We start from the raw sequence: 41,145 nt of genomic DNA on the forward strand, positions 1-41,145 counted from the left end.
ATCTCCGCGACGCGATCTATTCACAGATCGGCGGGTGGGACGCGCCCGCCTGATCTGCAGGCGCATCTTGGAACCTACGCTGTCGGCACCGTCCCCCCATCAATTGTGTATTCGGTACCAGTAATCGAGGCCGCGCGGTCAGAAGCAAGGAAGGCGATCAGGTTTGCGACCTCTTCCGGTTTTGCCGGGCGGCCGAGCGGAATGCCGCCCAGTCCATCCATGATGATCTTCTTGCCACCCTCAAGGTCAGTTCCGGCCTGCTTCGCCAGGCGCTCTGCAAGGTGGACGGAGGCTTCCGTTTCGATCCAGCCCGGCGAAACCCGAACGACGCGCACACCTTTGGGCGACACTTCCTTCGACATCGCCTTGCTATAGGTCGAAAGTGCCGCTTTTGCTGCGGCATAGGCTGTAGTCGATTCCGGAAGTGGCAGGACTCTCTGGATGGATGTCACATGCACGACGACGCCGCTTCCCCGGGCGACCATATCCGGGACCAGTTGCCGATCCAGCCGGACAGCCGGATAAAGGTTCAGCGACATTTCCTTGTGCCAGTCATCCTCCAACAGGGCAGAAAAGCCGCCCCCCGATGCTGAGGAGCCACCCAGCATATGGACGATGACATCGACGCCGCCAAGGCGCCGCCGCGTGGCCTCTGCGACGATTTCACATCCCTCTTCGGTGCTAAGGTCCGCATCGACGAACAATTCTTCCGGCATGTTTTCCGGACGGGCACGCGCTGTCGTCAGCACCTTTGCGCCAAGTTCGCGAAACAGGCTGACGGTCGCAGCGCCAGCACCTTTGGTTCCAGCCGTAATGAGTGCGCGTTTGCCTTTCAGATTGAGAAAGTCGGTCATGACCGGATCTCCAGCCTGACGATCCTGTCATCCTTGATCGTGAAGGCATGGGTTAGCATCACCGGACTACCGGGAAACTGGCCACTCACCCTCGCCCGCACGAGTGCCTTGTCACCGTCAACCGTGGTTTCCACAGGTTCGGCGACGTATTGAGCCGACCTCTTGGCGGCCACCCACCATTGACGGATGGCGGCAGCGCCCTGATAGCGGGCATTCTCGTCCTCGACCACCGCATCGACATCAAGCGTTTGCAACAGCCCGTCGGCATCGTTGCGGGTGTCGGCATCAAAATACATATTCACAACTTGGGGCATATCCATCTTATTTCTCCTTGTGAGGTGCCCCTAAGTTAGTGCTCTACCATTGCATGGATAAGTGGGATAAATATGCATGTGATGTTGAACAGATCGGGATAATGGAACAGTTGAACCTCAGGGAACTCGAAGCAGTCATCGCGATCGCCAGGCGCGGGACGTTTCGTGCAGCGGCTATCGATCTCGGTATGTCCACAACTGCGCTCAGCCACACCATCGGCAGGCTTGAGGCGGGGCTCGGCGTACGATTGTTCAATCGCACCACGCGCAGCGTCTCGCTGACAGATGCCGGCAGGCTCTTTGTACAGCAGGTTGCGCCTTCGCTTCAGGACCTTCATGCCGCTCTGGAAACGGTGCGCTCTCAACGCGAGACACCGTCTGGAACGATACGCATCAATGCGGCACCGTTTGCAGCACGCGCCATCATCTCACCGCTCGTGCTTGAGTTCCTGCGTCGCTATCCCGAGATGAATGTCGATCTGGTCACGGAAGGAAAAATGGTTGATATCGTCAATGACGGTTTTGATCTGGGCGTAAGGGTGGCAGGTCTCGTTCCCAGCGACATGATTGCCGTTTCGCTCGGCCGGCCACAGCGACACGCTGTTGTCGGTTCTCCGGACTATTTCGCACAACATCCTAAACCCGTGGGTCCTCCGGATCTTCTCAATCACAGATGCATTCGCGTTCGCTTGCCGGACGGCTCACTGTTTCGATGGCGGTTTGAAAAAGACGACGAGCCGGTGCAAATCGATGTGCGAGGCCCGATCACACTTGATGAAGCGGGCCTTGTGAGGACTTCGGTGCTGGAAGGTACCGGCCTGGGCTATACCATGGAAGAGGAAGTGCTTTCCGAGATCAGGGCCGGGCGGCTTGTCCGGGTGCTGGAGGACTGGACACCACCCTATCCAGGGCTCTGCCTGTACTATCCCGGGCGCCGCAATCTGTCGGCTGGAGTGAAAGCGTTTCTTGATCTGGCCCGCGAGCTTTCGCGACGAGCGGCTGACTAACCCGCTGACCTCGCATTTGTAGTGGCGGCCCTTTGGGGAGCCGCCACACACGTCTTGGGATAGGGAAACAATCAAGCCTTAATGAAGGCCAACAGGTCTGGATTGATCACGTCGGCATGCGTGGTCAGCATCCCGTGCGGGAAGCCCTTGTAGATCTTCATCGTGCTGTTCCTGATCAGCTTGACCTGAAGCTCTACGGCGGCCTTGTAGGGAACGACCTGGTCGTCATCACCCTGGGTCACCAGCGTGGGAACGGTAATCGCCTTCAAGTCTTCGGTCTGATCTGTCTCCGAAAACGCCTTGATACCTTCATAGTGCGCCACGGCGCTGCCCATCATCCCCTGGCGCCACCAATTGTCGATCACACCCTGCGAAACTTTCGCATCCGGCCGGTTGAAACCATAAAATGGGCCGGACGCAACATCCAGGAAGAACTGCGCGCGATTGGCTGCCAGGGCGCTACGGAACCCATCGAAGACTTCCATCGGCGTGCCGTCAGGATTGGCTGCGGTTTTCAGCATCAGCGGCGGAACGGCACTGACGAGGATAGCCTTTGCCACGCGTCCCTGTGGCTGACCATGCCGTGCGACGTACCGAGCGACTTCGCCGCCGCCTGTGGAGTGGCCGATATGAACGGCATTGCGCAGGTCAAGATATTCGGCGACGGCGGAGGCATCGGCAGCGTAATGATCCATGTCGTGACCATTGCTCACCTGGCTGGAGCGTCCATGGCCGCGGCGGTCGTGGGCCACAACACGATAGCCCTTGCTGAGGAAGAACAGCATCTGGGCATCCCAGTCGTCTGACGACAGCGGCCAGCCATGGTGGAAGACGATCGGCTGTGCATCCTTCGGACCCCAGTCCTTGAAGAAGATCTCTACGCCGTCTTTGGTGGTGACGAAATTCGTGGTCATCGATGCAATTCCTTCTGGGTTACGGGAAATTTTCTTTTCGGAAGCCATCGCCGGTATGGCCAAGGCCAGAGAAACCGTGGTGCCGGCCAACAGGACCTGCCGACGGGACAGTGAAAGTTCGTTGATCATGGGCCTCGCCGAAATTTCGCGCGCTCATTCGGCGCCGCGGGTGCTTTCGAACAGGAACCAGGCACGGCGCTCTGCCTCATCCACCCAGTTTTCGATCAGGCTGGCGGTTGCGATGTCGCCATGGTCTTCACAAAGATTGTGTGTCGCCTTCATCAGCGAGACGAGTGTGAGGTTATCGTCGCGAAGCTCGGCCAGCATATCCGCCGGGGTCACGAAATCGGCGTCGTTGTCGAGAAGCCGCTGCAACCTGGAAATATGGCTGATCGAACGAAGTGTGGTGCCGCCGATCTTGCGGGCTCGCTCGGCAATGTCGTCCGTCATGGCGAAGATCTGCTCGGCCTGCTCGTCCAGCATCAGGTGGTAATCGCGGAAATGCGGACCGCTCATATGCCAGTGAAAATTCTTCGTCTTGAGATAAAGCGCGAAGACATCGGCCAGCAGCGCCGTCAACGCGCCGGAAATATCGGCGGTTGCGTTCGTGCCAAGGGCAGTCGGTGTTGCAAGAGGCGACTTGCGATGTTTTTCAGCGAGGGTGCGGTTCATGGTAATCTCCATTGGGTTTGGGTTTGGGTTTCAGGGTTTCAGGGATTCAGAGCCGTGCAACGATCAGCGGATCGTCGATATCGACAGGAAGAGGCAGGAGGGCTTGCTCGGAAAGGCCCAACTGGCTAGCGATCACATTGCGTGAATAACCGGCCGCCGCTGCTCGGTAACCGATATCTTGTGGCGCGCTGTGACTGAAGAAAATCAGGATATGCAGCGTGCCACTGCCGGTGTTTTCGATGTGATGCGGGTAAGCCGGCGGCACGAAATAGGCGTCGCCCGGATGGATCGAATAGGTGTCAGCGCTTCCATCGGGATCGAGGACTGTCATCTGACCGGTCCCTTCGAGCACATAGCCCATTTCGGCGGTCTCGGGGTGCCAGTGCGGTTCGCGCAGGCCAATCTCGCTGATGCGGACAGAAAACATCGAAAGACCATCGAGAACAGACCAAGCCGGAGCCTGCGCGGTCCTGGCAGAGCCCGCCGGCGACGATACGTGCGGCGCTGACTCCTCGACACGGAATTTGAGCCTGTTTGGATGAAGCGCCTGCTTTTCAATGGCTGGCTGGGCCTGCAGGTCGAATATCTCTGTGTTCGCGTTCAGCCTGCCAAAACTCGGCGGCTTTTGCGGTTGCCACTCGAATGTGCTCAGCAGCACGGCGTCGCACATCACGTCGAAGGCGCCAGACAGGCTGAAATCTTCCGGATCCTCGTTCGAAAAGGCAAGGATGAACTCCGCCTCCGTCTCACCGGTATTTTCAATCGCGTGAACCGTGCCTGACGGAACGAAGAACATTTCGCCAATGCCGATAAGAAAGACGTCGCGGCTGCCATGATTGCCGACGACAGTCACCAGTGCCTGTCCGCGGACACAGTAGCCCAGTTCATTGGCATTCGCATGCCAGTGAGGCTCCCTGATCGCGTGTGCCGTGAGCACCAGCCTGCGTATTGAAAGGCCTTTGAGGATTGGCAGTTGATCGCGACCAAGGCGCATGATCGATCCCGCCGGGCTTTCGAAGGCTGCAGGCCGGTCCTTGAGAGAAAGAACATGTTTTGAAATCTGCATCTTCAGCTCCTGCCCACATCGTTTGTTTGACGAGATGGTTGTAGGCGAGGATCTGGTTGCGCGGTATCCAATGCTTGGTTAGTCGGACTGACACCTAAGTATAGTGTCTAGCCTACCGAACCAAGGCTACAAATTCAGGCCCTCCACTGAAGAGATGCTGGATGCCAATGCACCCTGAATTTTCAAGCGCGCCCTTTCACATGGATGTCGCGATCCATCTGAGGCCATCCCAATCCTGGAATGGCCTTTCTTTTTTGCGCGGTTATGAGATTGAGTTTGCATAGGAATATTGGAATTGCCATTTGCGTTTTGGCAGCAGGGATGGCTTGATAATGCGGTCGATCTCAACGTGGGAAATCTCCTTGCATTCGCTGATCCTGGTAAACCCGGAAAGACGGCTGCCGGCGCGCTTTGAACTTGGCGTGCTCGTCTGCGCATTTTTGCTCGCAGCGCTGATCTTCTATCTCGATACCTATACCGACATTCACAGCGCGCTTGCCACGCTCTATGTCATCACCTTGCTTCTGTCGGCAGAAACCCTGACAGAAAAAGGAACGATGCTGGTGACCGGTATCTGTATCAGTCTGGCGGCAGTCTCCTATTTTGCAGCCCATGGGCTTCAAACCGACCTCGCCGCAACCCTACGCCTGGCGGTCGCGGTTGCTGCAATGTTGATCACCTGCGCCTTGATAATCCGCAATCAGCGCGCGCGCCTCAATCTTGTGAAATTCAACACCGCCCTGCAGAGCAGCGAAGAGCGCTACCGTACGATTTTCGAGCAAAGCCGCGTTGCACTTTGGGAGCGCGACTATTCGCAGGTCCGCGCCATGCTGATGGCGTTGAAAGCAGATGGTGTCAAAGACCTTGGTGCTCACGCACGGGAGAACCCGGATTTTCTGGAACAATGCATCGTCAGCGTGCCTACCGTTGCCGCCAACGCGGCGGCACTTGAATTGCTGGGCCATGTGGGAAACAACAATCCCGGCTCCATGCGCCGCTATATTGCCCAGGACGACGCCACTTTTCTTGATCTCATCGCCGCAATTTTCAACAACGAGACGCATTTCGAAGGCAAGGGCAGCATCATTACCAGCGATGGCACCAGCAAGTTTGTGCTGCTGACCGTTGGCTTTCCTGAAGATCCTGCCAATTTCAACCGTGTCATTGTCGGTATGTTCGACATTACGGAGCGGGAACTCGCCCAGAAAGCGCTGTTCGAGGCCCAGGCGGAATTGGCATTGGCGTCGCGCGCGGCAACCGTCGGCGCGTTATCGGCTTCGCTCGCGCACGAACTCAATCAGCCGCTCGGCGCCTTGGTGGTCAACGCCCAGACCCTGCAGCGCTGGCTGGATCGCGACCCGCCGGATTTGGCAGCCGTTTCCCGCTCAGCTGAGCGCATCGCTCGTGACAGCCAGCGCGCCAGCGACATCATCCAGAGCGCACGATCAATGCTTGGTAACCGCCCGCCCGATATCGAGCCGGTTTCGCTGGCCGATCTCGTCACGGAGACACGCGCGCTGATGGAGAGCGAGCTGGTCAGAAACGGGGTCATTGTTGAAATAGCTTCAGCAAGCGATGTGCCCACCGTCAACGCTGTGCGGATAGAGCTGCAGCAAGTCTTGATCAACCTGATCACCAATTCCCTTCACGCCATGGCCGAAACCCCGGAAGCAATGCGGCGGATATCGGTGACGATCGAGCCTGTGGATGGTCAAAGCGTGGTCATCAAGGTTCTAGACACAGGTCCCGGGCTCAGTCCGGACGTTCTCAAAAACCTGTTCAAACCATTCTGCACGACCAAACCGACCGGGCTTGGCATGGGCCTTGCCATCTGCCGCAGCATGCTCGAAGCCCGCGGCGGCACGCTGTCTGCCGGCAATCACACCGATGGTGGCGCATTGTTCGAAATGATCGTACCGATGGAGGCAACCCATGAATGATGCGAGAAAGTCCGCCAAACCGCCGAACGGCGATACGCCGGTTGTCTACGTCGTCGATGACGACACTGCGATACGCGAGGCTTTGGTCGATCTGTTCCTGTCAATTCGAACAGAAGCAAAATCCTTTGAAAGCGCCCAGGACCTGCTCGAAAATGCCGATCTGGACCGACCTGGCTGCATTCTTCTCGACGTTCGCCTGCCCGGTGCGAACGGCCTTGATTTTCAGCTCCACCTGGAAAAACTCGGCAACCGAATGCCGATCATCTTCATGACCGGTCACGGTGATATACCAATGACAGTCCGTGCCATGAAAGCAGGCGCCATCGACTTCCTGACCAAACCTTTTCGGGACCAGGACATCCTAGACGCCGTCTCGGTCGCTTTTCAGAAAGATCGGGAAATGCGCCAGCAATCTGCTGCAAATGGCGCCGTCGTGGAGCTGGCCAAGACATTGACCCGCCGCGAGCATGAGGTCATGACAGCTGTCGTGCAAGGCCTGATGAACAAGCAGATTGCGTTCAACCTCGGGATCAGCGAGATCACGGTCAAGCTGCATCGCGGCAATGTCATGCGCAAAATGGAGGCGCGCTCCGTAGCCGAACTGGTGCGCAAGGCGGAACTGCTGGGCCTTTGAGGCCAAAACCTAGACCCTTGTATGGTGCAATGTTGTGTCTCGATGGCGCATATAGAAGCCAGTTGATTTTTAAGAGGCAAGGCCCAATCAAATTGTCCAAAACACCTGTCATAGCCATCGTTGACGACGATCGGTCGATCCGCGAAGCCCTTGACGATCTCGTTTTGTCCTGCGGTTACGAGAGCCGGCTGTTTTCGTCTGCGGAAGACTTTCTGGCCTACGGCGATCGCGTTGCGATCGACTGCATGCTGGTCGACGTTAAAATGCCAGGCTTAAGCGGCATCCAGATGCAGGACGTGTTAAACTCGCGTGGTGATCAAAAGCCGCCGATGATCTTCATGACATCCTATTGCGACGAGCGAACGAGAGCAGCGGCAATGGATGGCGGTGCATTCGCATTCCTTGGGAAGCCGGTCGATTTCAACCAGCTTGTACTGTGTCTTGAAGAAGCACTGAAGCACTGAAATTTCCAACACGTTCAGGAGGGGAACCATGTCTGACCAATGCTCGCACCTGCCGACGATCCGATCGGTCAAGCCCATGACGCTTGGTTGCGAGGAATGTCTCGAAACTGGCCAGATATGGCTTCATTTGAGGCTCTGCCGCGAATGTGGTCATGTCGGCTGCTGCGATCAGTCCCCCGGCCGCCACGCGACCGCGCATTTCCACGCCACCCGCCACCCCATCATCGAGGGCTATGACCCGCCGGAAGGCTGGGGCTGGTGTTATGTGGACGAAACCATGGTGGACCTGCCTGATCAGACACCGCAACGCGGGCCGATACCGCGATATTACTGAAACTTCGCCGAAAATCGGCAGTGACCCTGCGGACGACATTTCCAGCTGGAGGTAACAGATGGCAGATCTCAGCGCGCGCCTGGAGCAGATGTTTCCGGTGCTCAACCCCCATCAGGTCGAGACGGCCAAGCGTTTTGCCAGCGGCGAGCCGAAAGATTTCGCCCGTGGTGACTTCGTCTACAAGGTAGGAGACCACGCAGCGCCCGCCTGGCTGGTGCTGAAGGGATCGATGGACGTGTTTCGCCACGAAGGTCTTTCCGGCGAGGCGCCGATCACGACGCATGGAGCAGGCCAGCTGTCGGGCGAAGTCAACCAGCTGTCGGGTCGACCGACACTTGCAGGGGCCCGCGCCGGGTCCGAGGGCTGCACGGCCATTCCCTTTGATGCCGCCCATTTGCGGGCCTTGGTGATCGGATCGGCCGATGTCGGCGAAATCATCATGCGCGCCTTCATCCTGCGCCGCGTCGGTCTGATCGATGCCGGAGCAGGTTCTGTTCTGATTGGAACCGCTGGCAATGCCGCGCTCTCGCGCCTGCAAGGATTTCTAGCCCGCAATGCCTTTCCCCACATCGTGCTTGATGCTGCCATGGAGGGTGAAGGTAAGGCGCTGATCGAACGTCTGGGTATTCTCGCCTCCGACCTTCCGCTAATGGTCTGCCCCAACGGCACCGTGCTCAAGAAACCGACCGATGCGGAGGCCGCAGCATGTCTCGGCATGACGCCGGACCTCAAGCCCGGAAAGCTCTATGACGTCGCTGTTGTCGGCGCTGGACCGGCGGGCCTTGCCACCGCCGTCTATGCCGCTTCGGAAGGGCTCGACGTCCTTGTCATCGATGAACACTCGATTGGGGGGCAGGCCGGCGCTTCGTCTCGGATCGAAAACTATCTCGGCTTCCCGACGGGCATATCCGGACAGGCGTTGGCGGGACGTGCCTACAATCAGGCCCTCAAGTTCGGGGCGGAAATGGTTCTTCCCGTCGCTGTCAAAAATCTGATCCCTCCGAAAGATGACGCCGGTGTGCTGGCGCTCGAACTCGACGGTGGAAAATCGGTGACGGCCCGCAGTGTCGTCATCGCATCCGGCGCTCGCTACAGGCGGCCGGAGATCAACAACATTGACGGTTTCGAGGGCAACGGCGTTTCCTATTGGGCCTCGCCGATCGAGGCAAAACTTTGCGCCGGCGAAGAGATCGTCCTGGTTGGCGGCGGCAATTCGGCAGGCCAGGCCATCGTTTTTCTGGCGCCTCAGGTCAAGACACTTCATCTGGTCGTGCGGCGCGCACTCGAAGATACGATGTCGCAATATCTGATCGACCGTATCAAGGCCCTGCCGAATGTCCAACTGCACATGCATTGCGAAGTGGACGCGATCAATGGCGATAACGCCACTGGCATCTCCTCCGCAAGACTGCGCAACCGCCTGGATGGAAGCGTGAACACCTTGCCGCTTCATCATCTCTTCCTTTTTATCGGCGCGGATCCGAACGGTGGCTGGATCAGCAGCCGGGTGCAAACCGACGACAAGGGCTTCATCGTCACTGGGCAATCCTTCGATGAGCATTGTCGTTTTTCCCGCAAGCCATTGCCTCTCGAAACCAGCCTGCCGAATGTCTTTGCCATCGGGGATGTCCGTGCCGGATCGACCAAGCGGGTCGCGGCAGCAGTTGGGGAAGGTGCCGCCGTCGTCTCCCAGATCCACGCCGCACTAAGCCTGATGAAGCCCCCAAACTGAAGCATCCGACCTTTCGCAAAATCAAAAACCCGCTGGCAGAAGCCAGCGGGTTAAAAATATCGTCTTTGAGTACCGTGACAGACAGCCGGTCGATGCTCAGATAGCCGACGCACCGAGTTGCCGGCCATAAGCAACGATTTCCCGGCCAACCGCGATGCGATCATCCTCGAACCGCTGCAATGCACTGGGAAGGTCAACCTCGGACTCCAGGCTGTTGCTCAACGCCATGACATCGCCCGCTGCTTTCGACACGCCCATCGCGGTGTGCGGACGCGCGACAAAGGCGGCGTCGCCGATGAGGACGACCGAACGGCCCGTCATGCGGGGCGACTCGTAGTCGAAAATGCCCTGGATAGAGGGGCTTGGCTCCGCCTCGACCGCCTGCGCGAATTGCGGCGGAAGCATCTGCAGCGCATCGACGCGCAACGCCTCCAGACGGTCGCTCGACAAGCCACCACGCGGCAGCGAAAATGCATGCGTTCGCCCATCCAGATCGGTGAACGTGTGGGCAAGTTCGCTTGCTGGCACTTTGCGATACCAGACCCAGTTATATCGGCGATTGCCGATGTCCATTTCGCCCTTTGAGCCCGGGACAAGATAACCGAGCGCATGTACGCCCGGCCTGACATGAAAGGCAAACCGGTCGAGAAGCAGATTTGCTGCCGTTGGAAGCCTCGTTTCCGGGATCAATCCACGCCATGCGACATAGCCGGAATAGCGGTTTTGCGTGTCTCCGGGATTGACCGCTGCGCGCACCACGGAACCCAGGCCATCGGCACCGATAACCAGATCGGCACTCACCCGCGTGCCGTCACCAAAAATCAGCTCCGCGCCACTCTCGCCATCCAGCACTTTGACGACATCCCGACCCAGCACATAGCTTCCTGAAGCGATGCGAGAAGCGACAGTTTCGAACAGGTAGTCCCAGGAGATCTGGGTCTGGGGCGCCTTAACGGTCTGGGCGATACGGCCGTCCTGATCGAGATAGATGCGTTCCTTAGCCACCACGCCGATACGGGCGACATGCTCGCAGCCAATCAGCCGGAGAATGTGCAGCAGGTCCCTCTGACCGACGAGGCCCGCTCCCCGACCTCCAAGACCGCTCTTCGATCGCTCGTAGATGCGAACATCGTGGCCAGCCTGTTGTAACATGATGCCAGCGAAGAGGCCGGCAAGCGAACCGCCGACGATTCCTATACGTAGCTTTTCCATCGTTCCGCCCTCAGTTTCCGACAACTGTCAGCGAATGCCGGCGATGATGAAATATTTTCACCGCGAAGGCTGCGAGGCCAAACGCCGCGCCGAGAAGGCTGACGACGAGCCAGCCGCCCTGCCCCCAGGCCAGTGTCGCCATCGCCGAACCTGTGGCACCCCCCAGAAACATGCCAGTCATGAAGACCGTGTTGAGACGGCTACGCGCATCGGCATCCAGGGCATAGATGATGTGCTGGTTAGAAATCAGCGCGCTCTGTATGCCGAAATCAAGCACGATGACGCCTACAACCAAGGAAACGATCGATGCCCAGACGCCGAAGATCAGCCAGGCGGCGATCGTCAATCCGGCGCCCATCCAGACCACGAAATGCGGTCCCCGTCTGTCGGCAACAACTCCTGCAAGAGGCGCTGCAAATATGCCGACCGCACCGACGATCCCAAACAGACCCGCGACATCCGCGCCGAGCTGGAATTCTGGCCCCGCCAGATAGAGAGCAAGGATAGTCCAGAAGGCCGTGAACGACGCGAACAGAAAGGCCTGGATGATGGTCGCGGCCCTCAAGGCCGGGTGGCGTTTCCATAGCTGGCCGAGCGACCAGAGCGCCTGATGATATCGCAAAGTCGAGGTTGGCCGATGATGCGGCAGAACCGCAAACATGAGGCCCGCGGCGAGCAGGGCAAGCGGTACGCCGATCCAGAACATTTCCCGCCAGCCAGCGTGTTCGCCCACGAAGCCCGACAGGGTGCGGCTGAACAATATGCCCGACAATACGCCTGCCATGACGGTGCCGATCGTGGCGCCGCGCTTTTCGGGCGCGGCCAGCGATGCCGCAAAGGGCACGATCTGCTGGGCGACTGTCGAGCATGCTCCAACCATGACCGATGCTGCAACCAGCATCCAGGCCGTCGGCGCCAGTGCAGCGAGCGCGAGCGCGGCGGCAAGCACCACGAATTGCCCAATGATCATCCGGCGGCGATTAACGAGGTCGCCGAGCGGCAGTAAAAGGAACAACCCCAGTGCGTAACCGAGTTGCGTTGCGGTGGGCACCATGCCGGTAACTGGCTGCCGACTGAAATCCGCTTCGATAAGGCCGAGCATCGGCTGATTGTAGTAGATGTTTGCGACGGCAATACCGCCCGCGACGGCCATGGCCAGAAGCGCCACTTGTCCGATCGCATCATTGTGGGTGGCGCTTGCCGCCCCGGCTTGCATCTGTCCTGTCTTTTCCATGATACTGTTCCACCGCCAATCTTGATCTGGGAAAATATGCTCAATCTCGTTGGCCGCACATTCGATTGACGTCTACCTGGACCTATACATCGGTCTAGGTTCGTACTGATGCGTTCGATGCTAGATTTGTTGAAACACGCTGAAGGGAGACTGTGATGAGCGAGAAGCGGCCGGATGGGATAGAGCATTACACAGCGCCAGCAGGTGGCTGGGGCGCACTAAAAGCCGTTGCCAAAACACTTGCTCATCAGCAGATCATTGCCGAGGGCGCGGCGACCTTGTTAAAGGCCAACCAGCCCGAAGGCTTCGATTGTCCAGGCTGCGCCTGGCCCGATCCGAAGCACACAAGTTCATTTGAGTTCTGCGAGAACGGAGCAAAGGCGATCACCTGGGAATCGACGGCCAAGCGCGTTGGCCCCGATTTCTTTGCCGCTCATTCCGTCACGGATCTCTGGCAATGGACCGACCACAAGCTTGAAGATCAGGGGCGCCTGACGCATCCGCTGATCTATGATCATGCCAGTGACCGCTACGTGCCGATCGAATGGGATGCCGCATTCGCGCGTATTGCCTCGGAGTTGAACGCACTTCCCAGCCCTCATATGGCCGAGTTCTACACGTCCGGTCGTGCCTCCAACGAAGCGGCGTTTCTCTTTCAGCTCTTCGTTCGCGCCTATGGCACCAACAATTTCCCCGACTGTTCCAACATGTGCCACGAAGCCACCAGCGTCGGTCTGCCCCTGTCGATCGGCGTCGGCAAGGGCACTGTAACGCTGGAGGATTTCGATCATGCCGACGCGATCTTTTCGTTCGGGCACAATCCCGGCACCAACCATCCGCGCATGATGACGACATTACATGAGGCCTCCCGCAGGGGGGTGCCGATCGTCGTCTTCAATCCACTCAAGGAGCGAGCGCTGGAGCGGTTTGCAGCCCCGCAGGATCCGATCGAAATGGCGACGATGTCATCCACGCCGATCGCGTCTGCCTATCATCAGGTTCGCACCGGCGGCGATCTTGCCGCACTCAAAGGCATGATGAAGCGCATCTTCGAGCGGGACGCGGCCGATATCGAAGCGGGCGGACCCGGCGTCATCGACCGCGATTTCATCGCTGCGCATACGATTGGCCTCGAAGCCCTGCAAGCCGATATCGACCAGACTCAATGGTCGGAAATTATCGAGAAATCCGGCCTGTCACTGGAAGCGCTCGATAGCGCCGTGGATGTCTACCTCAAGGCAAAAAACGTCATTCTCTGTTATGGCATGGGCATCACACAGCATGCCCATGGCACGGCCAATGTGCAGCAACTCGCCAATTTCCTGATGCTGCGCGGTAATATAGGCCGGCTAGGCGCCGGTATCTGTCCCCTGCGCGGCCATTCCAACGTTCAGGGCGACCGGACCGTCGGCATCACTGAAATTCCCAATGAGGCTCTTCTTGCTGGCATGGAGAAAGCCTTCGGTTTCCGGCCGTCTGGTGAAAAGGGCCATAATGCCGTGGAGGCGATCGAGGCCATCATTGAGGGCAGGTCGAAAGCGTTGGTGTGTCTTGGTGGCAATCTTGCTGTCGCCATGTCCGATCCTGAAGCGACGTTCGCGGGCATGCGGAAACTCGATCTGGCCGTTCATCTTGCGACAAAGCTCAATCGCTCGCATCTGCTGCTGGCAAAGACATCGATCCTCCTGCCGGTTCTGGGAAGAACGGATCTGGATATTCAGGCGACAGGGCGCCAATCCGTCACGGTAGAGGATTCCATGTCGATGGTGCATGCGTCGCGCGGTTTCCTAAAACCGCCAAGCGATGAGTTGCGCTCGGAACCCTGGATCGTTGCCGGCATGGCCAAGGCGACGCTTGGTAACCGACACGACATCGATTGGGACGGGATGGCCGGCGACTATGAGCAGATCCGCGACAAGATCGAAATCGTCTTTCCCGATTTTCATGATTTCAATACGCGCGTGAAAACGCCCGGAGGCTTCCGGCTCACGGTCGCGGCTTCTGATCGTGTGTGGAATACGCCGTCCGGTAAGGCCGAATTTCTCGTCGCACCGGGACTTGATGAGGACACACGCTTGCACGACCCCGAAGCCCTTGTGCTGACCACCTTGCGCAGTCATGACCAGTACAACACCACCATATACAGCCTCGACGACCGCTACCGTGGTGTCTACGGCCGCCGCGACGTCATCTTCATGAACCAGCGGGACCTTGAAACGCGGGGACTAAGAGACGGAGACCTCATCGATGTCGAAGCAATTTGCGGGAGTGGCGCCAAAACCGCTACCGGATTTACCGCCGTTGCCTACAATATTCCACCCGGCTCGGTAGCAGGTTATTACCCCGAAATGAACCAGGTCATTGCGCTCGCAGACTACGACAGGAAATCCGGCACCCCAGCATATAAGGGCGTTCCAGTGAGGATACGCCGATCCACGTAACCGAGCTTGATCCTATTAATCAATCTGGGGCAACTTCCCAGAAAAAGAAGCCTTCGTTGCAGCCAGCGACAAGATGTTGGCGGCGAAGGACGGAAAATTAGGTAACCGATACGACGTGTTCCTTGTGTTGAGCGCATTATTAATGATAATCGTCAGCAATACTCTCAATCCATGATGATATCCAACATCATGGAGACGGCGCCGTCGAAAGGGTTCGGACATGCGGATCACCAAGGAAAAGAAGCAGGAAAATCATGACCGGATTGTTGCGATTGCATCCGGGATGTTTCGCGAACGAGGGTTCGATGGCGTTGGCGTGGCTGACCTGATGGAGGGTGCGGGCCTGACCCATGGTGGATTTTACAACCACTTCGTCTCGAAGGAGGCGCTCATAGCAGAAGCCTCCGCCAAAGGGTTTTCCGAAACGTCGGCACGCTATGCCGGGTATGATTTGGGCGAGATGATCGACGCCTACATCTCGCGCACGCATCGTGATGCGCGTGGCCAAGGCTGCACGGCCGCCGCACTGAGCGGGGAAGCAGCGCGGCTGCCAAACGAAACCAGAGCTGTTTTCGGCGAAGGCATTGAGCGCCTTGTTGACGCACTGGAGAGCAATCTTGCGGCGAACCAGCCCGCCGGCTCAAATGCCCGCACGCAAGCCATCAGCATTATGGCGCAAGCTGTAGGGGCCATCGTGCTATCGCGGGCCTGCCCGGACACATCGGCCCTGGCGGATGAAATTCTTGATATTTGCCGCGCCGATTGCCGGGCCTCTGTCGAAAATGGCAGGCGGGAGCGATAGGGCCGCAGCCATGCGACCCCATCTATTGCAAATTACGAACTCAGTCTGCGACCTTCACAACGACCTTGCCCCTGGCGCGCCCGGTCTCGACATGGGCCAAGGCCTCTTCCGTTTGAGCAAAGGGAAATACCTTGTCCACGACCGGACGGATCGCGCCAGCGTCGATCAGCTTGGCGATCTGGGCAAGTTGTTGCCCTTCCGCGCGCATGAACAGGAATGAATACAAGACGTCCCGGCTTTTCGCCTTCTTCAGCACGCCCCGGCTCAGCATCCGTACCACCAAGCGCAGGAACAGGTTCAGCCCCAGAGATCTGGCAAAGGGAACATCCGGCGGCCCCGAGATCGATATCAACCGACCACCCTGTTTCAGAACATTCAGCGACTTTGCCAGCGTCTTGGCATCCTGACTGTTCAGCACCAGATCATAACCGGATAGCACCTGTTCGAAATCCTGCGTCCTGTAGTCGATCACCACATCAGCACCGAGGCTTTTGACCAGGTCAATATTCGCGGCACTGGTCGTGGTGGCCACCGTGGCGCCGAGATGCTTGGCAAGCTGGATGGCAAAGGTCCCAACCCCACCGGAACCAGCCTGAATGAACACTTTCTGGCCGGGCTTGACCTTGCCGACCTCCACCAGCGCCTGCCAGGCGGTCAGTCCAACCAGCGGTATCGATGCGGCCTGCTCCATCGAAAGGCTCGCGGGCTTCAGCGATACATCGGCGGCGTCAATTGCGATGAACTCTGCAAAGGTACCGGCCCGGTGATCCCTCGGACGGGCGTAAACCTCGTCCCCAGCCTTGAATTGCCGCACATTCGCGCCCACGCTTACAACCGTTCCGGCCAGATCGTGGCCCAGAATAAAGGGCGGGCGATAGGGCAGGAACAGCTTGAACTCACCGTCCCTTACCTTGGAATCCAGAAGGTTGATCGCCGTGGCCTGAATGCGAACCAGAACATCATTCGCGCCCATCCGGGGCTCGGGCATGTCGGCCAGACGCAAGGCGCCCTTCTTCTTGTATTTGTCGACGACGAAGGCTTTCACGGACGTTCTCCAGTGTAAAAATATTATCGGCTCAGATGGCCAAAAAAGCCAAGGCTTTCAGCGCGAAGTGAGCATGTTGTTGGAAGGCCCTGCCGTGGCCGTCATTCTCGCTCAGGCGATGTTGAATTGCTTGCGCAAGGTTCGATCGAACAGCGCGCGCGGCAGGAAACGCCGGGCAAACGAGGTCTGCCGAGCCGCCTTGCCCGAGGGGTAGCGCAACCGCGGCGCCTTGTCCTGTGCCGCCATCAGGATGGTGGCCGCAACATCATCCGCCGTGTCGCCAGTCGCCATGGCCAAGTCAAACGCCGTGCGGTATCTGGCCAGTGTCTGGCCATAGGCTGCAACCGGACGGTCGCCTTGCGGAGAGTTGGCCTCGATCGAGGTTTTCGTTGCCCAAGGCTCGATCACGGCGACACGGATGCCGAACTGGCGAACCTCATGGTCCAGCGATTCCGAATAGCCCTCAATGGCGTGCTTGCTGGCCGAGTAATAGGCTCCAAAAGGACCGGGTATTAAGCCCAGGACAGAGCCGATGTTCAATATCCTGCCATAGCCCTGTTGGCGCATCATCGGCAACACGGCATTGGTCACCCGAACGACACCCAGAAAATTGGTCTCGAACAGCGAACGAACCTGATCCACCGAGCTTTCTTCGGCAGCCCCGGACAAGGCGTAACCGGCGTTGTTGACCAGAAGGTCGATGCGACCAAGTTCCTGATGTGCCAGCGCCACGGCATCCGAGACAGACGAATCGGAGGTCACGTCACAAGCAATCATTCGAATGCCATCACGTATCTCGCCAGGTGCGGCCTTACGACTGGTACCAATCACCCGGTAGCCTGCCCGGGCCAGAGCCGAGGCGGCCGCCTTGCCAATCCCACTGGAAGCCCCGGTCACAAAGGCGGTCTTCTGTCTCTTCGTAGCAAACGTCGCCATAGCGTCTTTCTCTCTTTTCGGTATCACCATGGATTGCCGCCAAGGCATATGGTTTTACGACACGAATTTTATGATGATTATCGTCATCATTGATAATTTTTAATGATGTATATCATCATTAAAGTCAAGCGTGACTTTCAGGTGGTGAGGGAAAGGGTAACCCTTCAGTGTCGGGACGCGGCACCAATCCGCAAAGGATCAGGCACAGCACACTGATCTGATGGGGCCGCACCAGCGAGCGACCCCAAAAGTAGTCAACGCCCGGCAGCTGCCGCCAAAGAGGGGTAATCGATATAACCCGCGGCACCGCCACCGTAGAGCGTAGCCGGGTTTATCTCTGCCAAGGGCGCATCGCTTTTCAATCGTTCAACCAAATCGGGATTGGCAATGAACGGCCGGCCGAAGGCGATCAGATCCGCCCGACCCTCGGCAAGATGCGAACTCGCCAGCTCGAAGTCATAGCCGTTGTTGGCGATATAGGTCTTGCTGAAGCGACGGCGCAATGATCCGAAGTCGAATGGCGCGACATCGCGCGGCCCACCTGTGGCACCCTCGACGACATGAATGTACACGATGCCAAGGGCTTCGAGCTGATCGACGATGTAATCGAACTGCGTCTGCGGATCAGTACTCGAAATGCCATTGGCGGGCGAGACCGGCGAGATGCGGATGCCGGTGCGTGCAGCGCCGATTTCCTCGACAACCGCGGCCGTGACTTCCAGCATGAGGCGCGCACGGTTTTCGACAGAGCCGCCATAGGCGTCTGTGCGAACATTGGCACCGTCCTTGGCGAACTGATCAAGCAGATAGCCGTTGGCCCCGTGGATCTCTACACCATCGAAACCAGCCTCGATGGCGTTGGCTGCCGCCTGACGGAAATCGTTGACGATCCCAGGAAGCTCTTCCAGTTCAAGGGCACGGGGTTGCGAAACGTCCACGAAGGCATTGTTGACGAACGTCTTTGTCTCGGCGCGGATGGCTGAAGGGGCAACCGGCGCTGCGCCGTTCGGCTGGAGATCAACATGGCTGATGCGACCGACGTGCCAGAGCTGGAGGAATATATGGCCACCCTTCTCGTGCACCGCACTGGTGACCTTGCGCCAGCCTTCGATCTGCGCCTGGGTATAGATACCGGGCGTGTCCTGGTATCCCTGCCCCTGCTGTGATATCTGCGTGGCTTCAGAAATGATGAGCCCGGCCGAAGCACGCTGGCCGTAATATTCAGCCGTCAGGTCACCTGCAACAAAGCCCGAACCGGCGCGATTGCGCGTCAGGGGCGCCATGACGATCCGGTTGGAAAGCGTCAGGGAGCCGAGCGTATAGGGTTCGAAAAGCGTCTTTTTAGTCATGATTTGCCTATGTGTTGCCGCCGCGGCGGTATGTGTCCGGTGGGTTGCGCGGTCTGCTCAAGCGACGGTGCGGTACCGTTCGGCGGGCAGCGCATTGCCGAAGTTGGCCAGCATGGTCTTGCGCGCAGCTTCAAAGGCTTCCCACTGACCGGCATCGGGAAGCGGCGGGATGGTCACCGGCTCGCGACGGTCGAAGCCGACCAGAGCCGCATCCACAAGGTCGCCCACTTCCATGACGTTGTTCAGTGCATTGACGTCGGCGCCGACATGGTCCCAGATTTCGGTTCGTGTCGTGGCGGGAAGAACAGCCTGAACGTAGACGCCCTTCGGTCCAAGCTCGAGGCTAAGCCCCTGAGACAGGAAGAGGACAAAGGCCTTGGTTGCGCCGTAGACCGTCATGCCGAACTCCGGCGCCAGACCAACCACGGAGCCGATGTTGACGATTGCACCCTCACCTTTCTTGGCGAGTCGAGGTGCAATTGCGCTGGCAAGGCGAACGAGTGCAGTCGAGTTGAGTGCAACAAGCCGGGCCATGTCGTCGGTGCTCTGCTCGATGAACGTTCCACCGATGGCCGTTCCGGCATTGTTGACGAGGATGCCGATGCGGGCATCGTCGCGCAGTCTCGTCTCTACTTTCGCAAGATCGGCGAGTTGCGTGAGATCCGCCTGGACGATGTCTATGGCCACGCCGGTTTCCTGTCGCAGACGGCTTGCAACCGCCTCCATTCGCGCCACGTCACGGGCGACCAGGACGAGATCGTGGCCGCGTCGCGCAAACCGATCGGCATAGGTTGCACCAATACCGGTGGAGGCACCGGTGATGAGGACTGCAGGATTTGTGCTCATAGGATTGCTCTTTTCTGTGATTGAACCTATATTCATGACGATCATCATGATTGGATTTAAATATGATAGCCATCATGTAAATGTCAACGACCATGTTGGGAGAATTGTGAAAATGAAGGTCAGCCGAGAACAGATGGCGGAAAACCGTCGCCGGATTCTGGATGTCGCCAGCCGGCTGTTTCGCGACAAGGGGTTCGATGCCGTCAGCGTTGCGGAGGTGATGAAGGCAGCCGGTCTTACTCACGGCGGCTTTTATGGACATTTCAATTCAAAAGACGATCTGGTCGCGGAGACCCTTGCCCATGCCCTTGCTTCGGATAGCGTCGGAGGAGGCAACTTCAGCGATTTCATCAAATCCTATCTTGCGCCTCGCCATCGCGACAACGCTGCCGGTGGCTGCCCAACCGCCGGTCTCGCTGCAGCAATTCGCCACCAGACGCCGCCGGCGCGCTCCGCAATGACAGAAGGCCTTCGTGCGCAGATCAGCCGGATCGAAAAGGCACTCCCGCAACTGGACCCGGCAGATCGCCGGCGCACAGCAATAGGAAGCTGGGCGGCGATGGTGGGGGCGGTCATACTCGCCCGGGCAATCGACGATCCGGAACTATCCGACGAGATTCTGGAACAGACGCACGCATGGATCGACAACAGCGTCAGTTAGTCCGCAAAGAACGACGATGCGTACCGGGCATGACCTCCCACTGAACCTTCATCCAAATGCGATTGGAGGTTCTGCGTTTCTCAACATTCCAGTTGGCGCGGTGTGGGCAATCGGTAGCCAAGCGAAGCTTTAATCTCGCGCAGCGTTGGAGCCGGGCGCGGTGATGATCCCGGCATAGGCTGCCGGGGTCTGGTATCCGCGTAATGAGTCCGGCCGGAAGATCGGTCCAGATGTGGATGAGATAGAAAACCCCAGCCTTTCGACCGTGCCCGGTCAGATGGTGTGCGGCCCCGCATTGTGTGGCTCCTGCTGCCCTTGAATGCCGCCGTCACACCACCGCTTCAGGTTTGAGCCGGCACGCATGGACGCCCCTATTCTGCCGCGAGCGCCAGTGGCTGCCCTACGTGCTCGACCGTCTCCTTTTCGGCACCTGCCTTGGGTGGCTTGATCCGGAACCAGACAGCATAGAGGGCCGGAAGGAAGAGCAGGATCATCACCGTGCCTGCTGCCGTTCCACCGATCAGGGTGTAGGCCATCGACCCCCAGAATACTGAGTGGGTCAGAGGTATGAACGCCAGGATAGCCGCGAGAGCCGTCAGGATCACGGGTCGTGTCCGCTGCACTGTCGCTTCGATCACGGCATGATAATCATCGAGCCCTGCCGCCTGGTTCTCCTTGATTTGCTCTGTCAGGATAAGCGTGTTGCGCATCAGGATACCCGCCAGTCCGATCAAGCCGAGAATGGCGTTGAAGCCGAAAGGCTGATTGAACAGGAGCAGGGTCGGAACCACCCCGGCAAGACCAAGCGGCGCTGTCAGCATCACCATTGTCATTGTCGAGAGACTGCGAACCTGAAGGATGATGACGATCAGCATGGCAGCAATCATCACCGGGAAAACCTGAGCGAGTGCCGTATTCGCCTTGAGAGACTCCTCGATGTTGCCGCCCATCTCGATACGGTATCCAACGGGAAGCGACGCGATGAGTGGCTGCAGAGCTTTCATAACCTGCTGGGAAACCTCCGGAGGCTGCGTCGCCTCGTTGATATCAGACCTGATCGTGATGACAGGCGTGCGGTCGCGACGCTTCAGGATAGGTTCTTCAAACCGGATTTCGGAGTGCCCGAGTTGATCCAGCGGAACCTGACGGCCATCCCTGCTCATCAGAGAGAAATCGGCAAGACGTGACGGATCGAGGCGGTTTTCGCCAGCACTGCGAGCGACGACGGGCACGTTGCGGATATTGTCGCGCACCTGCGTGACGGGGATGCCGGAGAGCAGCATCTGCAACTGTTGGGCTGCCTCCGATGGAGAAAGACCAATCAGATTGAGCCGCTCCTGATCGGGCACAAATCGCAGAACAGGTGTTCGGTTGCCCCAGTCACGGTTGGCTTGGCGGACATCTGGAATAGTCTTCATGATCGCCAGAGCCTGCTCAGAAATCCTATAGAGTTCATCCTGATCGGGACCCATGATCCGGAACTCGACCGGGAACGGCGTGTAAGGGCCAAATACGAGCTGGGTGACGCGGACGGACGCTTCAGGAACAAGGCCCTCCGAAATAGCTGCACGAAGGCGATGCTTCAGTTCTTCACGTGCGTGGGCGTCGGGTGTGAGCACGACGACCTTGGCGAAGGCAGGGTCAGGTAGTTCCGGTGCCATGGCAAAGAAGAACCGGGGCGCGCCCTGCCCTACGTAGGACGTGACGATATTGGTCTCAGGCTGCGTTTGCAGCCAGTCCTCGACTTTCTTCACCGCAGATGTCGTCGCCTCGATGCTCGTGCCCTCTGGCATACGCACCTCGACCAGCACCTCGGGCCGATCCGATGTCGGGAAAAACTGCTGTTTCACGCCGCCCATTCCAACGACCGAAACAGCCATGGAAATGCCGACCACGGCGCAGACCATGAACTTATGGCGGACAGCGAACTCGATGACGGAACGCAGACGGCGGTAATTCGGCGTGTCATAGATGGCGTGATGACCGCCCTCGACCGGCTTGATGTTGGGCAACATCTTCACACCGAGATAGGGCGTGAAGGTGACGGCGACGATCCAGGATACGATGAGCGCAAAGCCCACGACCCAGAAGATGTTGCCGGCATATTCGCCTGCGGTCGACTTGGCAAAACCCACGGGCATCAGTCCGATGATCGTGACCAGCGTACCGGACAGCATCGGCGCTGCCGTATGGCTCCAGGCATAGGCGGCCGCCTTGATGCGGTCCATGCCCTCTTCCATCTTCACCACCATCACTTCGATGGCAATGATGGCATCGTCAACTAGAAGGCCAAGCGCGAGGATCAAAGCGCCAAGCGTGATGCGGTCGAAGAAGCGCCCGGTCTCCAGCATGATGAGAAAGACCACCGCAAGGGTGAGTGGCACAGCAAGTGCGACAACGATGCCGACGCGCCAGCCGAGTGCCACCAGACTGACAAACAGAACCACACCCAGCGCCATCGCGAACTTGAGCATGAACTCGCCGACGGCTTCATTGATGTTGACGGCCTGGTCGCTGACTTTGGTAAGCGTCATCCCCAGCGGCAATGTTTGCGCAATGGCGGCAGACCGAGCCTCAAGCGCCTTGCCAAGATCAAGACCGTTCCATCCCGCCTGCATCACCGCACCCAGCATGATTGTCGGCTCGCCCTCGTGGCGGATGATATACGTGGCGGGATCCTGATAACCGCGTCGCACCTCTGCAAGATCGGAGAGCTTCAGGGTTCGTCCAGCAGCAACGATCGGCGTGTCGGCAATCGCCTGCACACTGTTGTAAGCTCCGTCGAAGCGGATAAAGACCTGTGGACCTCGTGTGTCGATTGAACCCGCAGGCGTGACTGTGTTCTGTCGCTGCAACGCAGAAGCGATATCCTGCGCGGATATGCCGAGTGTCGCGAGCTTCGCATAGGAGAACTCGACAAAAATCTGCTCGGGGCGCTCACCGACGATGTTGATTTTCTTGACGCCAGGCACGTGCAGGAGGTCCTGGCGGATGACTTCCGCTTGCCGAACGAGATCGCGCATCGGCATTCCCTTTGCCTTCAGGGCATAGAGGCCGAAACTCACGTCGGAATATTCGTCGTTGACGAATGGGCCCATGACGCCCGGGGGGAGATTGCGGGCTTCGTCGCCAAGCTTCTTGCGCGCCTGATAGAACTCTTCTGCAACCGCACTTGCCGGCGTGTTATCCTTGAGGGTGACTGTCAGGAAAGCGTAACCTGGCCTCGTTGTGGTCTCGACGCGGTCGTACCAGGTCAGTTCCTGAATACGTTTCTCAAGCGGCTCGGCGACGAGGTCCTGCATTTCTCGCGCTGTTGCGCCCGGCCAGACGGACGTGACAGTCAATGTCTTGATGGTGAAGGACGGATCCTCGGCGCGTCCCAGCTTGACGAAAGCGTAGACGCCGGCTGCGGCCAGCAGCACGATAAAGAACAGGGTGATGGCGCGTTCGCGAACCGCGATGGCTGACAGGTTGAAGCGCATTAGTTTTTCACCTCTTGGCTCGAGGCAATCCTGACGGTCGCGCCATCGTCGAGAAGATGCGCGCCGAGGGCAACGACCTGCTCCCCGGTGCCGATCCCCGTGACGAATGCCGTCTCCTCGCCAATCTGCTGAACTTTAATCGGGGTGAACTTCACCTTTGACGTGGCGCCGTCGACGATCCACACACCTGTGCGATTACCGTCGTCCAGGATGGCGCCGACGGGGACGGCGACCTCCGACTGGCGTTCGGCATCCGGGGTTCTGATTGTTACAGTGGCGCCAAGCGGTGCTGAGGCCGCATCACCCTCAAGAATGTAACGCGCTTCGTAGGTTCTCGTTTGAGGATCAGCCGAATCGGAGATTTGTCGCAGTCTGGCGTTTCCAATAAGCCCGCCGCTTCCATAAACACTGGCCTGTGCTTCCGATCCCACCTTAGGTCGCAGCGTCTCAGGCAGCCAGACGACCGCCTCGCGAGGGCCCGCCTTTGCGAGTTGAACAACCGTCTGGCCGGCGGCGACCACTTGTCCCGGATCACCGAGAGTTTCGACGACCGTTCCATCCGAGTCAGCAACAAGAGTGGTGTAGGTTGCCGCGTTCTCGGCCACCTCCGCTTCCGCCTCGGCCGCCGCAAGCTGTGCCGTCGCTGTATCGAGAGCCGCCTTTGCCTGTTCATAACGCTGGGGCGTGGCCGCCAGGCCATTCTTCACCAGTGCCGCATAGCGCTTCTCATCGGCTTGCGCCTGAAGCAGGATAGCACGCGCTGATATGACCGTATTCCGCTTTGCTGTCAGTGCAAGCTGAAGATCGGTCTCATCAATTCGCATCAGCGGTTGACCCTGTTTGACCTGCTGACCGACATCGACCAACCGCTCCACGATTTTACCGGGAACGCGAAATCCGAGATTGCTTTGAACGCGCGATGCGACCGTCCCGGTGAATGACCGATCGGCCCTGCCGGTCCTTTTCGCCTCCGCAATCCTTACCAGTGGTGAAGCCGTCCTTGGGTCTGCGGCCTCGGCTTCCCGTTTTGGGGTTTCAGAAACGAGGAAAAAGGCGGCGGCCCCAGCCGCTGCGACAAGACCCACGACAGTCAGGACATGTTTGCGTTTCATTGTAAGTTCTCTTCTTGACCAGCGGTGCAAATTATTTAGATTGCGATCTAAATCTATATGCACTATAAATGTCAAACGAAATCTAACCGGAGGTCGATATGAGAGTGAGCCGGGCACAAGCCGAGGAAAATCGGGAGACGGTGATCAACGTTGCCAGCCGTCTGTTTCGCGAGCACGGATTCGATGGCATTGGCCTGAAAGATTTGATGAAGGGTGCAGGACTCACTCAAGGCGGGTTCTACAAGCAGTTTGCATCGAAGGACGATCTTGCAGCCCAGGCTTCGAGGCGCGCGATGGAAAGCGCTACACGCAGATGGTCTGAAGCGGCTGCGGACAGTTCCGATCCTCTCGAAGCAGTGATGGCGTTCTATCTGTCCAGGGACCACCGTGGAGAAAAGGCAGAAGGTTGCCCCCTGGTGGCACTGGGGTCGGACGCTACTCGGCAGAGTGAAGAAGTCAGGCGTCCATTCGAGGATGGGATACGCGCTCACTTCGAGGTGCTCAATGAACTGCTTGATGACACCAGGAGCTCCAATCCGAGCGGCAAGGCGATGGCGATCCTGTCTCTCATGGTCGGCGCCGTTACCCTGTCGCGGATCATGGAAGACGAGAATACGTCTCAAGGAATCCTCGACGCAGCGGCGGAGGAAATCAGGCGCATCGCAGGCGCTGATCATGCGGCCTGAGGATTGCGCTCGGTAACTAGGGAAAACAAAAGCCAAACGCAGTCCCCGCGTCGGGTTCGGGCGGGTGCGATTTAGGCACTGAGTAAACTGCATATCCGGAGAACAGGCCCTGACCGCACCGTCGGTCGGGATGCCGAAGGCATGCCAATTTAAACGAAGAACAGGTGTAAAACATGCGTCGTATCGTTGTCACAGGAATGGGAGCTGTCAGTCCCCTTGGAGCGAATGTCGGTATCTCCTGGTCGCGCCTGCTCGCGGGTCGAAGTGGCATTCGACGTCTGGGCGACGACGTCGTGGGGGACCTGCCATCGAAAATCGGGGGCGTTGTGCCCTCATTAATGGAAGATCCGGAGGGCGGCTTCGATCCCGACACCATTGTGGCTCCGAAGGACCAACGCAAGGTCGACCGTTTTATCATATTTGCACTGGCAGCCGCGGAAGAAGCGCTTGCACAAGCAAACTGGAAGCCGACCTCGAATGAGGAACGGCTGAGGACCGCGACGATTATCGCGTCCGGTATCGGCGGCTTTCCTGCGATAACCGAAGCGGTCCGCACCGTCGATCAACGCGGTGTCCGTCGCCTTTCGCCCTTCACCATACCATCGTTTCTGGTCAATCTCGCAGCCGGGCATGTCTCAATCCGTCATGGCTTCAAAGGCCCTCTCGGTGCACCGGTTACCGCATGCGCTGCTGGCGTTCAGGCAATTGGCGATGCTGCGAGGCTTATTCGGTCAAACGAAGCCGAAATTGCGATATGCGGCGGAACAGAAGCCTGCATGAACATCGTCAGCCTCGGAGGTTTTGCAGCCGCCAGATCTCTGTCAACTGCTTTCAACGAAACGCCGGACAAGGCATCGCGCCCCTTCGACACATCACGCGATGGCTTCGTCATGGGCGAAGGAGCGGGCATGCTTGTCATTGAATCCCTGAGCCACGCACTTGCTCGCGGCGCTACACCAATTGCCGAACTCGTCGGATACGGCACGACAGCCGACGCTCATCACATTACGTCAGGACCAGAAGACGGGAACGGTGCCAAAAGAGCGATGGAGATCGCCATTGCGCAGGCGGGAATTTCCCCAAGCGAAATCGGTCATCTGAATGCCCACGCCACCTCGACCCCGGTCGGAGACCTCGGCGAAATCAGGGCCATCAAAAGTATCTTTGGTTCCGAAAAGACTGTCGCTGTCAGCGGGACGAAGTCAGCGACAGGACACCTACTTGGCGCGGCTGGAGGATTGGAAGCAATCTTCACCATTCTGGCACTCAAGAACCAGATTGCGCCGCCAACTCTCAACCTGAATGCTCCGGATCCGGAAGCCGAAGGCATCGATTTCGTGGCGAACCACGCGCGCCAGTTAGACGCTGAATTCGCAATATCCAATGGTTTCGGTTTTGGCGGTGTCAACGCGAGCGCAGTGTTCCGGCGGTGGCCGAAGTGAAACGGCGCTGGCTGAGGACGACCGTCGCGCTACCACACTCTGAAACCGCAGGCATGGGCGGCGGCACTGGCCCCGCCTAGCCGGACGGCATGAACGATCAGCGCCGCTTATCGCCGACATGCATGCCTGGCTCGTCCATCACCCCGCCTTTGTCGCGGCCAAGTCCCCACTCGGCGAGGCGCTGGCCTACCGCGCCAAATATTGGGTCGGCCTGAAGGTCTTCCTGACCGACGGCCACATTGAGATCGACAACAACAACGTCGAACGAACTATCCGGCCGATAGCTCTCAATCGCGAGAACGCGCTCTTTGCAGGACATGACGCGGGAGCCTAGAATTGGCCAACTATTGCGTCGCTAATCAAAGATCTTTTAGCTCAACGCCGTCGATCCTCATGCCTGTTTGGCCGCCGCAATCACTGCCATCATAGATGGCCATACCCATCTTCTCCGAAGAAGAGCTTCCAGTCCTTGGCCACTGCAAAGCTGCGCATAAGAACAATCTGCCTCGCGTACAATCTCAAATTGTCATGGAGACCATCGCAAATCTCTTGCTCGCATTCGATCCAGGCGCGAAGGGTGTCCCACCCTGTCTTTTGCAAGCCCAGCCCGAAGACGTGAATTGAATTTTCCCGATCCTTGATCAACCGCTGCGTGGTGTTAATCCTGTGCATGGTGTTGGTGACCCAGAACTGGAGGTCCTCTTCGCCGACCGCGCCCTCGGACAGCACACGTGCGGTATGGAGTTCGTCCCGCCCACGCGCCAGGCTCACGATCGGACCCGCCTCCAGTATCTTAGGCAACGCAAGCTCCCGAATGGATCGCGCGAATAGCACGTCGAGCTCAGGAAACCACGCTTCACTTGCGTAGCGGGCGAGCGCCTCTTGTGCCTCAAGATAGCTTGCTGCTGGCGGGAGTTTCCTTTTTTCCAAAAACCTTGATATCCGCTCTCCTACCTCACGCAGTGCGATGTTGTAGGCTTGAGCAGGTGAAGGGGCATCCGGGTCGTTTTTTTCGCCGAGAGCAAATTGCGGCGGACGATCAAGAAAGTAGTATGTCAAACCTTCACTGAACCGCGCTCGCAATAAGACCTGATCCGTGATGTCTTCGAAGTCAGGAGAAAGCTCAATGTCAGCAGGTGTCGTTGCTGACGGCGAGGAGCAATGAGGAGCGATATTGAGGCCAGCAGCCAGATATGCCGTTGAGACGAGATAAGAGCAGAATATTCCAGTGGTTGCTTTTGCTCCCCCAAAGATTGAGGCTACAGCCGCGATCTTGTCGTAACGTTTCGCTTGATATTGCACGGCAATTTCCGCCGCAGCCTTTGCAATTTCGGAAGCCCGAGGAACCGACGACTTTAAACGCAAAATCCGCGCCGATCCCCTTTGCGCGAGGTTCTTCCTGTCCAACGAAAATTCGGCCACACCAAAGAAATCTGCCTCGATGAACAGAGGCCGTAACGTGCATATGGCGGCGTGAGAGAAATTTGAGGGCTGAAGAATGCTGCGACCGGTCGCCCTTCTTATGGCCTTGCTGATGATGTCAGCCGGATCGGTGCAAAGAAGAATATCACCTTCTCTTATCAGTCCGCAGTTAAAGGCGTAGCCCTCGAATATTCGATCAACGAGCGACTGACTTAACGTCTTCATTGGAAAATGCCCTCGCTTTGATAGCACTGGTGCCAGATGCTTTTGGACGAAATATCCCAAGAAGGCTGCACAGTAGCCGAAACAGCACGCATCTCGGCTTCCGCTCTGTTACTGTGCGACCTACTCAACCGGTCCGCGTTTGCAAGAAACGTGGTTTCCGGCGCTGTTGGTGATGATGGTCCCTTGTACGTATATGTACAGCAGGTTTTGGCTGATTTCCATCGTCGTGGGGAGCGTCACGGCGGGTACGGCCGATCCTTCGACATGCTTTCCGGGGTGTAGATATCGAGGATGCTCTTGAACTTGCCGAGCGTAAAAGAGCTGCGCCGGAGCTACCTGACATCCATCATCGCTCAATCCTCCGCAAATCAATGCGACGATTGGATCGCGCCTATCGCGAATTGCAAATCCAATATTATATCAAAGTTGCCAAACTTTGTAGCGGGCTATCATGTCATCTAAAGAACCCACGGTTAAACGACCTACACGGTCCATTATCAAGGTGATCTGGGCAGTGTCGATTATCCTTCTGTCAACCGGTTTCGGTGCTTTGGTCGGCTGGGAAACCCACGGGATTATGGGCGCAATTGCTTTGGGGTTTGTGGGCCTGGTGGGCGGCGCTTTTCTAAGCTCACCTTCTGTACTCTTGCAATTGATCCACTGACCCTAGCGAGTTTTTCAACGCTATCCGCCAAAAGCAGTCATGGCGCTCTTCCGCGACGCTGGTCGTCCTCCCGCCATCCTTTTATGGCGCTGCCGAGAAAACCCAGCGCGTAGTGCGTGATGGCGACATATAGGCCAACAATCGACGCATATCCTATGAAAAAGCCAACTGTGTTCTCGCTGAAGTCCCACATATCCAGCGAATAGGTCAGCATCAGCTTGGTCCCGAAAGCCATCTCGAACGAGCTTTTCACACCCCAGATCGCAATGGCCAAGGCCATCGCCCTAAGAACCATGGTGCGTAAGGTACTTGGCGAGGCAAGACGCAAGGTTGACTGGATCGTGTTCATCACAACGGTCCACCGCGTTCCCAGATGAATTGCGATGATCAGCAAAACCCAGTACCCGGCGAACATATGGATTTCCCTAACGGCGAAAGCACCGCTGAGGGCGGTGAACGGGAAGAGGTCACGGGAGACCAGCAAGCTCGTCACCAGCACGACCGTCATGCCGATAGCGAGGCAAAAGATGGTGACCAGGTTGACGATGCGGGTGGCATCAACCTTGCGCTTCGTCACGCTGCCGTACCAACGCCTGTTGAAGACGTTGTGCACGATCACAAGAACGAACAGGGCCGCGCCGAACAGCTCGTGGGAGAGATTGTCGAGCCACCAATATGCGAGGCAGGCGATGATGAGCGCGACGGCCAGGAAGTCCAGCAGCAGGCGGAGACGGAACACGGTCATTTAAACTCGAACCGCCGCATCTCATTGAATGTGTACAGGAAGTCCCGATCCGCGCGAGACATGTGACAGCTCTGGCAGCGGGCGGTATTCTCGGCTTCGTTGATCGTGCCGTCCGGCTTGAACCACTGGAACTGCCAGTCGGCAGTGCGGCGGTTTTCGTCGTAGTCCTGCCCCCAGTTCTCGCCCTTCTCCATGATGAAATACCGGAAGACTTTACCGTCGCGGTAGTCGACGAGCGCAACCTGCGTGCCATTCGGGATTGGATCACCACGCTTGACGGCCTCGATCGCCTCGCGTGTCGTCATGATATGCTCGGTGACTTCGCCGCGCGTTACAGTCGTATAGTGAACAAGCTTTGCGATGTCGGGCATCGTCGCGCGCGTTGGCTCCGCGTGGACCTGCATGCCGACGAGCAGGACCGTCATTCCGGCAAGCGTCGCCCCACCAATACTGCCAATGATCTTCTTCATCCAAACTCCTCTGATCAGCGCGGTACGAAACGTCACCGCCTGTACTGTTCGTCTGTGACGTGTTCCAACCACTCGACCGACTTGCCATGCAGCGTCTCGGAGATAGCGATATGGGACATGCCTGAGGTCGCCGTCGCGCCGTGCCAATGCTTCACGCCCGGCGGAATCCACGCGATGTCGCCCGGGCGGATTTCCTGAATTTCGCCGTCCCAATGCTGGACGAGACCGACACCTGCCGTGACGATCAGCGTCTGGCCAAGAGGATGAGTGTGCCAGGCGGTGCGTGCGCCGGGCTCGAAGGTTACGGTCCCGCCACCGACTGTGGCGGGCGCTGTTGCGGAAAAACGGGAATCGACCCAGACACCTCCGGTAAAATTGCTTGATGGACCCACCGTCGACGGGTTGGTCCCGACCCGTGTCACCGACACAGCCTTGTCAGGTTCAGCAGACGCAGTGGAAGCGCCCAGGGATAAGGCTACGGTCAATACGGTCTTCATGTTCATCGTGCACCTATCATCGGGGAAACTGGGAAGTCGTCGTCAGCAATCTACTTCTCGGCGAAGACTTCCTTGGCGATCGCCACTGCCGACACGGCGCTTGGCCAGCCGGAATAAAACGCCATATGGGTGATGGTCTCGACGAGTTGCTCTTCCGTCAGGCCGTTGGCCTTGGCGCGCACGAGATGCGAGCGGAGCTGATCCGGACGGTTGAGAGCGATCAAGGCCGATACCGTCACCAGGCTTCGGTCGCGCTGGGAAAGCTGCGGTCGCTCCCAGATGTCGGCGTAGAGGACATCATCCGTCAGTTCCGCCAGCTTGGGGGCGATATCGCCCATCAGTTGCTGGGTCCGCGATTTGGCGGAATCAAGATTTGAGGCTGGTTCCTGTGCCATGCTGACCTCCATTCCGGCTGCCATGACAATGGCTGCGGCAAAAATTCCCGACATACGCTTTTTCAAGTTCGTTTCCTTCATATTTCGAGCCTTCGGATGTACCGAAGGCGGAACGGCGACGCAGGGCGCGCGCTCCTGGAGGTGCGCCTCATGCGGAGGCGAGGTGACCGTCAAAGAACGGCTTCAACCTGGACAGGGCCGCATCGACATATTCGGGGACCCAGTAGGTCTCGATGTGCTTGGCGCCCTCGATCTTGAAGAGTTCCTTGTCCGTGGTTCCGATTGCCTTGGAGAATGCATCCTCGGTCATGTAGAGGGTGTCGGCAGCGCTGCCCGCGATCATCAGCAACGGCACGTCGATCAGCGCAATCTCGTCTGTCGCGTCCCAGCGCATCAAGTCCATCAGGCTGCTCGTCGTGTAGTTAAAGGTTGAGCCCGGATGGGCGTGGGTGCGCCAGTAGTACTCATAACCTTCGCGATAGAGATCGAACGGCAAGGCGGCGATCTGCGCGTCCGTCAGGTTCGCGTCTCCCGAGTATAGAACCTCGCCACCGGCCGCTTCCTGAGCTCGCGCCGATGAGGCTTGCTGCAGGCGCTGCTGGATCGTGTCCATCTGGCTATCCTGGAAGCCGTTGCGGCGAACGCGCCCAGAGTTGAACATGCTGAGCGTTGCCACGGCCTTGAATCGCTTGTCCGTCTTGGCGGCCGACAGCGAGTACCCGCCGCCGCCGCAAATGCCGAACAGGCCAAGACGTGCCGTATCGACACCGGGGAAGCGGCTGATGAAGTCAGCCATTCCATGGATGTCCTCAATGCGGAACTGCGGCTTGTCGATGCTGCGCGGCTCGCCGCCGCTTCCGCCCTGATAGGCGGCGTCGGCTGTGATGGTGATGAAGCCCTGCTCTGCGAGGCGCTGGGCATAGAGGCCCGTCGTCTGCTCCTTCACGCCGCCATTCGGGTGTGCCAGCACAAGGGTCGGATACGTCTTCGCAGGATCGTAACCGGCCGGGGTATAGACATTGGCGGCGATATCGAGGCCGTTCAGCTTGTATTTCACCGGATGGATATTCACCTTGCCCGGCTCGTTCGCGGTGATCGCACCGTCATAGACGAGGGTGAACGGGTTTTGCCTGTAGTCGGCGGCAACTGCTTTGTTTGTCATTGTTGACACTCCCAGGACTGCACCGGAAACGACGAGCGCGGAGGCTCCAAGGAACTCGCGTCTTCTTGTGTTGATGATTTCATTAGCCATGGGGCAGGCTCCTTCTCAGTTTGGGAAGCGGGCAGTGGCTGGTCGCACGAGCGCGCCAATAGATCAGTCGAGCTTCTTATCGTTCAGGAATTTGGAGACGACGTCAGCGATTTCGACATTGTTCAGGTCCGACATCAGGAAGTGGGTTCCGCCCTTGATGCCGATCTCCGGCAGGTGAACGAGCGTCGCGTCGCCGCCATGCTTGTTGACGGTGTCAACCCAGAGCTTGGCCATAGCGAGACGAACCCGCCAGTTATCCTGGCCGCGCTCTGTCGTCGGCTCGATCGGGAAATTGTCGCCGTAGTAGATGACGATCGGTAGCTTGGTCAGTTTCTCGAAATCGGCGACCGGGACGGCCTCGCCCTTGAGCGTACCAGCGGCGCTCGGCATGTCGGCCGGAACTTCGCCTTCCGGGAAGATGAAGCCGCTACCGGGCTCAAGCGCGACGATGCCCTTGACGTTCGGATTCTTGATCGCCGTCAGCCAGCCGGGTCCACCTGCTTGCGAATGGGTGAACAGGATGCCCGGTCCGGTCTTCTCAAACAGGGCCGACATCGCGTCTGCGATCACGTTTGCATCGAAGGGCCCAGTGTTCGGGGTGACCGAACGGAAGAACTGGTCAAGCGCTGCGGGGCTACGGTCGAACTGAACGTTCTCGAAGTAGTCGGGCCATTTTCCGAGCCGGAACTGGTCGAAGAACAACTGGTCATAGGGTGTCGGCTCAATCGTCGCTGCCACCGTGCTGTTGCCCGCGCGGCCGCGACGCGGCTGGTCGACGATGTAGGTGGAGAAACCCTTACGCAGGAAGATGCTCTGGAAACCTTCACGGCCATCCGGTGTCGTCTCCCAGCTACGACCGGATTGGAACGCTCCATGCAGCATGACGATCGGCAGTGGCTTGGGATCCTGCGGAACCTGATAGAAGACGTAGGCGTGGTCGCCGTGCAGCGACTGGCCCTCGGCAGTCGGGGCATTGTTGTTGTATGTGCCTTCCTTCTTCGAAACAGTACCGCCGATTGCGAAACTGCCCTGGTCCTGAATGGCAAGGGGTTCCGGCTTGGATGTCGACTGCGCAAAGGCCACACCGGCGATTGCAATAGCGCTGGAAAAAGCAAAGGCGGATAGGGTTCTGGCGAGTGTGCGGGGCATATCAATCTCACAATGATGAAGTTGAGAGAAGGGTATGCGGACATCACTCGGATGATTAGTCGCCTATTTCCGATTGAAGCCATTAGTCCAACTTATTAATCACAAACGGTTGATTAGCGCGTTATCCGCGATACCGAAGGGCTTCGACGACTAACGCAAATGCCGGAGAAGTGTGTCTGCGGTTCGGATAATACAGATGGTATCCGGCGAACGGGGCGCACCAGTCTTCAAGCACCCGCACCACCTCGCCTCTGGCAATCTGCTCCGCCACCTGATCCTCGGGCATGTAGGCAAGACCCAGTCCTCTTTTGACCGCATCCAGCCGCATCGCTATGTTGTTGAACACCAGTTGCCCTTCCACCCTCACCTTGAGCTCGTGTCCATCCTTCTCGAACTCCCACGAGAGGATGTTGCCGTGAGTGGGCATCCTGATCTGAATGCAGTTGTGTCCCGTCAGGTCCTGAGGCACTTCAGGCCACGGGTTCTGTCGGAAATAGGAGGGTGCGCCCACGACAGCCATGCGCATTTCCGGGCCGATGCGAATAGCGATCATGTCTTTTGCCAGTTGCTCACCAAGTCGTACGCCTGCGTCATAGCGCTCGGCCACGATGTCCGTCAGACCGTAGTCAACGGTGATCTCGACATTTACATCCGGATTATCGGGCAGGAACTTTTCAAGCGCGGGTGCCAGCACCGAGATCGCGGCATGCTCGCCTGAGGTAATGCGAACGGTTCCGGCAGGCTTGTCCCGCATTTCGGCAAGCGCTGCCAGTTCCGTCTGGATTTCCTCAAACCTTGGACCCGCTATTCTGAGCAGGCGTTCGCCCGCTGCTGTGGGCGACACGCGGCGTGTCGTTCTCGTCAGCAGCCTAAGCCCCAATCTCTCTTCAAGTCCGCGAACTGTCTGACTGAGTGCCGACTGCGACACACCGAGTTTGACGGCCGCTTTTGTAAAGCTCTCTTCGCGCGCCACCATCACGAAAGCGACCAGATCGTTGAAGTTCTCCTGCGGCATTCATTAGGCATCCTTATAGCTTCATCCCGATTACTGCCCCTAATCGAAATGGTCGGCAAGCGATATCTTGTTTTTATCGAAACAGGCACCGCCGTGGAGGACGGCGGGGTCTACCCTGAACGGAACACGGAAATGCCAATCGGCCCTGATGCAGCTGCCCCGAACAAGACGGCCATCCTCGCGATCATCCTGATCAGCTACGTGATGATCGTCCTCGATATCTCCATCGTGCTGACGGGGCTGCCACGCATTCATGCCGAACTCGGCTTCAGCGATGCGGGCCTCGCCTGGGTCTCCACCGCCTACACGCTGACCTTCGGCGGCTGCCTGCTGCTCGGAGCGCGTGCGGGCGACATCTTCGGACGACGCCGGATGTTTCTTGTCGGTTTGACGATCTTCTCGCTTGCCTCGCTTGTGATCGGAGTGTCGCAGACACCTGCACTCATGATTGCGGCAAGAGCCCTGCAGGGTCTCGGTTCTGCTATCCTCGCCCCTTCGACGCTCGCTCTCCTGCAGACTAATTTCGAGCCGGGTGCCGAGCGCATGCGCGCCGTGTCCTACTATGCTGCTGCGGCAGGCGTATCGGCCGCGTTCGGCCTGGTGATCGGCGGACTCCTTGCCGACTGGCTTTCTTGGCGCGTCGGCTTCTTCATCAACCTGCCCATCGGCATCGCGATGATGATCGCCGCGAAACGCCACGTTCGAGAAACGGAGAGAACCCCCGGCACCTTTGATATCGCGGGTGCGATCATCTCGACGCTGGGCATTGTCGCGCTCGTCTACGGCGTCATCCGATCCGCCTCGACGGGGTGGTCTGACGTGACGACCCAGGCTTGCATCGGTTTTGGCATCGTCATGCTGATCCTGTTTGCTGTTGTCGAATCGCATGCGAGCCAACCGATCATGCCGCTATCCCTGTTTACCGACCGGGAACGGTCGGCCGCATACGCCGCCCGCGCCCTGTTCCTTGGTGCGAATGTCGGATTTTACTTCTTTGTCGCTCAGTTCCTTCAGAGCGTCGTCGGTCTGAGTTCCTCGGAAGCGGGCATCGCCTTTCTTCCGACGACGGTGGTCAACTTCATTGTCGCCATGTCAGCACCACGTCTGATCGGACGATACGGAGCTGGCAGGGTCCTTGTCACAAGTGTCGTGACTGGTCTGATCGGCATGATCTGGCTCAGCTTCGCCATGCAGCAGGCATCGCTGGCCGCACTTGTCATTCCGATGATGTTGATCGGCGCTGGCCAGGGTGGCGCACTCGGACCGCTGACCGCGTCGGGCATCGCGCGCGTGCCATCGGAGCGGGCGGGAGCAGCGTCGGGCGTCGTCAACGTGGCCCATCAGCTTGGCAGTTCGCTCGGTCTCGGCGTCCTCGTCGCCGTCGCGGCAATTGGCTCGCAAGGCCTGCAGGGCACCGAGCTTCTAGCCAGACGTGCCAGCGTGGCAATGGAAACCGGATCGGTCCTCATCGCCATGACCCTGATCCTCGCGGTTATGTTCATGGCGCGTCCCCGTGCTCGCCTGGAAAACGCATCGACGCTGGCCTGAGAACAGGCGCAATGAAAACTCGAAAGGAAAGACCAATGGAAAAGCGCAGGCTTGGAAACAACCTCGAAGTTTCGGCTCTCGGTCTCGGCTGCATGGGATTGAGCCATGGCTACGGTGCGGCGACTGACACGAAAGATGCGGTCGCCCTCATACGCGCCGCCCACGATCGCGGCGTTACCTTCTTCGACACCGCGCAGGTCTATGGACCGTTCACAAATGAGGATGTGGTAGGCGAGGCACTCGAACCGATCCGCGATAAGGTCGTGATCGCCACCAAGTTCGGCTTCGAGCTGCCGAGCGCCGATGGTGGCCAGCACTTGAACAGCCGCCCGGACTATATCCGCCAATCGGTCGAGGCCTCGTTGAAGCGGCTGCGCACTGATGTGATCGATCTTCTCTACCAGCATCGCGTCGATCCGAACGTGCCGATCGAGGATGTTGCAGGAACCGTCAAGGACCTGATCGCCGAGGGCAAGGTCAAGCATTTCGGCCTGTCCGAGGCGGGTGCGCAGACGATCCGCAAGGCGCATGCGATCCAGCCCGTCGCCGCTCTCCAGAGCGAATACTCTCTGTTCTGGCGAGAGCCGGAAAAGGAAATCATTCCGACGCTTGAGGAACTGGGGATCGGCTTCGTGCCGTTCAGTCCGCTCGGCAAGGGTTTTCTGACGGGCAAGATCGACGAGACGGCGACGTTCGGCCCCGGTGACTTCCGCAGTATTGTTCCTCGCTTCCAGGCGGAAAACCTGAAGGCCAACCAGGCTCTCGTTGCCGCGCTCATGCAGATCGCGGAAACCAAGGGTGTAACACCAGCCCAGATTGCGCTCGCATGGCTGTTGGCGCAGAAGCCCTGGATCGTGCCGATCCCCGGCACCACCAAGTTTCATCGCCTCGAAGAAAACCTCGGCGCGGCAGGTGTCGAACTCTCACCGGAGGACGCCACGGACATCGCGACGGCACTCGCAAAGATCGACATCGTCGGCGACCGATATCCCGCTCACCTTCAGGCCCGTGTGGGCAAATGACATCAGCGGTGAGCCTCGCACTCCCGACTCCATGAAAGGAAATCGACATGACCAGTACAGTTCCAACAGTGAAGCTCAACAACGGGGTCGAGATGCCGATCCTCGGCTTCGGTGTATTCCAGGTGCCCGATCCCGCAGAGTGCGAGCGCAGCGTCCGTGACGCGATCGACGTCGGCTATTGTTTGCTCGACACCGCAACGTCCTATGGCAACGAAGAGGCAGTCGGAACCGCAATCCGCGACCACGGCATCGATCGAAGCGATCTCTTCGTCACGACCAAGCTCTGGATCGAAGACGCGACTTATGAAGGCGCGAAGGCCGCCTTCGAACGATCCCTAAACAAGCTGCAGCTCGACTATCTCGACCTCTGGCTCATCCACCAGCCCTATGGCGACGTCTATGGCGCATGGCGTGCGATGGAACAGCTCTACAAAGCTGGTCGCATTCGCGCGATCGGTGTCAGCAACTTCTATCCCGACCGACTGCTGGACTTCGTCCTTCACAACGAGATCGTGCCCGCCGTCAACCAGATCGAAATCCACCCGTTCCATCAGCAGGACGAAGCGCAGACGCTTCTTCAGGAATACAATGTCCAGCCCGAAGCATGGGGTCCGTTCGCGGAGGGCAAGAACGGCCTGTTTTCGAACGAGGTCTTGCAGTCGATCGGTCGTAAACACGGCAAGAGCATAGCGCAGGTCGTGCTACGCTGGCTGATCCAGCGCAACATCGTCACCATCCCGAAGTCGGTGCGCAAGGAACGGATGGCCGAGAATTTTTCAGTCTTTGACTTCGCGCTCGATCAGGAAGACGTCGCAGCGATCGCCTCTCTCGACCAGAAATCCAGCAGCTTCTTCGACCATCGCGATCCGGCCATGGTGAAGTGGCTCGGCACGCGAAAGCTCCGAGCTGATAGCATCGGGTGACGGCGTGCTGACCTTTAGTTTGAAGTTCGATGCCATTGGCACGTCCTGGGAGATCGACACGCCTGCACCGCTCGCAGAGGTGACCAAAGCGCATCTTCTTGAACTGGTGGAGCGTTTCGACAGCATCTATTCGCGGTTCCGGCATGAATCCATCGTGATGCGGATTGCAAATGCTGCCGATGGCGGAACGTTCAGCTTTCCGGTCGATGCCATCCCGAAGTTCGACCTTTATGACCGCCTTTATGCCGTGACGGACGGAGCGGTCGATCCACTCGTCGGTCGCGACCTGGAGCTTCTCGGATATGACAGCGACTACACGCTGGTGCCTGACGACGTGGCCACCACGTTGATGGCGGCCCAACGTCCGGTCTGGCATCGAGACGTGCCGCGCGAGGGACACGCGATAACGACGCGCAGGCCCCTGGTCATCGATACCCGGACAATTCCCCGTGGGGACCCGGAGCGGCGTGTGCTAGCAGGCCTCAGGGACAGGATGATGGCGCCAGAGGCGGCCGCCGAGGCGATGCACGCCTATGCGGAGGAGACTAACCGGCTTAACCGCGAGCGCCGTTCAAGGGCAGATCTCTGGAAGACTGAACTTACTAAAGTCGAAAAGCAGATCACTCAGACGGTCATTGCAATCGCTGACGGCATGTATCACCCCTCCATGAAGGAAAAAATGAGCGTCCTCGAGGCGCGCAAAGTCGAGTTGAGCGGCCTCCTTAACGATGTGCCGCAGGATGTCCCGGACTTGCTGCCCAGCGCATCTGCGATCTATGCCGGCAAGGTCGACCGCCTGACGGAGGCGTTAAACTGACCCGAAGAACGGACCGAAGCGGCGGAGGTACTGCGTACCTTGATTGAAAAGATCGTCCTTCGTCCCGGCCCACAGCGAGGCAAGATTGACGCCATATTGTACGGCGAACTAAGCACGATCCTCAACTGGATCCAGCGCCAAGCTATTGGAAGGATTGCACAAACAAAAAAATCCCGCAGCAAAGGCTACGGGAGTGTCGGTATTATTGGTTGCGGGGGCAGGATTTGAACCTGCGGCCTTCAGGTTATGAGCCTGACGAGCTACCGGGCTGCTCCACCCCGCGTTACCATCGCATTCGGCTCTGCCGAATGTCGCGCTTCCGTCTTTGCTTTAGCGAAGACGGATCTGTTTGGGGTCAAATTGCCGAAGGCGATTTGTCTCCTTTAAGGGACGCACCGTAATTGGGTGACCGATTTGTTTCGGCACATTGTGCGCTGGATTATTATAGCATAAAGGCCGCTTCAGCGGCCTTTTGATTAGGGCTTGAAGCCCTTTTTGTGACTGAGAAGATATTCGTTGCGTTTTGCAGACCTGGCAGCGACCTACTCTCCCGCGTCTTGAGACGGAGTACCATTGGCGCTGGGGCGTTTCACGGCCGTGTTCGGAATGGGAACGGGTGCAGCCGCCCCGCGATAACCACCAGGTCGGCAAAACGCAACACAGTTCATGTTTTCACATGAGTGTTGTTTCGAGAAGCTGGGAAGCTTGCGCTTCATTTAATTTAACACGTCTTTCTGCGACCCATCCGTATGTTTGCCATACAGACCAGAGGTCGTCGCGCCCTGTGGCGCGGCCCGTCCGGAGCGCTATGCGCGTCAGGACAGAACAGATGATGCTCATCTTTGATGAGCATGAACAATGGGAACGAAGAAGTCGATCGAGCTATTAGTAACGGTAAGCTTCACATGTTGCCATGCTTCCACACCCGTCCTATCAACGTGGTCGTCTTCCACGGCTCTGATAGGGAACACTCGTTTTCAGGTTGGTTTCCCGCTTAGATGCCTTCAGCGGTTATCCATTCCGTATATAGCTACTCTGCTATGCCCTTGGCAGGACAACAGATCCACCAGAGATACGTCCATCCCGGTCCTCTCGTACTAGGGACAGATCCTGTCAATATTCCTACACCCACGGCAGATAGGGACCGAACTGTCTCACGACGTTCTGAACCCAACTCACGTACCGCTTTAAATGGCGAACAGCCATACCCTTGGGACCTGCTCCAGCCCCAGGATGCGATGAGTCGACATCGAGGTGCCAAACAACCCCGTCGATATGGACTCTTGGGGGTCATCAGCCTGTTATCCCCGGCGTACCTTTTATCCGTTGAGCGATGGCCCTTCCACACGGGACCACCGGATCACTATGACCGACTTTCGTCTCTGCTCGACTTGTCAGTCTCGCAGTCAGGCGGGCTTATGCCATTGCACTCGACGACCGATTTCCGACCGGTCTGAGCCCACCATCGCGCGCCTCCGTTACTCTTTCGGAGGCGACCGCCCCAGTCAAACTACCCACCATACACTGTCCCGGATCCGGATAACGGACCGCGGTTAGACATCCACGAAGATAAGGGTGGTATTTCAAGGATGGCTCCACAAGAACTGGCGTCCCTGCTTCAAAGCCTACCACCTATCCTACACATGCCTTGGCGAATGCCAGTGTAAAGCTATAGTAAAGGTGCACGGGGTCTTTCCGTCTGACCGCAGGAACCCCGCATCTTCACGGGGAATTCAATTTCACTGAGTCTATGTTGGAGACAGCGGGGAAGTCGTTACGCCATTCGTGCAGGTCGGAACTTACCCGACAAGGAATTTCGCTA

At 58.3% G+C, this 41,145-nt stretch carries 37 protein-coding genes, 1 tRNA gene, 2 rRNA genes and 2 pseudogenes (2 of these 42 cut by a window edge); 17 read left to right on the top strand and 25 right to left on the bottom strand.

The window, feature by feature from the left end:
* Nucleotides 1–53 carry the end of a MarR family winged helix-turn-helix transcriptional regulator gene (locus tag CRO62_RS06500; RefSeq protein ID WP_003519242.1) on the top strand. 415 nt of this gene lie to the left of the window's left edge, so the window shows 53 of its 468 coding nt (coding positions 416–468); its start codon lies off the left edge, out of view; the stop codon is at nucleotides 51–53.
* 21 nt (nucleotides 54–74) lie between these two features.
* Here the strand turns inward: CRO62_RS06500 and CRO62_RS06505 are convergent, their stop codons facing one another.
* Together CRO62_RS06505 and CRO62_RS06510 are read right to left on the bottom strand one after the other, a co-directional pair.
* Nucleotides 75–854 (bottom strand): SDR family oxidoreductase, encoded by a 780-nt coding sequence (locus CRO62_RS06505; RefSeq protein ID WP_097099632.1) that lies wholly within the window; start codon nucleotides 852–854, stop codon nucleotides 75–77.
* The gene (locus CRO62_RS06510) at nucleotides 851–1,174 is read right to left on the bottom strand and encodes a nuclear transport factor 2 family protein (protein ID WP_097099633.1); all 324 of its coding nucleotides are present in this window, start codon (nucleotides 1,172–1,174) and stop codon (nucleotides 851–853) included. Before CRO62_RS06510 ends, CRO62_RS06505 begins: the two co-directional genes overlap by 4 nt.
* Nucleotides 1,175–1,221: 47 nt before the next feature.
* On the opposite strand from CRO62_RS06510, the gene CRO62_RS06515 reads away from it, so the two are divergent.
* Nucleotides 1,222–2,175 (top strand): LysR family transcriptional regulator, encoded by a 954-nt coding sequence (locus CRO62_RS06515; protein ID WP_097099634.1) that lies wholly within the window; start codon nucleotides 1,222–1,224, stop codon nucleotides 2,173–2,175.
* Nucleotides 2,176–2,246: 71 nt separating this feature from the next.
* Here CRO62_RS06515 and CRO62_RS06520 read toward each other — a convergent pair whose 3' ends face one another.
* The 3 genes from CRO62_RS06520 to CRO62_RS06530 are packed head-to-tail and all read right to left on the bottom strand — an operon-like array spanning nucleotide 2,247 to nucleotide 4,827.
* Entirely contained in the window at nucleotides 2,247–3,218 is a 972-nt protein-coding gene (locus CRO62_RS06520; protein WP_179784470.1) for an alpha/beta fold hydrolase, read from the bottom strand.
* 24 nt (nucleotides 3,219–3,242) lie between these two features.
* A complete protein-coding gene (locus CRO62_RS06525) occupies nucleotides 3,243–3,761 on the bottom strand; it encodes a Dps family protein (protein ID WP_097100409.1) in 519 nt (172 codons plus the stop codon).
* A gap of 46 nt (nucleotides 3,762–3,807) precedes the next feature.
* A complete protein-coding gene (locus CRO62_RS06530; RefSeq protein WP_097099635.1) occupies nucleotides 3,808–4,827 on the bottom strand; it encodes a cupin domain-containing protein in 1,020 nt (339 codons plus the stop codon).
* Between the two features lie 362 nt (nucleotides 4,828–5,189).
* On the opposite strand from CRO62_RS06530, the gene CRO62_RS06535 reads away from it, so the two are divergent.
* From CRO62_RS06535 to CRO62_RS06555, 5 genes are all read left to right on the top strand, one after another.
* The gene (locus CRO62_RS06535; RefSeq protein ID WP_097099636.1) at nucleotides 5,190–6,767 is read left to right on the top strand and encodes an ATP-binding protein; all 1,578 of its coding nucleotides are present in this window, start codon (nucleotides 5,190–5,192) and stop codon (nucleotides 6,765–6,767) included.
* On the top strand, nucleotides 6,760–7,401 hold the full coding sequence (locus CRO62_RS06540; RefSeq protein WP_013762159.1) for a response regulator transcription factor: 642 nt from the start codon (nucleotides 6,760–6,762) through the stop codon (nucleotides 7,399–7,401). Before CRO62_RS06535 ends, CRO62_RS06540 begins: the two co-directional genes overlap by 8 nt.
* 92 nt (nucleotides 7,402–7,493) lie before the next feature.
* Nucleotides 7,494–7,865: a response regulator transcription factor gene (locus CRO62_RS06545; protein WP_097099637.1), complete on the top strand. Its 372-nt coding sequence runs from the start codon at nucleotides 7,494–7,496 to the stop codon at nucleotides 7,863–7,865.
* A 28-nt stretch (nucleotides 7,866–7,893) separates the two neighbouring features.
* On the top strand, nucleotides 7,894–8,199 hold the full coding sequence (locus tag CRO62_RS06550; protein ID WP_097099638.1) for a UBP-type zinc finger domain-containing protein: 306 nt from the start codon (nucleotides 7,894–7,896) through the stop codon (nucleotides 8,197–8,199).
* A gap of 58 nt (nucleotides 8,200–8,257) precedes the next feature.
* Nucleotides 8,258–9,931, top strand: a complete 1,674-nt coding sequence (locus CRO62_RS06555; RefSeq protein ID WP_097099639.1) for an FAD-dependent oxidoreductase — start codon at nucleotides 8,258–8,260, stop codon at nucleotides 9,929–9,931.
* A gap of 96 nt (nucleotides 9,932–10,027) precedes the next feature.
* Here CRO62_RS06555 and CRO62_RS06560 read toward each other — a convergent pair whose 3' ends face one another.
* On the bottom strand, nucleotides 10,028–11,143 hold the full coding sequence (locus CRO62_RS06560) for an FAD-dependent monooxygenase (protein WP_097099640.1): 1,116 nt from the start codon (nucleotides 11,141–11,143) through the stop codon (nucleotides 10,028–10,030).
* A gap of 10 nt (nucleotides 11,144–11,153) precedes the next feature.
* Nucleotides 11,154–12,377 (bottom strand): MFS transporter, encoded by a 1,224-nt coding sequence (locus CRO62_RS06565; protein WP_097099641.1) that lies wholly within the window; start codon nucleotides 12,375–12,377, stop codon nucleotides 11,154–11,156.
* Nucleotides 12,378–12,532: 155 nt separating this feature from the next.
* On the opposite strand from CRO62_RS06565, the gene CRO62_RS06570 reads away from it, so the two are divergent.
* The gene (locus CRO62_RS06570) at nucleotides 12,533–14,818 is read left to right on the top strand and encodes an FdhF/YdeP family oxidoreductase (RefSeq protein ID WP_097099642.1); all 2,286 of its coding nucleotides are present in this window, start codon (nucleotides 12,533–12,535) and stop codon (nucleotides 14,816–14,818) included.
* A gap of 220 nt (nucleotides 14,819–15,038) precedes the next feature.
* Nucleotides 15,039–15,620: a TetR/AcrR family transcriptional regulator gene (locus CRO62_RS06575; RefSeq protein WP_097099643.1), complete on the top strand. Its 582-nt coding sequence runs from the start codon at nucleotides 15,039–15,041 to the stop codon at nucleotides 15,618–15,620.
* Nucleotides 15,621–15,660: 40 nt separating this feature from the next.
* Here CRO62_RS06575 and CRO62_RS06580 read toward each other — a convergent pair whose 3' ends face one another.
* The 4 genes from CRO62_RS06580 to CRO62_RS06595 form a co-directional block, all read right to left on the bottom strand.
* Nucleotides 15,661–16,665: an NADP-dependent oxidoreductase gene (locus CRO62_RS06580; RefSeq protein WP_097099644.1), complete on the bottom strand. Its 1,005-nt coding sequence runs from the start codon at nucleotides 16,663–16,665 to the stop codon at nucleotides 15,661–15,663.
* Between the two features lie 111 nt (nucleotides 16,666–16,776).
* The gene (locus tag CRO62_RS06585) at nucleotides 16,777–17,601 is read right to left on the bottom strand and encodes an oxidoreductase (RefSeq protein WP_097099645.1); all 825 of its coding nucleotides are present in this window, start codon (nucleotides 17,599–17,601) and stop codon (nucleotides 16,777–16,779) included.
* Between the two features lie 254 nt (nucleotides 17,602–17,855).
* On the bottom strand, nucleotides 17,856–18,950 hold the full coding sequence (locus tag CRO62_RS06590) for an alkene reductase (RefSeq protein WP_097099646.1): 1,095 nt from the start codon (nucleotides 18,948–18,950) through the stop codon (nucleotides 17,856–17,858).
* Nucleotides 18,951–19,007: 57 nt separating this feature from the next.
* Nucleotides 19,008–19,796, bottom strand: coding sequence for an SDR family NAD(P)-dependent oxidoreductase (locus CRO62_RS06595; RefSeq protein ID WP_097100410.1), 789 nt, complete (start codon nucleotides 19,794–19,796; stop codon nucleotides 19,008–19,010).
* Nucleotides 19,797–19,908: 112 nt separating this feature from the next.
* Between CRO62_RS06595 and CRO62_RS06600 the strand changes: the two genes are divergently transcribed.
* Nucleotides 19,909–20,457, top strand: coding sequence for a TetR/AcrR family transcriptional regulator (locus CRO62_RS06600; RefSeq protein ID WP_097099647.1), 549 nt, complete (start codon nucleotides 19,909–19,911; stop codon nucleotides 20,455–20,457).
* Nucleotides 20,458–20,505: 48 nt separating this feature from the next.
* Here CRO62_RS06600 and CRO62_RS27615 read toward each other — a convergent pair.
* The 3 genes and pseudogenes from CRO62_RS27615 to CRO62_RS06610 form a co-directional block, all read right to left on the bottom strand.
* Nucleotides 20,506–20,676, bottom strand: a pseudogene (locus CRO62_RS27615) (IS3 family transposase); the annotation flags it as partial.
* A gap of 152 nt (nucleotides 20,677–20,828) precedes the next feature.
* Entirely contained in the window at nucleotides 20,829–23,939 is a 3,111-nt protein-coding gene (locus CRO62_RS06605) for an efflux RND transporter permease subunit (RefSeq protein WP_097099648.1), read from the bottom strand.
* Entirely contained in the window at nucleotides 23,939–25,051 is a 1,113-nt protein-coding gene (locus CRO62_RS06610) for an efflux RND transporter periplasmic adaptor subunit (RefSeq protein ID WP_097099649.1), read from the bottom strand. Before CRO62_RS06610 ends, CRO62_RS06605 begins: the two co-directional genes overlap by 1 nt.
* Nucleotides 25,052–25,149: 98 nt before the next feature.
* Between CRO62_RS06610 and CRO62_RS06615 the strand changes: the two genes are divergently transcribed.
* From CRO62_RS06615 to CRO62_RS06625, 3 genes and pseudogenes are all read left to right on the top strand, one after another.
* Entirely contained in the window at nucleotides 25,150–25,737 is a 588-nt protein-coding gene (locus CRO62_RS06615; RefSeq protein WP_097099650.1) for a TetR/AcrR family transcriptional regulator, read from the top strand.
* Nucleotides 25,738–25,910: 173 nt separating this feature from the next.
* A complete protein-coding gene (gene fabF, locus CRO62_RS06620) occupies nucleotides 25,911–27,179 on the top strand; it encodes a beta-ketoacyl-ACP synthase II (RefSeq protein WP_097099651.1) in 1,269 nt (422 codons plus the stop codon).
* Between the two features lie 73 nt (nucleotides 27,180–27,252).
* Nucleotides 27,253–27,673, top strand: a pseudogene (locus tag CRO62_RS06625) (IS66 family transposase); the annotation flags it as partial.
* Here the strand turns inward: CRO62_RS06625 and CRO62_RS06630 are convergent.
* From CRO62_RS06630 to CRO62_RS06675, 8 genes are all read right to left on the bottom strand, one after another.
* Entirely contained in the window at nucleotides 27,603–28,826 is a 1,224-nt protein-coding gene (locus tag CRO62_RS06630) for a hypothetical protein (protein WP_097099652.1), read from the bottom strand. The pseudogene CRO62_RS06625 and the gene CRO62_RS06630 overlap by 71 nt on opposite strands.
* 701 nt (nucleotides 28,827–29,527) lie before the next feature.
* On the bottom strand, nucleotides 29,528–30,235 hold the full coding sequence (locus CRO62_RS06645; protein ID WP_097099655.1) for a DUF4405 domain-containing protein: 708 nt from the start codon (nucleotides 30,233–30,235) through the stop codon (nucleotides 29,528–29,530).
* On the bottom strand, nucleotides 30,232–30,705 hold the full coding sequence (locus CRO62_RS06650) for a cytochrome P460 family protein (RefSeq protein ID WP_097099656.1): 474 nt from the start codon (nucleotides 30,703–30,705) through the stop codon (nucleotides 30,232–30,234). The genes CRO62_RS06645 and CRO62_RS06650 overlap by 4 nt, the downstream gene beginning before the upstream one ends.
* A 32-nt stretch (nucleotides 30,706–30,737) precedes the next feature.
* Complete coding sequence (locus CRO62_RS06655) at nucleotides 30,738–31,208, bottom strand: cupin domain-containing protein (RefSeq protein WP_097099657.1); 471 nt, start codon at nucleotides 31,206–31,208, stop codon at nucleotides 30,738–30,740.
* 44 nt (nucleotides 31,209–31,252) lie between these two features.
* Nucleotides 31,253–31,609: a carboxymuconolactone decarboxylase family protein gene (locus CRO62_RS06660; protein WP_373694470.1), complete on the bottom strand. Its 357-nt coding sequence runs from the start codon at nucleotides 31,607–31,609 to the stop codon at nucleotides 31,253–31,255.
* A gap of 136 nt (nucleotides 31,610–31,745) precedes the next feature.
* Complete coding sequence (locus CRO62_RS06665; protein ID WP_323455479.1) at nucleotides 31,746–32,759, bottom strand: alpha/beta hydrolase; 1,014 nt, start codon at nucleotides 32,757–32,759, stop codon at nucleotides 31,746–31,748.
* A 153-nt stretch (nucleotides 32,760–32,912) separates the two neighbouring features.
* Complete coding sequence (locus tag CRO62_RS06670; protein WP_097099660.1) at nucleotides 32,913–33,998, bottom strand: alpha/beta hydrolase; 1,086 nt, start codon at nucleotides 33,996–33,998, stop codon at nucleotides 32,913–32,915.
* 121 nt (nucleotides 33,999–34,119) lie between these two features.
* Complete coding sequence (locus CRO62_RS06675; RefSeq protein WP_097099661.1) at nucleotides 34,120–35,013, bottom strand: LysR family transcriptional regulator; 894 nt, start codon at nucleotides 35,011–35,013, stop codon at nucleotides 34,120–34,122.
* 132 nt (nucleotides 35,014–35,145) lie between these two features.
* On the opposite strand from CRO62_RS06675, the gene CRO62_RS06680 reads away from it, so the two are divergent.
* The 4 genes from CRO62_RS06680 to CRO62_RS27010 are packed head-to-tail and all read left to right on the top strand — an operon-like array spanning nucleotide 35,146 to nucleotide 39,323.
* On the top strand, nucleotides 35,146–36,561 hold the full coding sequence (locus tag CRO62_RS06680; protein ID WP_097100411.1) for an MFS transporter: 1,416 nt from the start codon (nucleotides 35,146–35,148) through the stop codon (nucleotides 36,559–36,561).
* Between the two features lie 35 nt (nucleotides 36,562–36,596).
* A complete protein-coding gene (locus tag CRO62_RS06685) occupies nucleotides 36,597–37,583 on the top strand; it encodes an aldo/keto reductase (protein ID WP_097099662.1) in 987 nt (328 codons plus the stop codon).
* Between the two features lie 47 nt (nucleotides 37,584–37,630).
* Entirely contained in the window at nucleotides 37,631–38,506 is an 876-nt protein-coding gene (locus CRO62_RS06690) for an aldo/keto reductase (RefSeq protein WP_097099663.1), read from the top strand.
* A gap of 4 nt (nucleotides 38,507–38,510) precedes the next feature.
* A complete protein-coding gene (locus CRO62_RS27010; protein WP_210201855.1) occupies nucleotides 38,511–39,323 on the top strand; it encodes an FAD:protein FMN transferase in 813 nt (270 codons plus the stop codon).
* A 206-nt stretch (nucleotides 39,324–39,529) separates the two neighbouring features.
* Here the strand turns inward: CRO62_RS27010 and CRO62_RS06700 are convergent.
* From CRO62_RS06700 to CRO62_RS06710, 3 genes are all read right to left on the bottom strand, one after another.
* Nucleotides 39,530–39,606 (bottom strand) — tRNA-Met (locus tag CRO62_RS06700).
* Between the two features lie 246 nt (nucleotides 39,607–39,852).
* Nucleotides 39,853–39,967, bottom strand: a 5S ribosomal RNA gene (gene rrf, locus CRO62_RS06705).
* A gap of 220 nt (nucleotides 39,968–40,187) precedes the next feature.
* Nucleotides 40,188–41,145, bottom strand: a 23S ribosomal RNA gene (locus CRO62_RS06710); it runs 1,849 nt beyond the window's last position.

Origin of the sequence: Rhizobium sp. AN6A, assembly GCF_900215635.1 — a bacterium.
Classification (GTDB): Bacteria; Pseudomonadota; Alphaproteobacteria; order Rhizobiales; family Rhizobiaceae; genus Agrobacterium; species Agrobacterium tumefaciens.

What these genes read in the sequence shown, in the direction of transcription:
- CRO62_RS06505 (WP_097099632.1), bottom strand. Translation starts at nt 854, where the DNA reads ATGACCGACTTTCTCAATCTGAAAGGCAAACGCGCACTCATTACGGCT.
- CRO62_RS06510 (WP_097099633.1), bottom strand. Translation starts at nt 1,174, where the DNA reads ATGGATATGCCCCAAGTTGTGAATATGTATTTTGATGCCGACACCCGC.
- CRO62_RS06515 (WP_097099634.1), top strand. Translation starts at nt 1,222, where the DNA reads ATGGATAAGTGGGATAAATATGCATGTGATGTTGAACAGATCGGGATA.
- CRO62_RS06520 (WP_179784470.1), bottom strand. Translation starts at nt 3,218, where the DNA reads ATGATCAACGAACTTTCACTGTCCCGTCGGCAGGTCCTGTTGGCCGGC.
- CRO62_RS06525 (WP_097100409.1), bottom strand. Translation starts at nt 3,761, where the DNA reads ATGAACCGCACCCTCGCTGAAAAACATCGCAAGTCGCCTCTTGCAACA.
- CRO62_RS06530 (WP_097099635.1), bottom strand. Translation starts at nt 4,827, where the DNA reads ATGCAGATTTCAAAACATGTTCTTTCTCTCAAGGACCGGCCTGCAGCC.
- CRO62_RS06540 (WP_013762159.1), top strand. Translation starts at nt 6,760, where the DNA reads ATGAATGATGCGAGAAAGTCCGCCAAACCGCCGAACGGCGATACGCCG.
- CRO62_RS06550 (WP_097099638.1), top strand. Translation starts at nt 7,894, where the DNA reads ATGTCTGACCAATGCTCGCACCTGCCGACGATCCGATCGGTCAAGCCC.
- CRO62_RS06555 (WP_097099639.1), top strand. Translation starts at nt 8,258, where the DNA reads ATGGCAGATCTCAGCGCGCGCCTGGAGCAGATGTTTCCGGTGCTCAAC.
- CRO62_RS06560 (WP_097099640.1), bottom strand. Translation starts at nt 11,143, where the DNA reads ATGGAAAAGCTACGTATAGGAATCGTCGGCGGTTCGCTTGCCGGCCTC.
- CRO62_RS06565 (WP_097099641.1), bottom strand. Translation starts at nt 12,377, where the DNA reads ATGGAAAAGACAGGACAGATGCAAGCCGGGGCGGCAAGCGCCACCCAC.
- CRO62_RS06570 (WP_097099642.1), top strand. Translation starts at nt 12,533, where the DNA reads ATGAGCGAGAAGCGGCCGGATGGGATAGAGCATTACACAGCGCCAGCA.
- CRO62_RS06575 (WP_097099643.1), top strand. Translation starts at nt 15,039, where the DNA reads ATGCGGATCACCAAGGAAAAGAAGCAGGAAAATCATGACCGGATTGTT.
- CRO62_RS06585 (WP_097099645.1), bottom strand. Translation starts at nt 17,601, where the DNA reads ATGGCGACGTTTGCTACGAAGAGACAGAAGACCGCCTTTGTGACCGGG.
- CRO62_RS06590 (WP_097099646.1), bottom strand. Translation starts at nt 18,950, where the DNA reads ATGACTAAAAAGACGCTTTTCGAACCCTATACGCTCGGCTCCCTGACG.
- CRO62_RS06595 (WP_097100410.1), bottom strand. Translation starts at nt 19,796, where the DNA reads ATGAGCACAAATCCTGCAGTCCTCATCACCGGTGCCTCCACCGGTATT.
- CRO62_RS06600 (WP_097099647.1), top strand. Translation starts at nt 19,909, where the DNA reads ATGAAGGTCAGCCGAGAACAGATGGCGGAAAACCGTCGCCGGATTCTG.
- CRO62_RS06605 (WP_097099648.1), bottom strand. Translation starts at nt 23,939, where the DNA reads ATGCGCTTCAACCTGTCAGCCATCGCGGTTCGCGAACGCGCCATCACC.
- CRO62_RS06610 (WP_097099649.1), bottom strand. Translation starts at nt 25,051, where the DNA reads ATGAAACGCAAACATGTCCTGACTGTCGTGGGTCTTGTCGCAGCGGCT.
- CRO62_RS06615 (WP_097099650.1), top strand. Translation starts at nt 25,150, where the DNA reads ATGAGAGTGAGCCGGGCACAAGCCGAGGAAAATCGGGAGACGGTGATC.
- fabF (WP_097099651.1), top strand. Translation starts at nt 25,911, where the DNA reads ATGCGTCGTATCGTTGTCACAGGAATGGGAGCTGTCAGTCCCCTTGGA.
- CRO62_RS06630 (WP_097099652.1), bottom strand. Translation starts at nt 28,826, where the DNA reads ATGAAGACGTTAAGTCAGTCGCTCGTTGATCGAATATTCGAGGGCTAC.
- CRO62_RS06645 (WP_097099655.1), bottom strand. Translation starts at nt 30,235, where the DNA reads ATGACCGTGTTCCGTCTCCGCCTGCTGCTGGACTTCCTGGCCGTCGCG.
- CRO62_RS06650 (WP_097099656.1), bottom strand. Translation starts at nt 30,705, where the DNA reads ATGAAGAAGATCATTGGCAGTATTGGTGGGGCGACGCTTGCCGGAATG.
- CRO62_RS06655 (WP_097099657.1), bottom strand. Translation starts at nt 31,208, where the DNA reads ATGAACATGAAGACCGTATTGACCGTAGCCTTATCCCTGGGCGCTTCC.
- CRO62_RS06660 (WP_373694470.1), bottom strand. Translation starts at nt 31,609, where the DNA reads ATGGAGGTCAGCATGGCACAGGAACCAGCCTCAAATCTTGATTCCGCC.
- CRO62_RS06665 (WP_323455479.1), bottom strand. Translation starts at nt 32,759, where the DNA reads ATGACAAACAAAGCAGTTGCCGCCGACTACAGGCAAAACCCGTTCACC.
- CRO62_RS06670 (WP_097099660.1), bottom strand. Translation starts at nt 33,998, where the DNA reads ATGCCCCGCACACTCGCCAGAACCCTATCCGCCTTTGCTTTTTCCAGC.
- CRO62_RS06675 (WP_097099661.1), bottom strand. Translation starts at nt 35,013, where the DNA reads ATGCCGCAGGAGAACTTCAACGATCTGGTCGCTTTCGTGATGGTGGCG.
- CRO62_RS06680 (WP_097100411.1), top strand. Translation starts at nt 35,146, where the DNA reads ATGCCAATCGGCCCTGATGCAGCTGCCCCGAACAAGACGGCCATCCTC.
- CRO62_RS06685 (WP_097099662.1), top strand. Translation starts at nt 36,597, where the DNA reads ATGGAAAAGCGCAGGCTTGGAAACAACCTCGAAGTTTCGGCTCTCGGT.
- CRO62_RS06690 (WP_097099663.1), top strand. Translation starts at nt 37,631, where the DNA reads ATGACCAGTACAGTTCCAACAGTGAAGCTCAACAACGGGGTCGAGATG.